The sequence below is a fragment of the Gordonia sp. NPDC003424 genome, from assembly GCF_053588655.1.
The window spans coordinates 57672-115342 of sequence record NZ_JBSFQJ010000018.1; the positions used below are offsets into that span (position 1 = coordinate 57672).

The 57671-nt window shown below is 67.7% G+C and carries 53 protein-coding genes (2 of these 53 cut by a window edge); 24 read left to right on the forward strand and 29 right to left on the reverse strand.

Annotated elements, in window-relative coordinates; all coding sequences use genetic code 11:
• Window positions 1–1313: the 5' portion of an FtsX-like permease family protein gene (locus ACWDTI_RS21655; protein ID WP_449740187.1), read on the reverse strand. The gene continues 1231 nt to the left of window position 1, outside the view; the window shows 1313 of its 2544 coding nt (coding positions 1–1313); its start codon is at window positions 1311–1313; the stop codon falls past the left edge of the window.
• A complete protein-coding gene (locus ACWDTI_RS21660; protein ID WP_449740188.1) occupies window positions 1310–1999 on the reverse strand; it encodes an ABC transporter ATP-binding protein in 690 nt (229 codons plus the stop codon). The genes ACWDTI_RS21655 and ACWDTI_RS21660 overlap by 4 nt, the downstream gene beginning before the upstream one ends.
• Before the next feature lie 89 nt (window positions 2000–2088).
• On the opposite strand from ACWDTI_RS21660, the gene ACWDTI_RS21665 reads away from it, so the two are divergent.
• Window positions 2089–2352 (forward strand): hypothetical protein, encoded by a 264-nt coding sequence (locus ACWDTI_RS21665; RefSeq protein WP_449740189.1) that lies wholly within the window; start codon window positions 2089–2091, stop codon window positions 2350–2352.
• Here ACWDTI_RS21665 and ACWDTI_RS21670 read toward each other — a convergent pair.
• Genes ACWDTI_RS21670 through ACWDTI_RS21680 form a run of 3 tightly spaced genes read right to left on the reverse strand, consistent with a single transcriptional unit; the run spans window position 2268 to window position 5247 of the window.
• Window positions 2268–3374: an acyltransferase family protein gene (locus ACWDTI_RS21670; RefSeq protein ID WP_449740190.1), complete on the reverse strand. Its 1107-nt coding sequence runs from the start codon at window positions 3372–3374 to the stop codon at window positions 2268–2270. The genes ACWDTI_RS21665 and ACWDTI_RS21670 overlap by 85 nt on opposite strands.
• The gene (locus ACWDTI_RS21675) at window positions 3371–4168 is read right to left on the reverse strand and encodes a glycoside hydrolase family 16 protein (protein ID WP_449740191.1); all 798 of its coding nucleotides are present in this window, start codon (window positions 4166–4168) and stop codon (window positions 3371–3373) included. The genes ACWDTI_RS21670 and ACWDTI_RS21675 overlap by 4 nt, the downstream gene beginning before the upstream one ends.
• Window positions 4168–5247, reverse strand: coding sequence for a glycosyltransferase family 2 protein (locus tag ACWDTI_RS21680; protein ID WP_449740192.1), 1080 nt, complete (start codon window positions 5245–5247; stop codon window positions 4168–4170). Before ACWDTI_RS21680 ends, ACWDTI_RS21675 begins: the two co-directional genes overlap by 1 nt.
• 302 nt (window positions 5248–5549) lie before the next feature.
• Here ACWDTI_RS21680 and ACWDTI_RS21685 point away from each other — a divergent pair, with 302 nt between their 5' ends.
• The 10 genes from ACWDTI_RS21685 (at window position 5550) to ACWDTI_RS21730 (ending at window position 17449) form a co-directional block, all read left to right on the forward strand.
• Entirely contained in the window at window positions 5550–6350 is an 801-nt protein-coding gene (locus tag ACWDTI_RS21685; protein WP_449740193.1) for a glycosyltransferase family 2 protein, read from the forward strand.
• A gap of 28 nt (window positions 6351–6378) precedes the next feature.
• Entirely contained in the window at window positions 6379–7605 is a 1227-nt protein-coding gene (locus ACWDTI_RS21690; protein ID WP_449740194.1) for a glycosyltransferase family 4 protein, read from the forward strand.
• Window positions 7602–8945: a hypothetical protein gene (locus ACWDTI_RS21695; protein ID WP_449740195.1), complete on the forward strand. Its 1344-nt coding sequence runs from the start codon at window positions 7602–7604 to the stop codon at window positions 8943–8945. The genes ACWDTI_RS21690 and ACWDTI_RS21695 overlap by 4 nt, the downstream gene beginning before the upstream one ends.
• The gene (locus tag ACWDTI_RS21700) at window positions 8942–10327 is read left to right on the forward strand and encodes a polysaccharide pyruvyl transferase family protein (RefSeq protein ID WP_449740196.1); all 1386 of its coding nucleotides are present in this window, start codon (window positions 8942–8944) and stop codon (window positions 10325–10327) included. Before ACWDTI_RS21695 ends, ACWDTI_RS21700 begins: the two co-directional genes overlap by 4 nt.
• A gap of 28 nt (window positions 10328–10355) precedes the next feature.
• The gene (locus ACWDTI_RS21705) at window positions 10356–11690 is read left to right on the forward strand and encodes a glycosyltransferase family 2 protein (protein WP_449740197.1); all 1335 of its coding nucleotides are present in this window, start codon (window positions 10356–10358) and stop codon (window positions 11688–11690) included.
• A gap of 155 nt (window positions 11691–11845) precedes the next feature.
• Window positions 11846–13828 carry a hypothetical protein gene (locus tag ACWDTI_RS21710; RefSeq protein WP_449740198.1) on the forward strand — a complete coding sequence of 661 codons (1983 nt, stop codon included), beginning with the start codon at window positions 11846–11848 and terminating at the stop codon, window positions 13826–13828.
• Entirely contained in the window at window positions 13822–15129 is a 1308-nt protein-coding gene (locus tag ACWDTI_RS21715) for a hypothetical protein (protein WP_449740199.1), read from the forward strand. Before ACWDTI_RS21710 ends, ACWDTI_RS21715 begins: the two co-directional genes overlap by 7 nt.
• A complete protein-coding gene (locus tag ACWDTI_RS21720) occupies window positions 15126–16049 on the forward strand; it encodes a glycoside hydrolase family 16 protein (protein ID WP_449740200.1) in 924 nt (307 codons plus the stop codon). The genes ACWDTI_RS21715 and ACWDTI_RS21720 overlap by 4 nt, the downstream gene beginning before the upstream one ends.
• On the forward strand, window positions 16046–16837 hold the full coding sequence (locus ACWDTI_RS21725; protein WP_449740201.1) for an alpha/beta hydrolase: 792 nt from the start codon (window positions 16046–16048) through the stop codon (window positions 16835–16837). The genes ACWDTI_RS21720 and ACWDTI_RS21725 overlap by 4 nt, the downstream gene beginning before the upstream one ends.
• 321 nt (window positions 16838–17158) lie before the next feature.
• On the forward strand, window positions 17159–17449 hold the full coding sequence (locus ACWDTI_RS21730; RefSeq protein WP_449740202.1) for a GIY-YIG nuclease family protein: 291 nt from the start codon (window positions 17159–17161) through the stop codon (window positions 17447–17449).
• 222 nt (window positions 17450–17671) lie between these two features.
• On the opposite strand, the gene ACWDTI_RS21735 is transcribed toward ACWDTI_RS21730, so the two are convergent.
• On the reverse strand, window positions 17672–18850 hold the full coding sequence (locus ACWDTI_RS21735) for a PLP-dependent cysteine synthase family protein (protein WP_449740203.1): 1179 nt from the start codon (window positions 18848–18850) through the stop codon (window positions 17672–17674).
• A gap of 4 nt (window positions 18851–18854) precedes the next feature.
• Complete coding sequence (locus ACWDTI_RS21740) at window positions 18855–19157, reverse strand: DUF4229 domain-containing protein (protein WP_449740204.1); 303 nt, start codon at window positions 19155–19157, stop codon at window positions 18855–18857.
• A 187-nt stretch (window positions 19158–19344) separates the two neighbouring features.
• On the opposite strand from ACWDTI_RS21740, the gene ACWDTI_RS21745 reads away from it, so the two are divergent.
• The 3 genes from ACWDTI_RS21745 (at window position 19345) to ACWDTI_RS21755 (ending at window position 20638) form a co-directional block, all read left to right on the forward strand.
• Window positions 19345–19566 (forward strand): BldC family transcriptional regulator, encoded by a 222-nt coding sequence (locus tag ACWDTI_RS21745; protein WP_449740205.1) that lies wholly within the window; start codon window positions 19345–19347, stop codon window positions 19564–19566.
• A 165-nt stretch (window positions 19567–19731) separates the two neighbouring features.
• Window positions 19732–19947 (forward strand): hypothetical protein, encoded by a 216-nt coding sequence (locus tag ACWDTI_RS21750; RefSeq protein ID WP_449740206.1) that lies wholly within the window; start codon window positions 19732–19734, stop codon window positions 19945–19947.
• Window positions 19948–20149: 202 nt separating this feature from the next.
• The gene (locus ACWDTI_RS21755; protein WP_449740207.1) at window positions 20150–20638 is read left to right on the forward strand and encodes a helix-turn-helix domain-containing protein; all 489 of its coding nucleotides are present in this window, start codon (window positions 20150–20152) and stop codon (window positions 20636–20638) included.
• 23 nt (window positions 20639–20661) lie between these two features.
• On the opposite strand, the gene ccsB is transcribed toward ACWDTI_RS21755, so the two are convergent.
• The 6 genes from ccsB to hemL are packed head-to-tail and all read right to left on the reverse strand — an operon-like array spanning window position 20662 to window position 27001.
• Window positions 20662–21678, reverse strand: a complete 1017-nt coding sequence (gene ccsB / locus ACWDTI_RS21760; protein ID WP_449740208.1) for a c-type cytochrome biogenesis protein CcsB — start codon at window positions 21676–21678, stop codon at window positions 20662–20664.
• 34 nt (window positions 21679–21712) lie between these two features.
• Window positions 21713–23551 carry a cytochrome c biogenesis protein ResB gene (resB, locus tag ACWDTI_RS21765; protein ID WP_449740209.1) on the reverse strand — a complete coding sequence of 613 codons (1839 nt, stop codon included), beginning with the start codon at window positions 23549–23551 and terminating at the stop codon, window positions 21713–21715.
• Window positions 23548–24354, reverse strand: a complete 807-nt coding sequence (locus ACWDTI_RS21770) for a cytochrome c biogenesis CcdA family protein (RefSeq protein ID WP_449740210.1) — start codon at window positions 24352–24354, stop codon at window positions 23548–23550. The genes resB and ACWDTI_RS21770 overlap by 4 nt, the downstream gene beginning before the upstream one ends.
• A gap of 11 nt (window positions 24355–24365) precedes the next feature.
• Window positions 24366–25001 carry a TlpA disulfide reductase family protein gene (locus ACWDTI_RS21775; protein WP_449740211.1) on the reverse strand — a complete coding sequence of 212 codons (636 nt, stop codon included), beginning with the start codon at window positions 24999–25001 and terminating at the stop codon, window positions 24366–24368.
• Window positions 25002–25035: 34 nt separating this feature from the next.
• Window positions 25036–25644 carry a histidine phosphatase family protein gene (locus ACWDTI_RS21780; protein ID WP_449740245.1) on the reverse strand — a complete coding sequence of 203 codons (609 nt, stop codon included), beginning with the start codon at window positions 25642–25644 and terminating at the stop codon, window positions 25036–25038.
• A 34-nt stretch (window positions 25645–25678) separates the two neighbouring features.
• The gene (hemL, locus tag ACWDTI_RS21785) at window positions 25679–27001 is read right to left on the reverse strand and encodes a glutamate-1-semialdehyde 2,1-aminomutase (protein WP_449740212.1); all 1323 of its coding nucleotides are present in this window, start codon (window positions 26999–27001) and stop codon (window positions 25679–25681) included.
• A 246-nt stretch (window positions 27002–27247) separates the two neighbouring features.
• Between hemL and ACWDTI_RS21790 the strand changes: the two genes are divergently transcribed.
• Together ACWDTI_RS21790 and ACWDTI_RS21795 are read left to right on the forward strand one after the other, a co-directional pair.
• Complete coding sequence (locus tag ACWDTI_RS21790; protein ID WP_449740213.1) at window positions 27248–27904, forward strand: hypothetical protein; 657 nt, start codon at window positions 27248–27250, stop codon at window positions 27902–27904.
• A gap of 1 nt (window position 27905) precedes the next feature.
• Complete coding sequence (locus ACWDTI_RS21795) at window positions 27906–29117, forward strand: PrsW family intramembrane metalloprotease (protein WP_449740214.1); 1212 nt, start codon at window positions 27906–27908, stop codon at window positions 29115–29117.
• A gap of 11 nt (window positions 29118–29128) precedes the next feature.
• Here ACWDTI_RS21795 and ACWDTI_RS21800 read toward each other — a convergent pair whose 3' ends face one another.
• Both ACWDTI_RS21800 and ACWDTI_RS21805 read right to left on the reverse strand, forming a co-directional pair.
• A complete protein-coding gene (locus ACWDTI_RS21800) occupies window positions 29129–29965 on the reverse strand; it encodes an SGNH/GDSL hydrolase family protein (protein ID WP_449740215.1) in 837 nt (278 codons plus the stop codon).
• Entirely contained in the window at window positions 29962–31467 is a 1506-nt protein-coding gene (locus tag ACWDTI_RS21805) for a PucR family transcriptional regulator (protein ID WP_449740216.1), read from the reverse strand. Before ACWDTI_RS21805 ends, ACWDTI_RS21800 begins: the two co-directional genes overlap by 4 nt.
• A gap of 126 nt (window positions 31468–31593) precedes the next feature.
• Between ACWDTI_RS21805 and gabT the strand changes: the two genes are divergently transcribed.
• The 4 genes from gabT to ACWDTI_RS21825 all read left to right on the forward strand — a co-directional run bounded on the left by gabT (window position 31594) and on the right by ACWDTI_RS21825 (window position 37085).
• Entirely contained in the window at window positions 31594–32937 is a 1344-nt protein-coding gene (gene gabT / locus ACWDTI_RS21810; protein WP_449740217.1) for a 4-aminobutyrate--2-oxoglutarate transaminase, read from the forward strand.
• 13 nt (window positions 32938–32950) lie between these two features.
• Window positions 32951–34906 (forward strand): primary-amine oxidase, encoded by a 1956-nt coding sequence (locus ACWDTI_RS21815; RefSeq protein WP_449740218.1) that lies wholly within the window; start codon window positions 32951–32953, stop codon window positions 34904–34906.
• A 43-nt stretch (window positions 34907–34949) separates the two neighbouring features.
• The gene (locus tag ACWDTI_RS21820; protein WP_449740219.1) at window positions 34950–36422 is read left to right on the forward strand and encodes an NAD-dependent succinate-semialdehyde dehydrogenase; all 1473 of its coding nucleotides are present in this window, start codon (window positions 34950–34952) and stop codon (window positions 36420–36422) included.
• Between the two features lie 87 nt (window positions 36423–36509).
• Complete coding sequence (locus tag ACWDTI_RS21825; RefSeq protein ID WP_449740220.1) at window positions 36510–37085, forward strand: YdcF family protein; 576 nt, start codon at window positions 36510–36512, stop codon at window positions 37083–37085.
• Window positions 37086–37203: 118 nt separating this feature from the next.
• Here ACWDTI_RS21825 and ACWDTI_RS21830 read toward each other — a convergent pair whose 3' ends face one another.
• The 3 genes from ACWDTI_RS21830 to ACWDTI_RS21840 all read right to left on the reverse strand — a co-directional run bounded on the left by ACWDTI_RS21830 (window position 37204) and on the right by ACWDTI_RS21840 (window position 40350).
• Complete coding sequence (locus ACWDTI_RS21830; RefSeq protein WP_449740221.1) at window positions 37204–38247, reverse strand: endonuclease domain-containing protein; 1044 nt, start codon at window positions 38245–38247, stop codon at window positions 37204–37206.
• 136 nt (window positions 38248–38383) lie between these two features.
• On the reverse strand, window positions 38384–39547 hold the full coding sequence (locus tag ACWDTI_RS21835; protein ID WP_449740222.1) for an acyl-CoA dehydrogenase: 1164 nt from the start codon (window positions 39545–39547) through the stop codon (window positions 38384–38386).
• 98 nt (window positions 39548–39645) lie between these two features.
• Window positions 39646–40350, reverse strand: a complete 705-nt coding sequence (locus ACWDTI_RS21840) for a TetR family transcriptional regulator (protein ID WP_449740223.1) — start codon at window positions 40348–40350, stop codon at window positions 39646–39648.
• Window positions 40351–40422: 72 nt separating this feature from the next.
• On the opposite strand from ACWDTI_RS21840, the gene ACWDTI_RS21845 reads away from it, so the two are divergent.
• The gene (locus ACWDTI_RS21845) at window positions 40423–41487 is read left to right on the forward strand and encodes a hypothetical protein (RefSeq protein WP_449740224.1); all 1065 of its coding nucleotides are present in this window, start codon (window positions 40423–40425) and stop codon (window positions 41485–41487) included.
• Window positions 41488–41498: 11 nt separating this feature from the next.
• Here ACWDTI_RS21845 and ACWDTI_RS21850 read toward each other — a convergent pair whose 3' ends face one another.
• Complete coding sequence (locus ACWDTI_RS21850) at window positions 41499–43187, reverse strand: AMP-binding protein (RefSeq protein ID WP_449740225.1); 1689 nt, start codon at window positions 43185–43187, stop codon at window positions 41499–41501.
• A 132-nt stretch (window positions 43188–43319) separates the two neighbouring features.
• On the opposite strand from ACWDTI_RS21850, the gene ACWDTI_RS21855 reads away from it, so the two are divergent.
• Both ACWDTI_RS21855 and ACWDTI_RS21860 read left to right on the forward strand, forming a co-directional pair.
• Window positions 43320–44165, forward strand: a complete 846-nt coding sequence (locus ACWDTI_RS21855) for a LuxR C-terminal-related transcriptional regulator (RefSeq protein WP_449740226.1) — start codon at window positions 43320–43322, stop codon at window positions 44163–44165.
• Window positions 44166–44416: 251 nt separating this feature from the next.
• The gene (locus tag ACWDTI_RS21860; protein WP_449740227.1) at window positions 44417–46447 is read left to right on the forward strand and encodes an acyl-CoA dehydrogenase family protein; all 2031 of its coding nucleotides are present in this window, start codon (window positions 44417–44419) and stop codon (window positions 46445–46447) included.
• 6 nt (window positions 46448–46453) lie between these two features.
• Here the strand turns inward: ACWDTI_RS21860 and ACWDTI_RS21865 are convergent, their stop codons facing one another.
• The 9 genes from ACWDTI_RS21865 to ACWDTI_RS21905 all read right to left on the reverse strand — a co-directional run bounded on the left by ACWDTI_RS21865 (window position 46454) and on the right by ACWDTI_RS21905 (window position 54900).
• Window positions 46454–47128 carry a DUF3093 domain-containing protein gene (locus ACWDTI_RS21865; RefSeq protein ID WP_449740228.1) on the reverse strand — a complete coding sequence of 225 codons (675 nt, stop codon included), beginning with the start codon at window positions 47126–47128 and terminating at the stop codon, window positions 46454–46456.
• Window positions 47125–47529 (reverse strand): hypothetical protein, encoded by a 405-nt coding sequence (locus ACWDTI_RS21870; protein WP_449740229.1) that lies wholly within the window; start codon window positions 47527–47529, stop codon window positions 47125–47127. The genes ACWDTI_RS21865 and ACWDTI_RS21870 overlap by 4 nt, the downstream gene beginning before the upstream one ends.
• Entirely contained in the window at window positions 47516–48223 is a 708-nt protein-coding gene (locus ACWDTI_RS21875) for a hypothetical protein (protein WP_449740230.1), read from the reverse strand. Before ACWDTI_RS21875 ends, ACWDTI_RS21870 begins: the two co-directional genes overlap by 14 nt.
• Before the next feature lie 210 nt (window positions 48224–48433).
• The gene (gene hemB / locus ACWDTI_RS21880; RefSeq protein ID WP_449740231.1) at window positions 48434–49411 is read right to left on the reverse strand and encodes a porphobilinogen synthase; all 978 of its coding nucleotides are present in this window, start codon (window positions 49409–49411) and stop codon (window positions 48434–48436) included.
• A 207-nt stretch (window positions 49412–49618) separates the two neighbouring features.
• Window positions 49619–51265, reverse strand: coding sequence for a uroporphyrinogen-III synthase (locus ACWDTI_RS21885; RefSeq protein ID WP_449740232.1), 1647 nt, complete (start codon window positions 51263–51265; stop codon window positions 49619–49621).
• Window positions 51266–51377: 112 nt separating this feature from the next.
• Window positions 51378–52310: a hydroxymethylbilane synthase gene (gene hemC, locus ACWDTI_RS21890; protein WP_449740246.1), complete on the reverse strand. Its 933-nt coding sequence runs from the start codon at window positions 52308–52310 to the stop codon at window positions 51378–51380.
• 17 nt (window positions 52311–52327) lie between these two features.
• Complete coding sequence (locus tag ACWDTI_RS21895) at window positions 52328–53731, reverse strand: glutamyl-tRNA reductase (RefSeq protein ID WP_449740233.1); 1404 nt, start codon at window positions 53729–53731, stop codon at window positions 52328–52330.
• A 9-nt stretch (window positions 53732–53740) separates the two neighbouring features.
• Window positions 53741–54502: a redox-sensing transcriptional repressor Rex gene (locus ACWDTI_RS21900; RefSeq protein WP_449740234.1), complete on the reverse strand. Its 762-nt coding sequence runs from the start codon at window positions 54500–54502 to the stop codon at window positions 53741–53743.
• A gap of 137 nt (window positions 54503–54639) precedes the next feature.
• The gene (locus tag ACWDTI_RS21905) at window positions 54640–54900 is read right to left on the reverse strand and encodes a glutaredoxin family protein (RefSeq protein WP_449740247.1); all 261 of its coding nucleotides are present in this window, start codon (window positions 54898–54900) and stop codon (window positions 54640–54642) included.
• A gap of 197 nt (window positions 54901–55097) precedes the next feature.
• Here ACWDTI_RS21905 and ACWDTI_RS21910 point away from each other — a divergent pair, with 197 nt between their 5' ends.
• Window positions 55098–56492 (forward strand): HAD family hydrolase, encoded by a 1395-nt coding sequence (locus ACWDTI_RS21910; protein ID WP_449740235.1) that lies wholly within the window; start codon window positions 55098–55100, stop codon window positions 56490–56492.
• Between the two features lie 39 nt (window positions 56493–56531).
• On the opposite strand, the gene ACWDTI_RS21915 is transcribed toward ACWDTI_RS21910, so the two are convergent.
• Window positions 56532–57671, reverse strand: partial view of a zinc-binding dehydrogenase gene (locus ACWDTI_RS21915; protein ID WP_449740236.1) — the 3' portion only. Its footprint extends 15 nt past the window's final position; only the last 1140 of its 1155 coding nucleotides appear in the window; its start codon lies off the right edge, out of view; it ends in the stop codon at window positions 56532–56534.

The following is a 57671-nucleotide window of genomic DNA, read 5'->3' on the forward strand; positions in this document are numbered from 1 at the left end:
TACACCGCACCGGCGAGGATGGCCGGCCGGCCCGGCACCGTCGTCGCCACGAACCAGGACGCGATGAGCACCGCCACGCCGACGATCGATGCGATCGCGGCGGCGCGCCGGGTGCGGGCCGTATTGTCGGCGACCTCGCCCGCCGACATCGCCTCCACGGGTGACACCGCGAAGACCGACCGCGCGGCCATCGACGTAGCCGCGACACAGGCGACGATGCACGCCCCGATCGCGATCACCGGTGTGTACCAATCCAAGTGGTAGCTGACCGAAGTGGTCAACGCGTCGGTGCTCACCTCGGGGACGCGACCCACGGCCCACGCGCCGGCGAAGATGCCGACCGGCACTCCGATCATTCCGCCGACCAGACCGAAGATCACCGACTCTCCCAGTAGGTCACCCGCGAGATGCCGGCGGCGTGCACCGAGGGCCCGCATCATCGCCAGCGATCGCCGCCGCGAGGCGACGGCCATGTTCATGGTGTTGAACACCAGGAAGCCGGCGATCACCAGCGAGATCAACGACACCAGCAGCGTCGCGTCGCGGGTGACCGCGCTGGCCACCTCGGCCTGTTTCGCGCGGAAGCCCGGATCCACGACAACCGCCCGTCCGTCAACGACTTTCGACACCTCCGTCTTCACCGCCGCGACATCCGCACCAGGCTTCGTGACGACGAGGATCGAGTCGAGTTTGCCCTCGTGCGCGGAGAGCCGTTGCGCCAAGCCGAGATAGGCGAACATGAAGTTGCCGTTGTTGAGTACGCCGGACTGGTCGCCGCCGATCACCGAGAGCACCCGCACGTCGACCCCGTTGATGGTCAGGTGCTGGTTCTTGTGCAGTCCGGTTGCGGCACCGACGATCACACCGTCTTTCAGGTCGTCCTGGCTGATGCCCGACGACCCCTGCTGCGCGGCAGCCTGTTTCATCTCACCCGACAGCGAGGTGACCCGAAAGTCCGAGCCCAGCAGGGCGATGTCGCGATCGTCGACGAGCACGGAGTCGCGGATCAGGGGCACCACGGATTGGGCGGCGGGCACCGCGCCGCGGATGTCGCCGGCCAACTCCTCGTCGATGCCGGAGTCGGAGATCGACGCGACCTCGATCTGGGCGGCACCGGCGATCGCCGCGTTGACCTGCCGCACGGACTCGGTCAACGACCCGTAGATCCCCAGCACCGCGATCAACAGCGCCGACGCCACCATCACCACGAACAACGACGTGAGCACGCGCAGTTTGTGGGTGCGGATCTCGCGGAGGTTGAGCACTCGGATACGGGAAAGCCCCGACGAGATCGAGCGCGCGAGAGCGCTCACGCGATCTTCCCGTCGCGGACGGTGATGGTGGTGTCGGCGACATCGGCGGCATTCGGATCGTGAGTGACCATGACCACGAGGCGGTTCGGCTCGTCGTGGGCCACCTCGGACAGCAGGTCGAGCACCGACTCGCCGGTCTTGGAGTCCAGATTGCCGGTCGGTTCGTCGGCGAGCAGGATGGTCGGGTCCATGATGAGCGACCGGGCGATCGCCACCCGCTGCATCTGCCCGCCGGACAGCTCCGACGGGCGGTGGTTGACGCGGTCTCCGAGGCCGACACGATCGAGGAGTTCCACGGCGCGGGGCTTGGCCTTGCGCAGCGACTGACTGTCGAGCAGGCGCGGCAGGGCGACGTTCTCCCACGCCGACATCGTCGGTACGAGGTTGAAGAACTGGAACACGAAACCGACGCGGTGGCGGCGGAACGCGGAGGCGGCGTCGTCGTCGAGGGAGCCGAGGTCGACGCCATCAACGGTGATGGTGCCCGATGTCGGCGTGTCCAGGGCGCCGAGGATGTGCAGCAGGGTGCTCTTGCCGGCCCCCGAGGGGCCGACGACGGAGGCGAACTGGCCGCCGTCGAGTGTGAGATCCAACCCATCGAGGGCCCGTACCAGCTCGTCACCCAGGCGGTATTCGCGCACCAGGTCCACGGCTCTGACCAGCGGTTCGCCCTGCACATCACCCATGGCGCGCATGGTATCCCACCTGGGTGAGGCCGACTTAGGTGGCACTAATCTCTCATCGGCGCCACAGGTATGCCCCGATACTGGGGCGCATGCGCTCGATCGATGCGTTCCACGCTCTGCTGATTCTCAACCTGCTGTTCGCAACCGCGGGTTGGGTTCTGGCGCGGCCGAGTCGGCCCGCGGCGGCGGTGCTGGTGGCGGTGGGGCTGGCGTGGATCGTCTGGAACGGGCCGCTCGAGGGGGCCACGCTCATCGCGTTCGACGCCCGTCACGGGGTTACGGAATCCGATCTGCTGTCGGTGGTGGCGTTCGGGATTGCGGGCTGGGCGCTGTGGCGGGTGCGCAAGCGCTGAGGCGTCCGCGCCAGCGGTGGCGCCTCGTACAGGTAGCGCACCACCGGCCTCGACCGGACGAGGAGCCACAGCATCAGTGACGCGCACACCGCGGTCACCATGACCAGGATCGGGAGCACGGGGCGCAGCGCGTCGAGGGCCGCGGTGTCGGCCAGCGGCAGCAGCAGTCCGGTGATCGCGCCGATGATGATGACGTGCGCCACGTAGATCGGCAGGGTCTGGCGTCCGATCCATTGCGCTGGCCGGGCGAGCCGATCGACGCGGTCGATCGAGCGCGCGATCAGCAATCCCGCGACCAGAGCGGAAACGGCCAGCAGGAACATGATCCCCGGCACCTTCTGGAGGCCGAAAGATGCTGCTGCCGAATATCCTCCGGCGAAGACGAGGACGGCGACCACTGTCGAACGCAGCCCCCGCCGCTGCACCGAAGGAATGATCGTCGACCGGAAATGGCAGGCGACGACGAAGAAGACGAAGTACTGGAACATGCCGTCGTAGCTGATGTTTCCGATGTCGGCGCCCGCGAAGAACGGGAGCGAGACGGCGGTGGCGGCGGCGACCTGGACCCATACCGGGACCCGCAGAACGTCGAGAAGCTTTGTCCCGATGAAGAAGACGACCAGCGCATGCAAGAACCAGAGTCCGGTCTGTGGCCACAACGGAGCGATCACCAAACGCTTGACCGCAGTTTCGTCAAGGGGCAGAGGTGAATCCACGATGGTGAAGAACCCGAACCGCACGACGCTCCACAGCAGGAACGCCCACACCAGTAACGCCAGCCGACTGCTCCACATCGACACCCAGGGGCGCCGGATCACCGACAGCGCGAACAACCCGGAGGCAAAGAAGAACAACGGCATTCGGAAGACCCGGAAGACCTCGTTGATGTCGAGCCAGACGTCGTCGGCCAGATCGGCTGCGGTCAGGAACAGTCCGGCATGATAGAGCGCGACCAACACGATCGCCATGCCCTTGGCGATGTCCACCCATCGCGTGCGCGTCGGAGCGGATGGCATGGTCATGGCGTGTAGCGGACCCAGTCGACGAGCATCCGCGCCGGGAACTCCGTACTCCTCGAGACCGGCCCGGGCCACCGTCCTCCGACAGCGAGATCGAGCAACACGTACATCGGTTTGTCGAAGACCCACAGTTCGCCGGCGGCAAGGGTGGCGGCGGTGAACACGCTGACCATCCGACCGTCGATCGACATGCTGATCAGTCCGGGCGCGCGGAACACCGAATACGTGTGGAATCCGTCTCCGGGATTGCCGCCGGGAAAGGCGCCGGCCCGGGTCTGCTGCCAGTGCGTGGCGGTGACCGTCGGGCCGTGCAGCGCGGTGTGCCAGGAACTGCCCTCGTTGATGAACTCGACGACGTCGATCTCGCCCGATGCGGGGTAGCCGACGGTCCCGATGTCATCGCCCAACAGCCAGAACGCCGGATGTAGCCCACCGCCGCGTGGCATTTTGATCCGTGCCGACAGCGTGCCGTAGGTGAACGAGAACTTGCCCTGGGTGGTCAGCCGCGCCGACGTGATGCCGCCCTGCTCCTTGCGCGCCTCGATGACGAGATGCCCTTCGCCATCGAGACGGGAGTTCGCGGTGCTCGACGTGTAGACCTGGCGTTCGTCGTTGCCCCACCCTCCCCCGCCGACATCGTGGGTCCAGATGGACCTGTCGGGTCGGGCTCCGGCCGGCCCCGCGAATTCGTCGGAGCCCCCGCCGGCCGCGTGGGCGGGACCAGATGAGGGCCCACCGATCACCAGACCGGCCACCGCGAGGATGACCACTGCCGCAGTGCGTAGTGCGCGTGTCATCAGTTGGCCACTCGTGTTGTGTCGTCGGTGGACAGCTGGTCGATGGTGCCGGCGATCGGATCACCGACACGCTGCGGGACGGACGTACCAGAAATCCGCGCACGTGCATATCCAAACGTCGTGACCAGTGCGCCGCTGACGATCATCGCTGTCTGCGCGGCCAGCGTGGCTCGTGAGTGTGCCCCGTCGGCGACCGGCCTCTCGCCGTCGGGTCCCACGACGAGCTCCCCTATCCGGGCCGCGATACCGCGTGGGAGAATCCTTGTGACGTAGGCACGTTCGCTGGCCAGTCCATCGGAGCCGCCGACGAGGCCGGACACCGCCGCCTTCGAGATACCTTCCGCGTAGCAGCGCCGCCAGAAGTAGCGGGGCTCGACCCGCTCGTCGGTGACACGATGAGACACCACCATGTCCGGATCGAAGATCATTATTGCATCGGTTCGTTGTCGGCTGATGGAGATGCACAACTCGGTCTCCTCGCAGCCGAGGGGGATGGTGCCTACTCGGCCGAGGCCGGTGTGAAATCCACCAGCGACGAGGATGTCGTTGCGGCGCAGGGACATATTGGCGCCGATGAAGTTCCGGACCGGCGCGACGCGCGACGGCTGCCCGGGATGGCTGCATCCGACGACCCAGTCGAACTCCTCGGGAAACCAGCCCGGTCGCCGGCCCTCCGGCCATCGCGGCCGCGCGTAGCCACCGACCCCGCGCACCGCCGGGCGGTCGTAGCGGACCACCATCCGGGTCAGCCACGCCGGGTCGGCCATCGCATCGTCGTCGAGGAATGCGACCACCGCGGTGCGAGCCGCCACGACACCGGTGTTGCGTGCACCGGACAGGCCGCGCGGGCCGGTGTTGGCGATCACGCGCACCGGCACGGCCGGATCGATTCGGCGGACGAATGCCCTGATGTCATGGGCGAGCGGATCGTTGTGGTCGGTGACCACGATGAGTTCCGATGGCAATGACTGTTGCCGAACAACCGATTTCATTGCCGCGCAGATGTCGTTCCACCGCTGATAGGTGTAGACGCAGATGACGACGGTGACGTCGTCGGATTGTATGGCCCCCGATTCCATGGGGTTGAGTATGAGCCCAACCGACACCCAAACCCATGGATCAGGGGCCATTGAGTGAGGGCAATCACATCATCGCGGAGATGAGACGAGCCGATCTCTTCCTCAGGCATGACCAGCACATCCGTTGTCGACCAGCACTTTTCATACTCCGCACCGCCAACCTGACACATCTCGTTCAAACGGAGTTAACCGCAGCCAGAATCCCCCTGTTGCGGTCCACCGCCAGAGGGTCCACGATGGTCGCACCGGGGCGCTGACGCTCCGGACCACCTCACCAGCATTCATTTTCGGGGGAAATGAGAATGCGGATACAACATCCTGATGTCACCGTGGTGATACCCACGCGGAACGAGGCTCGCAACCTCCCGCACGTCGCGCGTCGCATGCCCGACGGGATCGCCGAAATCATCGTCGTGGACGGACATTCCACCGACGACACAATCGACACGGCGCGGACGCTCTGGCCCGACGCGCGGATCATCACTCAGACCCGCAAGGGCAAGGGCAATGCGTTGGCATGCGGATTCGCCGCAGCGAGCGGTCAGATCATCGTGATGATCGACGCCGACGGCTCGACAGACGCTGCCGAGATACCGATGTTCGTCCAATCGCTCTGTGATGGAGCAGATTTCGCAAAGGGATCGCGCTTCACCTACCGGGGTGGCAGCTCGGACATCACCCGGTTGCGACGCCTGGGCAACCTCGGCCTCAACACCATCGTCAACCGGATGTACGCGTCGTCGTTCACCGACCTCTGCTACGGCTACAACGCGTTCTGGCGACACTGCCTGCCAACCATTGCGCTGCCGGATCCGGCACTGCCCGAACCACAATGGGGCGACGGATTCGAAGTGGAAACCCTGATGAACATCCGGGTCGCCCGCGCCGGACTCCGGATCACCGAGGTCGCCAGCTACGAACGCGACCGCATCCACGGCGAGAGCAACCTCAACGCGGTGACCGACGGAATCCGTGTTTTACGAACGATTTTCGATGAGCGTTCGGTCCAGTCGACCTCGGTCAGCGCCCACACACCGGTGGCAGCGGCGTTCCCCGAGCGCTTCGGAGTACCCGTCACCGACCTCACCGCACAAGCAGGCTGACACTCACCCATCGTTCGAAAGGCACATCGTGGACTACTCATCCACGACGCCGCCGGCATCGCAACTCGCCACGCTGCGGGTTCTGGTCCTCGACCAGGGCCCTGGGCTGTGGGGCGCGCAGCAGTACCTCCTGCGGCTGCGACCGTTGTTGACCGACCACGGCGTCGACCTCACCCTCGCCTGCCCACCCGAGCTCGAGCAGTACGAGCACTGGCGGACACAGGGTTTCCCGATCTTACCGCTTGCTCTTCCGGTAGCCCGGTCCATCCGGGCCGGTGATCGGGTCAGTCCGCGACGACTCGGCGCCGAACTGCGCCGGTCGATGTCCGTCCCTCGCCTGATCGTCGAGACAGCGCGACGAGGCGACTTCGATGTGATCCTGGCGAACTCGCACTGGACACATCTCGATGCCGCGATTGCGGGCCGGATCGGTTCGGTGCCCGCCGTGCTCACGTTGCACGAAACGACCATCCCGGGACTGGGCCGACGACTGCGTGACACCGCGATCCGGCTCGCCGACCACACCATCGCGGTCAGCGAGTCGGTGGCGGCCACGGTGGGACGCCGGGCCAGTCGTCGGGTGACCGTCATTCCCAATGGTGTCGACACAACGAGATTCGCGCCCGCGGGTCCCGCACGACGCCGAGCACTCCGAGCCGAACTGGGGTTGGACGAGAATCACGGCGTGGTCCTGGCCGCGACCCGCCTGGATCCCAGTAAACACATCGAGGACCTGATCACGCTGGCCGCCGACCTGGACGAGCGCTCGACCGTGCTGGTCGCGGGAACGAACAGCGCCTATCCCGACTACGAACGTACCGTCCACGCCGACGCCGCCCGGCTTCCCACCGGTCGCCTCCGATTTCTCGGCGCACGCACCGATATCGACCAACTCCTCGGTGCGGCCGATGTCTTCGTGCACACCGGCCTCGTCGAGGGTATGCCACTCGGCGTCGTCGAAGCCCAATCGGCCGGCGTTCCGGTGGTGGCCTACGAAGCGGCCGGGGTGCGGGAGGCGTTGCGCGACCGCCGCTCCGGATACGTCGTCGACCCGAGGGATGTCTCCGGGCTGCTCGCCGCCACCCGCCGTCTACTCGACTCGGACAGGCAGCGGCGCGAGTTCGGTGCGGCCGCCCGCGATCACGCGCTGGCACACCATCAACTGGCCGATCAGGCGGCCGCCACCGCGCGACTGTTGCGTGCCGTCGTCTGTGCCGGCAAACGCCCCACGGCCACACCCGCTGGAGCGCTGTGACGGCTCTCGATCCGAACCTCACTCCCGCCGAAGCGGTTGCCGAGTCGCACACCAGGCTCCGCGACCGGCTGCGCGGCATCGTATCCGGCTCGGTGGCCATCGACTCGGTGTCGTTGATCGCGACCTCGGCGCTCACCGCGGTCACCGGTATCGTGTTCTGGACCGTGGTGGCGCGGCTGATCCCGCCGCATGAGCTCGGGGTGCAGACGGCGCTGCTGTCGTTGATGATCACCGCGGGCACGGTCGCCGCGTCCGGTCCCGGCAATGCCCTGACCGCCATGGTCCCGGCACTGCGTATCCCGGCCCGGCGCCGTCTGATTCGCCAGGCCGCGCTCGCCGTCCTCGTCGTGTCCGCGATAGGCGGTATCTCGGTCGGCGTCGTCGGCGCAGTCACCATCGACGGACCGCCGCCGGCCATGTCACTCGTCCTCGTTGCCGCCGGGTCGATCATCATGGCGTTCTTCGCGCTGAAGGACACCGTGCTGACAGCGCTTTCGGCGGCACGACACCTGCCGCTGCTGAACATGGCGGCGGCGATCGTCAAGATCGCCCTGGTCCCGCTGCTGCTGTCCCTCACGCTGGGACAGAGCGCCGTGATCGCCACCCTCGGCGCGTCCGTCCTGACAGTCGGCGTGGCCGTGCTGATGATCCGCCGATCGTTGGACCGCGAGGTCCCCGACGAACGATTCGTCCGCGAACACAACGGGCGTGCGCTCGTCAGTTTCGCGCTGCGCGACGGGTCGGCGAGCCTGATCTCGATGGGTCCGCTCCTCGGCGCGCCGTTCCTGACGACATGGCTGGCCGGGCCGGTGGAGGGCGCGATGCTGGCCCTGATGCTCCCGATCTCTCAGGGGCTCGACTTCGTGTCGATCGGCACTGCGACCGCACTCACCAAACACCTTCCGACCGCAGCAGATTCGGCCCGCATCGTGACCCGCATCTGGTGTGTCACCCAGGCCGCGGTGGTCATGATCGGCACGATCGTGCTGTTCATTCTCTCCCCCTTGTTGTTTCGCTTCTTCGGCGAAAGCTACGATCATCGCGCGCTGTGGGTGACCCTCGCACTGCTGTGCCTGGGATCCATCAGCCGGGTTGCCTTTGTCACCTGGGCGGCCGTGCTACGCGCGACGCTCGCCACCCACACGTTGCTGGTCACCAACCTGACCATGAGCGTCGTCGTTCTGCCGGTCCTTGTCGTCTTCACGATGCAGTGGGGCGCCGAGGGCGCGGCCGGCGGCCTGGCCGTCGGGTCGGCACTGCTCGGGGCCGTCGGCGCGCGACAATTGATCGCCGGCCGCCGCGCATCGTCGGTACGGTCCACGAACGAGGTAACTCGTTGAACATCAACACTTCCGACCGGTCCGGCGATCCTCGGCCACATGTCGTCCTGGTCAACGCTTGGCATGACGACAACAAGGGCGACTCGGCCATCACCTCGGGCGTGATCCGCCTCGTCGAACATGTGTATCCCGGCAGTCGGGTGACCGTCGTCGGTCTCACGGAGGGGGAATCGTCGACGGCGAGCGCGATGCGCCATGTGCGCCGCGCACACCCTCATGTGCGGACGCTGCCCATCCCGGTGCCCACCGAGTTGCGCGGACGGGCCCGGTCGTCACCTGCAGTGGATGTGCCGATCTGGCTGAGCCGCCTGATGATTCCCGCCCTCACCGCCGGTCGAGGACGCCCGCATCGGGGCTACGCCCGGGTCCTCGGTGACGCCGACCTGGTCGTCGCGGTCGGCGGGTCCAACCTGTACACCGACACCTCGGTGCACCCGCTCGTCAGCATGGCGCGCCTGTTCACCCTGTCCGTGCCCGTCCACACCGCCGGGTTGTTGTCGATTCCGACTGTGTTGCTGGGTCATACGCTGGGGCCGTTCCCCGACACCCGGCCCGTGACCGCGGGGATGGCGCGCCGAATGCTGCGTGGTGCCGGGGCCACCGTCGTGCGCGATGAACGGTCACTGGACACCGCGCGCTCGCTCGGACTCGCCGACGCGGAACTCGCACCGGACCTGGCGTACGCGCTGAAACCAGTGTCATCCGTGAGAGTCACCCGAATCATCTCCGCGCTCTCCCATCCCATCGGTCGGACCGTGGTGATCGCGATGCGCCACCACCCGTCGCTCGGCGACGACGCCGACGCACGAGTGTGCGTGGAACTACTCCGAGCCGTGCGGGAATTGCGCTCGCGCGGACTCGTCGACCATGTCCTGGTGGTCGCCCATACCCTGGGTCCCACCGAAATCGAAGACGATCGGCCGGTGTCCCGTCGGCTGGCCCAGATGCTGACCGACGCAACGATTCCCACGACCTACGTCGACGCCGACCTGTCACCCGACGAACTCGCCGGCCTGTACGGTCGCGCGACGGCGATGATCGCCGTGCGACTGCACGCCGCGGTGCTGGCACTTCTCTCGGGCACACCCACATTCGCCATCGCCTACTTCTCCACCAAGTCGGCGGGGGTGATGCGGGCGGCCGGACTCGCCGACTGTGTCGCGGAATTCGCCGACGTGACCGCACACGACATCGTCGCAGGCCTGGCACCGCGCATCGCCGATCCCGACTGTCGCCGACGACTGGCCCGCACCAGCCGCGCCCACCTCGATCACCTGACCTCCCGCTCGATCGACTGGCTCCGAGGCGCCGGACATGCTGCGGGCCTGGAACATCCGAAGACAGAAGAACACCCGAACACCGCAGACAGGGGCTCGAGATGACATCACCTACCACCGTCGGAGTCACCCCGTGATCGTCGAGGTACTGCACCCGGTGCTGCCGTCGGACACTCCCGGCGATGCCACCGCGTCACGATGGGTCGGCGAGATCCAGATCCATGACCAGTTCGCGGATCTGGTGTCGCTCAAAGGTGGTGACGGATACCAGCGTGCCCGGCTCCTGGTCCGGGACGGGACAACTGTGCGCGGGTTCATCGACGTCGGCGTGGACGGCGCAACGATTCTCGGGCGGGAAGTGACCCGCGAGGCCGCTCGGCTGCCCGAGCGTCCGGCGGCCGAAGCGCCGCCCGGCGACACCGACGTCCGTCCCGCCGTGTCGGTGATCCTGTGCACCCGCGACCGAACCGAAGCGATCAAACGCGTTGTCACCTCGATTCTGGCGCTGGACCATCCGGACTTCGAACTCATCATCGTCGACAATGCGGCATCCTCGTTGGACACCTGGCGCTATGTCGAAGCACTGGAACACCCCAGACTGCGGATGGTGCACGCATCCGTGCCGGGGCTGGCCGCGGCACGCAACCGGGGGCTCGAAGCCGCTCGATACGAGATCGTCGCGTTCACCGATGACGACGTGGTGGTCGACCGCCACTGGCTGGCCTGCCTCACCCGACCCTTCACCGACCCGGCCGTCGGATGCGTCACCGGACTTGTTCCGGCGGCCGAACTGCGGACGGCGGCACAGGTTGTCTTCGAAAGCCGGGTGGGCTGGACGTCTTCCGTTCGTCGGCGGTCATATCGGTTGTCCGACAGGAGTAGTCATGCGGGTTTGTTTCCGTTCAAGGTTGCCGACTACGGCACCGGCGCGAATTTCGCGGTACGACGGTCCGTCGCGTTCGCGCTGGGTGGCTTCGACGAGGCACTCGGCGCGGGCTCACCCACGTGCGGCGGCGAGGACATCGACTGGTTTGTCCGGACCCTGGTTGCGGGCCACACCCTGGTGTTCGAGCCCGACGCCATCACGTGGCATCAGCATCGCGAGGACGACGTCTCGCTGCTCTCGCAGGCCAGAGGCTACGGACTGGGGCTCGGAGCCTGGATGACCAAGGTCATCACGGACCGTCACCTTGCCCCATTGGCGTTGACACGCTTACGCTTTGCCGTCACGCACCTCGCGAGGTCGGTGCGCGACCGCTCCGCGGGCGCGGCGCCGACATCTGCGACCGCATCGGCGGCGCGGGCCGGTGCCGGGCGCGCCGAGATCATCGGACTGCTGTCCGGTCCGCGCGCGCTGCTGACCGCGCGCGCTCAGGGGCGCAAAGCCGCACCGTTCAAACGGTTTCCGTTCGATGGTCCGCACCTGTCGGTCCATACCGCCGAGGGGGACGTACCATCGCTACCCTGATCGAACCCGCAACCTCGGCGGCCACCGACCGGTTCGCCATCCGTCAGCCCGAGCGACCTGTCGGGCCGCTGCTGGCCGCGGTCAGTGGCGCCCTCGCCGTCGTCGGCATGATCCCGGCATTGCCCGCGGGTGTTCGTGTCCTCCTGGTGGCGCCGATGTTACTGGTCGGCCTCGGCCTCGCCACGACGTGGCCGTTGCGCATTGGCCGCGACATGCGGTGGGGGCTCTACCCATCGATCGGCCTCGCCGCGCCGATCGCCATGGCAACATGCCTGCTGTGGCTGGAGAGCTACTCCTGGACCGGGGTCACGGCGACACTCGCGGCGGTGTGTATCGGATCGGGCAGCATCGGCCTGTCGTCGCGGCGTGAGTCCGGATCGGTGCGGGACACTGTTCGGTACAGTGCCTTTCGCATTCGCCGCGGGCTACGTGCCGCGGATACCGGGCGTTCGCGACTGCTCGTGGTGCCGCTGCTCCTCGGCCTGACCGCCCTGCTGACGTTGCGCCACACCGACGTCGGCCTGTTCGGGTTGCTGTTCACCCCCGGCGGCGTGGTGTTGGCGATCGCGCTGGTGATCACCGTGGTGATCTTCATGTCGTGCATCGTCGCCGGTGACACCGGCGGTGCGGCCATGTCCATCGCGGTGACCATTGTGCTCATCCGGCTGCCGGTGTCGCTGCTGACCCAGGTGCCGATCTACGCGTGGACCTACAAGCACATCGGGCTGGTCGACTTCGTCGCGAAGACGGGCACACTACCGCCCTCGTATGTGGACATCTACAGCCGCTGGCCGGGATTCTTCGCCGGCGCAGCATGGTTCAGCGAGACCACCGGCGTCGATCCCGTCGATGTCGCGCACTGGTTCGCGCCCGTGATGCATGTGTTGTTCGCCGCGGCGATCTGGAGTCTGTCGCGGGCGCTCGACTTGTCCGCGCGAGCCGCGGTGATCGCCGTGATGTGCGCGGAACTCGTCAACTGGGTCGGGCAGGACTACTACTCGCCGCAAGCGGTGGCGCTACTCCTGGGGATCACCGTCATCGCGTTGTTCGCCGGATCACGCCGGGACACCACCGCGGCCTATTTCGCGATCCCGTTGGTGGGGGTCTTGTCCTTCACACATCAGCTGACCCCGGTCTGGGTGCTGGCCTGCTGTGGCCTGCTGACGGTGATCAACCGGGTACGGCCGGTGTGGTTGATCGTCGTGTGCGGGGTGGTGTGGCTCGGGTACTTTCTGCCCCGGATGTCGTCGGTGATGAAGTACGGACTGTTCACCGGTTCGAATCCACTCGCCAACGCCAAGACGAATATCGGCTCGGCGACGGGTGATTCGCTGGCCCGGTCGGTCACCGAGGCAATCGATCGCGGAGTGGCGTTCTCGGTCTGGTTGTCGGCGGTTGCCGCGTTCGTCTACCTGTGGCGCCGCCGCAAACACGACTGGGCGCTACCCATCGTGGCCTTCTCCCCGGTGTTGTTGCTCGGCGGCCAGAGCTACGGTGGCGAGGCCATCTTCCGAGTCTTCCTCTACTCGCTCATCGGCTGCTCGATCCTGGTCGGTGCCGCGCTCGCCGAGCTGCTTCCCGACTCGTCGAATCCACGATGCACCCTTCGTTTTCCACGGCTCCGGCAGACCTCGGCCACCATCGCGGTGGGCGCGGTCGCGCTCGGCGCACTGCACGGCTACTACAGCGGTTGGGCGTACAACGTGATCACCAAATCGCAAGTGGCGCTGAGCCGTCAGATGCTCGCCGACGCGGAGCCATCGACGGTTATCGTGCGGATGGCGCCGGCCGGCTGGCCGGAGCGCCCCAGTGCCGACTACGTCCGCCTGGCCGAGGCCAACCCGGGCTACGACCGACCCCTGGTGTTCCTGAAGAACTCGTTGTCCCGCGGCTTCCCGACCGACGAGGACGTCGACTTCCTCAACAACCTCGGGCGGTTCGCCGGCAGCGGGTTCTATCTGGTTCTCCCACGCCAGATGTCGGTGTACTCCGACTACTTCGGCTACTTCCGGCAGGGCGCCATCGACACCCTGATCCGGCGTCTGGATCGCGAACCGAACTGGCAACGCACCCACGACGACACCGACACCATCATCTTCCGGTACCACCATCAGCCCACAGAGCGAGAACCATGGTGAACACACGAACTCTGCACCGTCGTGCGGCGGCCACCACTCCGACCCTGGTCGACCGGGCCGCCGGGGAGTCACGCGTCGTGGTGTCCCTGGGACCACTCGCGACGCTCGACCGCGACGCCCTCGCCGACGAACTCGTCCGGCTCGCCTCGATCTCTCCGCGTAATCGCCTCGGGCTGTGGCGAAATCGAGCCTCCCGGGCCGCACCCTGGATCTATGATCCGGAACGGCTTGCCCCCGAGGTAAGCGACTGGGCGACAAGCTTTCCCGGTACCGACCATCTCGACATCCGCGACAAGCTGACGCTGGTGCGTCGATCCACGGTGACTCCCGACGGGCTACGCGTCTATGTGACCGGCGACTACCTCATCACCGACCTTTCCCACGGCGTGTTCGGTGGGGGCATGGTGGTGCGACTCTGGTTGTACCTGAGTGTGTGTCTGTCCCGCCCCACCCCCGCATGGACCGCGGCCCCCGACCACCGGCCGCGTCTCGGGTGGATGTTGTTGCGGCACCTCGCTGCCCGACCACGGGCGATCGGCGAGCTGGCCGCCGCGGGACGCCGCCGAACGAGCGAATCCGCCGTCTCGCGGTCGGTCGGCGCGCCGTCGAGCGGAGCATCCCTGCCGGCGACGGTCTCGGGATATCTCGATCCGAATCGTCTCGCCGCCCTACAGGCCTGGCGCGACGAGCATGCCGTAGGTTGCTCGGTGGCCGTGCTGCTCATGGCGGTGCTGACACGGGCCTTCGACATCGTCGGCATCACCCTGTCGCCGGCCGTTCACGTGGTCGTGGACACCAGCCGATACGATCCCCGTCTGGCGGGCTACCTGGGCAATGTCGCAGTGGGACTGAACCTTCCGTTCACCGCCCCATATGACCCGCGATCGCTCGATCAGGAACTCCGCCGCGCCATGGACTCCGGCCGCCCTCTCGCGGCGATGCTGGCCATCTCGGCCGGCGAACTCGCGACCCGACGGCGAACCAGAATCGTCTCCCCGGAACCGGAATCAATGTCCACCACGCTCTCGTTCAGCCATCTGATGGGCCTCGACGCGATGCCCGACGGCAACTGGATCGGCGGCTTCGACGCCCACCGGTTCATCGCGTTCAGCGACCCGGTCGGTGCGCGGGGCATCGCCGTGCTGACACCGAAGATGCGGGATCGGTACGACATCGCGGCGTCTTTCGACGAACGCTTCCACGATGCCGCAACCGTGCAGCGGGCGCTGGATCTGGCCACCGCGGATCCCGTCGCGTTGCTCACCGACCACGCCGCACTCGACGTCGGAGGCGCGTCATGACCACCGCATGGATCCGTCATCCGTTGTCCGCCATACGCCGATACCTGGGCAACCTGCTCGCGTCCCCGAACGGGGATGTGGCGGCCCCGGGGTGGCTGGTACTCGGCGCATGCGCCGTCACGGCGGTGCTCGTGGCCGTCGGTGTCACCGCGGCGGCGAACGGGCAGTCGCAGTCCAACGACTTCATCCGGCTACAGACGGACATGGGGATCGTGGCCTCCGACGATTTCACCGGTCCCGCCGGAACGCTGCCGAGCCGCCGGATGTGGAACATCCGCACCGGGGCGGGTGGCTGGGGCAATGGGGAGCAACAGACCTATACCGTTTCGCCGGAGAATGTTTCGCTCGACGGAGACGGACATCTGCGCATCACGGCCCGCCGCGACGGTGGACGGATCACCTCCGCCCGGGTCGACACCCTCGGTAAGCTCGACACCGCCAACGGTTTGGTCGCGATACGGGCGAAAATGCCTGAGGGCCAGGGTGTTCACCCGGCGGTGTGGATGCTGGGCTCGAGTCTCGAAGTAGTGGGGTATCCGGAGTCCGGGGAGATCGACCTGTTCGAGCAGGCGAACACGCGGTCCAACAACTCGGTGGGAGCCATCGGCCCACAGACCGACCTGTCGACGAAAGCGCCGTGGAAGGTGCAACGCCAGGTGAGCCCTTCGGAGGCAGGATCGGCCGACGGCTATCACGTCTACTGGGCATACCGCGAACCCGGCCTCGTTCAACTCGGCGTCGACGGACAGACGGTCATGCGCATCACGCCCAAAGACCTCCCACCGCAATCGGTATGGGTGATGGACGATCCGTTCTTCCTGGTGCTCAACGTGGCGGTCGGCGGTCAATGGCCCGGGCCGGTCGGTCCCGGCGCGCTACCGGCGGAGATGAGTGTCGACTGGGTGAGGATGTACGGATGAGACAGGTAGGTGCGCGAATCATGCTGTGCCTGCTGGTATTGTCCGCGATACTCGGTTCGGCCGGCTGTAGCCGGCCGGCGCCGGTCGAGGATGTCGGCGCCGGGATCGTGACCGACGACCTCGGCGCGGGCATGCGCGCGTACCGGCAGGAGAACAGCACCCCCGTGGGCATCGTCGTCTGGTTCCACGGAATGGATTCCGACGGCACCGAATTCGGGCACAACCCGAAGCATCGACACTTTGCAGAGCCGTTTCTGCGTGACGGATGGGTCGTCGCCTCGGCGTCGGCCGGTGGGAATTCTTTCGGCAATGACGACGCGATCGCCGACTATCGGCGACTCATCACCGCCGCGGAACACAAGTACCGGACCCGACGGTTGCTGTTCGTCGGCGAGTCGATGGGCACCGTCGGCGCGTTACTCCTCTACGCAGAACAAGAATTCGCGCACATCGATGGGCTGGTGGGCGTCTCTCCGCTCACCGGGATCCCGCCGACGCTCCGCGGCGTCGACTTCATCGCCGGCGCCTGGGGAGGTACCGTACCGGCGCGCGCCGATCCGCTCTCGGCACCGGCGTCGGTGTACGACGGTCGACGGTTCCTGCTCTTCTACTCGACAGGCGACACCGTGGTGCCGTCGGGCGCCGGCGCCCGTGCGTTCGCGATCCGGTTCGGGAAGAGGGCCGACGTGTCGTTGATGCTGTGCCGGGGAGGACACGTCGACGGCAGCTGCTACGGCGGCGACGCGGCACTCGCGTTCGCCGACCAAGCCACGCAACCCGCCCGTTGAGCAGCGACCCCAACCCGCCCGTTGAGCAGCGACGAGCGAGCGCAGCGAGTCCGACGCGTGTCGAAACGCCCCACCCGCCCGTTGAGCAGCGACCCCACCCGCCCGTTGAGCAGCGGCGAGCGAGCGCAGCGAGCCCGACGCGTGTCGAAACGCCCCACCCGCCCGTTGAGCAGCGACGCGACCCGCCCGTAGAGCAGCGACGAGCGAGCGCAGCGAGCCCGACGCGTGTCGAAACGCCCCGCGCCAACAACGAATTCCACAACCCAGCCCCCCTGTGGACACACTTCGACGCTCCCGCCTGACGAGCCTCAGAATCAACGCATGTCCGCACACGTCTATATCCTCGAATGCGCCGACGGTAGTTATTATGTCGGCAGCACCCGCAACCTCACGGCGCGCGTCGCCCAGCATGAGGGTGGGCTCGGTGGGACGTACACGTCGCGACGACTGCCGGTGACGCTGGTCTACAGCCACGAATGCGAGTTCGTCGCCGACGCGTGGGCACTCGAAAGGAAGCTGCACGGCTGGTCGCATGCGAAGCGTAAGGCATTGGTGGAGGGCAGATACGACGATCTGCCGGGCCTGTCGCGAAATCGTCGGATGCGTGAGTGACTGCCATGCGGTGCTGGTTTCGACGGACGCCGACTCGGCTAGCGCCTCGCCGACTGCTCAACCAGCGAGCAAGCCCACGGCCACGGTCAGGCCGGTTTCGACGGACGTCGACTCGGCTAGCGCCTCGCCGACTGCTCAACCAGCGAAGTCACCACGCCGACTGCTGAACCAGCGAAGTCACCACGCCGACTGCTCAACCGGCGAAGTCACCACACCGACTGCTCAGCCAGCGGACGAGTCCGCCGTCCAGATCCCACTCTCAAAGAACCTCTCCAGCACCGCCGTTGCCCCGGAAAGGTCGAAACCCTGTGCGGCAAGCCAGGAGTCGTCGAAGTAGGTGTTGCCGTACCGATCGCCCGAATCACACAGCAGTGTCACCACGCTCCCGGCCCGCCGCTCGGCGACCATCTCCGCGACGAGACCCAGTGCGCCCCAGAGGTTTGTCCCGGTGGACCCGCCGACCCGCCGGCCGAGGCGCTCACTGATGCAGCGGGCGGTGGCGATCGACGCCGCGTCGGGGACGCCGATCATCCGGTCGATCACCTGCGACACGAATGATGGTTCCACCCGCGGACGGCCGATGCCCTCGATCCGCGACCCGATGTCGGATGTGATTGTGCCGTCGGCGCTTTCATAGGCCGGCAAGAACACCGAGTTCTCCGGGTCGACCACGGCGAGCCACGTGGGGTGGCGCCGGTAGCGCAGGTAGCGACCGAGAGTGGCCGACGTACCGCCGGTGCCCGCCCCCACCACGATCCAGGTCGGCACCGGGTGATCTTCCTCGGACATCTGCGCGAAGATCGATTCGGCGATGTTGTTGTTGCCCCGCCAGTCGGTGGCACGCTCGGCCATCGTGAACTGGTCGATGAAATGCCCGCCCAGTTCGGCCTCGAGACGCAGCGCCTCGGCGTACACGTCGCCCGGCCGATCCACGAGGTGGCAACGGCCGCCTTCACGTTCGATCAGCGCGGTTTTCGACGGCGAGGTGCTCGAGGTCATCACCGCGATGAACGGCACGCCGATCAGCTTCGCGAAATAGGCCTCGCTCACCGCCGTGGAACCCGACGACGCCTCGATCACCGTCGTGCCCTCGCGCACCCAGCCGTTGCAGATCGCGTAGAGGAACAACGAGCGCGCCAGCCGGTGCTTGAGCGATCCGGTGGGATGGGTGCTCTCGTCCTTCAGATAGAGGTCGACGCCGGTCGGGTTCCCGTCGTCGTCGGTCCACGCCGACCACGACGGCAGTTCGACCCGCAGGAGATGTGTGTCGGCGCTGCGTCGCGAATCGGCTTCGATCAGCCGGACGGCGTTGTCGGCCCAGGTTCGATCGCTGCGATGGTCGACGATCCTCGTCGACGCCAGACCGGCCGGCTCGCTGCCCTCCGGGCGCCGTGAGGTCATCGGATCAGTTGGACTCGCCACGCAACCGCGACTGCAGATCGTCGTGCCGCTTGCGGCGTTCCTCGTCGAGCGTGGCGATCTGCCGGTTGACCCGCAGCCGCAGCGACTTGAACAACACCATGCCGAGCGGCAACGCGATGAGCACACCGAACACCGCAGCCACCAGGAGCGGCACCTTGACCCCGACGAGGGCCGCGACACCCATGATCACCGCAGCGACCACGACCACCAGTACGAGCCGGGCGACGGTATAGAGCGCCACCGACACCGCGACACTGCCCGCGGTCACCTTGCTGTCTTCACTCACGGCTCTCCAGGGTACTGCCCCGCCGAAACCCGACAGCGCCCGCAGACCACACACCGACTGTCCGGTTTGGGTGTTTTGCACTCTCTTTACCAATTGCTGACTGTTCGAGTACCCGGGTGCTCGGCGTGTATCTCTGTACTCACCAGCCAGATCAATCGCCACGACGGCGTCGACAAAGAGGTAGACCGTGACTGTCATCGACTCCCCCACCACCGGCCTCATCACGCCCGGACTTGCCAGCCAGCACACGCTGACGCCCGGACAGGTGGCCGCCATGTTCAACGTGAACCCCAAGACGGTCGCACGGTGGGCCAGCTCCGGCCTGCTCGGCTCGATCCGCACGCCCGGCGGTCATCGCCGGTTCCGCGAATCCGACGTCGTCGATCTGCTGAACCGCCGCACACACTGACGACTCCGGCCGTTCGCGGCCCGCGCCACCACACGCCCACCACACCGCCGGCGGGCGCCCTGCACCCCGCACCATCGAGACGTGTCGGACGGCCGACCGACTCATGTCGCCGGGGCGCCCACAACGAGCAAGAACGTCACGTACGCTGGTGACCGGGAGGTTGCCATGACATTCTTGTTCGCTGTGATCGGCCTCGCCGCGATCGGTTTTCTGTTGTGGCGTGCTTTCGGTCCACAAAGCTCTGACGACGCCGCGCGAGCCACCGGACACCATCCCACCGGCCCGGTCGGACCCGACGACGATCCGGCCTTCCTCCGAGATCTCGACCGGCGCACCCGCGGACCCAACGGTCCCGGCGGCTCTGACGCCGAAGACTCCTGACGACCCGACATCCCCCACCGTGTGATGAACGGTCCCCCTGCGGTGCGCGACACCATCGATCCGCCGCACCCGATCCACCGCACCCTCCCCGCCGAAGTACAGTAATCTTTGTCGGTGATAAAGCTCCACTTGTTTGATGTGGTAGGTAGATCGAGAAATGAGAAATACATCTGATGTGCGGGTCATTCGGGGATGGTCGCCGATGAGTTACGCACCGCAGCCACGGCTCACACCGGAAGGCGACGCGAGTTTCGCCACCAAGCTGGGAGATCTGTTCACCCATTCGCGCGACGAGAACGGCGCACCCTATACGGGCAAGAAGATCGCCGAACGGGCCAACAAGCTCGGTTACACGCTGTCCGACGCCTACATCTCCCAGCTGCGGACCGGCAAGGCACGCACGCCGTCGTTCCGCACCGTCGAGGCCATCGCCCGGGCATTCGACGTGTCGGTGACCTACTTCCTCTCCAACCCCGACGAGGATCTCGACCGCGTTCGCCAGCAACGCGACTACGTCCAGCTGCTCGCCGACACCGGAACCCACCTGGCCGGCATCGACCTGCAGTCACTGTGCCCAGAGACCATCGACGTCATCATCGAGCTGCTCAAGATGGTCAAGGCGCAGGCGATGGCGCGCACCGAGGACAGCGGCGAACAACAAGCACAACCGGGCGGACAGCTCCCCGCATAGCGCGCAACCGGCGGTCGGCGGCCTCAGAGCCCCGCGTAGGAATGCAGGCCCGACACCACCAGGTTGATGATGAACAGGTTGAACAGCAGCGCCACGAAGCCGGCGACGTTGATCCACGCGGCAGCGGTGTTGCGCCAGCCGGCAGTGGCACGGGCGTGCAGGTACGCGGCATAGATCACCCAAGCGATGAACGACACCGTCTCCTTGGGGTCCCAGCCCCAGAACCGGCCCCACGCGGACTCGGCCCAGATGGCGCCGCAGATCACGCCGAGTCCGAACAGCGGGAAGCCGAACACCACGCACTTGTAGGCGAGACGGTCGAGAGTGTCGGCGGTCGGGATCCTGTCGATCACGCGATGCAGTCCGGCCATGAAACCCGATCCGGTCGCCGCCGGGTCGTCGGATTCCGGGCGGCCCCACCGCATCTTGATCAGGTAGAGCACGCTGGCCACGCCGGACACCAGCAGGACACCGGACGAGATCGAGATGATCGAGACGTGGATGGCCAGCCAGTATGACTTCAGCGCGGGCACGACCGGCGCAGCCTGGGTGTAGAGCCAGCGGCCGGCGATGAACATCAGCAGGGTCACCGGGAGCAGCACGAACGTCAGCAGCGGGCGGTGCTCGGGCTTGCGCAACACGACGATGCCCGCGATCACGCACGCGGCACAGGTGAGCGAGATGAACTCGTACATGTTGCCCCACGGGGCGCGGCCGGTGGCCATGCCGCGCAGCACGATCGACGCGAGCTGCGCGATCAGCCCGACGATGACGACCGGGTAGGCCATCTTGCCGAGCCGCTCACCGAAGCTGTGTCGGGGTGCTTCGCTGACCCGGCCGGGTGCGCGGTCGGCGGTGGTCACCGAGCCGCCGCCCGCCGCGACCAATTGTTCCGACGACGCGAGACGCCGACTCCGGGCGCCCGCCAGGGCGGCGAGGAACAGGAACATCGCCAGCACGTAGATGGTGATGGCGGTACCGAACAGCAGGTCGGAGTACCGGGCCCACGTCTCGTCGACCTGAATCGAACCGGTGTTCATCGCAGTCCTCTCGCTTCTCACAGCACGGTCGCGACTACAGTCGCCGCAGCCGCCGGCGCGGACGACGTGCGGTGCTCGGGTCATCGGGATCGACCAGCAGAGCCTCTGCCTGCTCCTCGAATCCTTCACCCCAGCCCGCCTGATCGGTGCGTGCCAGGCCGGCAATTTCTACTACAGTACGTCGTTCGCCGTTCTCCCCGGTAACCGAGCGCAGACGCGCCCAGATGCGACGCCGTCGCACCAGCAGCGAGACGAGCAGTCCGGCGAGCATGACGATCGCCGACACCAGCACCCACACCTGCGCCGGATCGTGGGAGACCTGCACCGACACCCATCGCTGATAGCCGTCGAAGCGCACCGATACGCCGTCCGGCAAGGTGTGGCTCTGACCTCGCGCAAGGTTGACCTGCGCCCGCCGCTGCAGCCGGCCCTGCTCGATCAGCGACTGATCCAGCGAGTACGCGTTCTGCGGTTTGCCGGTGTCCAGGCCGGTGTCGCCCTCGTAGATGCGGATCGCCACGTAGGGGTCGTTCGGTTCCGGCGACGACGAGGAGAGCAGCGTCCCCTGGAACGACGCGGTCGGCGCGAAGAGTCCCTCGAGCGCGATCTGGTGCTTGCGTCGCTGGTCCTCGTCGGCATAGAGACCGGCCGGGGTGTCGAAGCGGGCAGCGCCCGACGACAGCATCGTCTGCATCTCGTCGGGGATGAACAACACGGTCTGCGTGCGCTGCTTCCCGTCCGGGAAGGTGACGGTGAAGGTCGGGGCGAAGCCGTTGCCCAAGACGTAGACGCGGTCGCCGGAGATGCGCAGCGGGTCGTTGACGCGGATGGTGGTGGTGTTCCACGTCGACGGGTCGGTCGTCTTGGCGCCCTCGGTGTAGCGGACCTTCGCGGTGTACATCGATGGCTGGCCGGTGGGCAGGAACTCCGCGTCGAAGTTGTCGACGCGGAAGCAGAACGGCGACAGGTCGGTGCCGTCGACGAGGCTGCCCGCGCGGAACGAGTCGTAGACGGCGGTCGAGGTGTTGCACAGGCCCTCTTCGCCGTCGGCGACGAGGCTCCGGGTGCCCTCGTAGCCGTACAGCTTGCCGACCGCGATCGACACCAGCAGCGCGAGCAGCGCGAAGTGGAAGACGAGGTTGCCGAACTCGCGCAGGTAGCCCTTTTCGGCAGAGACCTCGACGACGGTGTCTCCCGCCGGTCGAGTAGCCCCGGAGCCTGCGGAGGGGCGAGTCGACACCGCGGAGGGTTCCCTTTCCGCTGGTCGAGTAGCCCCGGAGCCTGCGGAGGGGCGTATCGACACCGCGGAGGGTTCCCTTTCCGCTGGTCGAGTAGCCCCGGAGCCTGCGGAGGGGCGTATCGAGACCACCCGCCGCCACCCACGCAGATTCCCCGAGATCCGCGCCGCGATCTCCTCCGGCTCACCCTCCACCTGATGCTCCACGTGGCGCGGCAGGCGACCCAGATTGCGGGGCGCGGCCACGGGCTTGGCCCGCAGACTGTGGAAGTGCTCGACCATCCGCGGAGTGAGGCACCCGACCAGGGACACGAACAGCAGCACGTAGATGGCGGTGAACCAGGTGCTGGAGAAGACGTCGAACAGTTGGATGCGGTCCATGAACTCGCCGAGGCGGCCGTGGTCGGCGATGTAGGTGAGCGTCTTCTGCTCGTTGAGCGAGCGCTGCGGCAGCAACGCGCCGGGGATCGCGGCGAGCGCCAGCAGGAACAGCAGGACGAGCGCGGTGCGCATCGACGTCAGCGACCGCCACATGTTCCGGGCCGGCCACAGCACCCGCCGGAACACCCAGTGTGGACGCGGCGGCTTCGGCGGCGGGGTGACCGCGGCGGCGGCGGTCACGTCGGTGTCGGTCATACGGGCAGCTCCGTGTCGGTGATGAAGGCGTCGCGCACCCACACGATGAACTGGTCCCACAGCCCGGTGACCAGCGCGACGCCGACGGCGATCAGCATGATGCCGCCGAACACCTGGATCGTCCGCGCGTGGTTGCGCAGCCAGCCGAGGCTCCGCAACGCCCACGCCGAGGAGAACGCGAGCACCACGAACGGGATGCCCAGGCCGAGGCAGTAGGCGACGATGAGCGCAACGCCCTTGGCGGCGGTCGCGCCCTGGGTGCCGCTGGCGGTCGCGATGACCGCCGCGAGGGTGGGGCCCAGGCACGGGGTCCAGCCGAGCGCGAACACCGCACCGAGCAGCGGCGCCCCGACGATGTTGGACATCTGGCGCGGGGCGAACCGGAACTCGTGCTGCATCGCCGGCACCAGGCCGATGAACACCAGCCCCATCACGATGGTGACGACACCACCGATCCGTTGCAGCAGTTCATGATTCACCACCACAGTGCTGGTGATGCCGAGCACGGTGGCGGTGGCCGCGACGAACACGACGGTGAAGCCCAGCACGAACAGCCCGGCCGCGACGGCCACTCGGGAGCGCCCCTGCTTGGCGGGCTCGCCCACGGTCACCGCAGGCGCCTCCGCACCGACGAGACCCGCGAGATACGACAGGTAGCCGGGTACCAGCGGCACCACGCACGGCGACGCGAAGGAGACGAACCCGGCGACGACGCATGCCGCGAGGGCCAGCAGCAACGGTCCACTCGACACGGTGGTCGCGAAGGTGTCGCCGATGGCGGCCTGCGGGGCGAGTTCGATCATGACGCTGCGGATCACCCCTGCGCCGGGGTTGCCGGGGCGGTCGAGGTGGCGGGCCCCGACTCGGCGGCGACCTGCCGCACGGTGGCGTCGAGTTCGTCGGCGGTGAGCGCCTTGAGGAACACGGCGGCCGGCCGGTGCCGGCGGTCCAGGACGACGGTGGTCGGAACGACCGCGGTCGGGGTGGTCAGCGCGGCCAGGGTGGCGCCGTCGAAGTCGTAGATGGACGGATACCCGACCTTGCGGTCGGCGACGAAGTCCTGCGCCGACTGCCGGTCGTCGCGCAGGTTGATGCCGAGGAACTCCACGCCGAGGCCCTTGGTCCGGGCGTAGACCTCCTCGAGGTCGTCGGCTTCTGCGCGGCAGGGCCCACACCACCGTCCCCACACGTTGACGACGACGACCTTGTCGGCGAACCGGGGGTCGCTCAACGAGATCGTCTGGTCGGTGACGAGGTCGGGGCCGGACAGGTCGGCGACCTTCTTGCGGTCGGCAGGCGGGTAGGTGATGACGGTCTGACCACCCGGGGAGACGAACTGGAACGTGTCGCCCTGCGCGACGGCGTCGTCGCCGGTGCCGCATGCGCTGATCGCACCGACCAGCACCGCGAGCGCCAGTATGACCACCGGCAGCAGAAAAACCTTGCGCACGTTCGTCCTTCGTTACCCTGTCACGCTCGGCTGATCACGCGCCGTGGACCAACGGGTCCGACGGGCCCGCCGGCTCCGAGTAGATGATGTCGACCAGCGCGTCGCCCTCGTAGATGAGGCTGGTCAGCGACGCGAGCGAGCACTGCCGACGACGCGGATCGTGCCAGAGCCGCTGGCCTTCCAGGAAACGGCGCAGGGTGTAGACGGGCAGTTGGTGGCTGACGCAGATCGCCTCGTGTCCCCGGGCGGCGTCGCGGGCCGTGTTGGCCGCGGCCAGCATGCGATGGGCGAGCTGGATGTAGGGCTCGCCCCACGACGGGGTGAACGGGTCGCGCAGCTTGGTCCAGTGCCGGGGCTTGGCGAGTGCGCCGTCGCCGACGGCGACCTTGAGGCCCTCGAAGCGGTTGTCGGCTTCGATGAGCTCGTCGTTGGTGGTGATCGACACGCCGTGGGCGGTGGCGATCGGTGCCGCCGTCTCCTGCGCCCGCTGCAGCGGCGATGCGAAGACCGCGGCGATGTCGTGGTCGGCGAGGGCGTCGGCGACCTTCTGCGCCTGGGCGCGTCCGGCGTCGGAGAGGCGGAACCCGGGCAGGCGGCCGTAGAGAATTCCGTCGGGGTTGTCGACTTCCCCGTGTCGCATCATGTGGACGATGGTGTTGGTCAAAGTTCTCCCCCGGTCAGCTTTGCTGGGCGGTTGCCGCCGCCTGTGCGGCAGCGGGCAGTGCATCGGCGATTCGTGAGAAAGCATCCCCGTCCAGCGCCGCGGAGACAAACCAGGCTTCGAATGCGCTCGGCGGCGGGTAGACGCCGCGGTCCAGCAAGGCGTGGAAGAACGGGGCGAAACGCCAGGTCTCGGTGGCTTTGACCGCGGCGTAGTCGTCGATCCGGGTGTCGGGCCGGTCGGTGAAGAAAACACTGAGCATGTTGCCGGCGCGTTGCACGCGGTGGCCGACGCCCTCGGCGTCGAGGGCGTCGGTGAGCAGCCCGGCGAGGCGGTCGGCGTTGGCGTCGAGCGTCCGGTAGACGTCGGCATCGGCGTGGCGCAGGGTCGCCAGACCCGCGGCGACGGCCACCGGATTCCCGGACAGGGTGCCAGCCTGGTACACGGGGCCGGTCGGTGCGAGGCGCTCCATGACGTCGGCCCGGCCACCGAACGCGGCGGCGGGCAGACCACCACTCATCACCTTGCCGAAGGTGTAGAGGTCGGCACCGACACCCTCGAGGCCGTACCAGCCCGACGGGCTGACCCGGAACCCGGTCATGACCTCGTCGATGATCAGCAGTGCGCCGTGGCGACGGGTCAGTTCGCGCAGGCCCGCGTTGAATCCGTCGTGCGGGGCGACGGCACCCATGTTGCCGGCGGCGGCCTCGGTGATCACCGCGGCGATCTCGTCGCCGTAGGTCTCGAACGCCTTCGCGACGGCCTTGAGGTCGTTGTAGGGCACGACCAGGGTGTCGTGGGCGGCGGCGCCGGTGACCCCGGGCGAGGTGGGCAGGCCCAGCGTGGCGACGCCTGACCCGGCGTCGGCGAGCAGGGCGTCGACGTGCCCGTGATAGCAGCCGGAGAACTTGATGATCTTGGGGCGGCCGGTGAAGCCGCGAGCCAGGCGGATCGCGGACATCGTCGCCTCGGTACCCGAGTTCACCAGGCGTACCTGTTGGACGGGATCGACCCGGTCGACGATCTCCTCCGCGAGTTCGATCTCGGCCTCGGTCGGGGCGCCGAAGGACAGCCCGCCCGTCGCCGCCTTCTGCACCGCCTCGACGACGGCGGGGTGCGCGTGGCCGAGGATCATCGGGCCCCAGGAAGCGACCAGGTCGACGTAGTCGTTGCCGTCGACATCGGTCAGCTGGCAACCCGACGCCGATGCGATGAAACGGGGATCGCCACCCACGGCGGAAAACGCCCTGACCGGCGAGTTGACGCCGCCCGGGGTGGCCTTCTGTGCTCGCGCGAAGAGTTCGGCGGACCGGGCGGTGGTGTCAACGGAAGGCGTCACGGCCTCCAGTGTTCCAAACCCGGTTCGTGCGCCAAAATCGTTCAGTGTGCTCTCAGGCTGAGGCGGGAGTTCCCGGGGACGGGGCACGCAACCCCGCGTGTGCACACAAGGGAGTACAGCCGACGCGGCGAATGTGGACAAACCGGCACCTGGGGATAACCAGGCGATATCGATATCACTCCCCGGGCGGCCGACCTCGGGCCCTTCGTTTAGCGTAAGAACCCCAGTCACCGTTCGGAGGTATACGTGTCCACACCGACCACACGGCCAGATCCGACGACAGCCCCCGCCTACGAGCCACCCGATTCCTGGATACCCGTCGACAAGCGACGGTTCGGCATGGACAGCCGGACGATCCTGCCCGGCATCGTGGTTCTGGTCATCGGCCTGGTGCTCGCCTTTGTGCCGGCGATGATCGACAGTTCGGTGAACTACGACGACCCGGTACGAGCGGGCGATGTGATGGCCGTCGGGGACCGCGTCACCTTCACTCCAGCCACCGATTGGGACGTCCGCGAAGGTCTGCGCACCGGCGAAGCACTGCCAGATGGGTCATATCCCCCGACGGCGACGGTCGCTAACGGAGGAGTCGCCTTCCAGGTACATACGGCCCCGTACTCCGGATCGCCCGAGGAACTGCTCGACCAGATCCGGCGCACCAACGAGGCGCTCGGCGACGTCGCGCCGAATGTCGGGACCAAGGCATCGGCCATCAAGACCGACGACGGCCACGAAGGCCTCATCGCCGAATACGAGGCGCCGTCCGGCCAGGGCGCGATCGCCGCCTTCGTCTCCGATGGCCTCGGAGTCCAGGTCGTCGCGGCCGCACCCCCGGAGTACGAACACGCATCCGTCGAGCAGATAGCCCGGATGATCCAGAGCATCGCCATCAAGGGGGCCTGAGGTGACCACGAATATCGACGACACCGGAGCTCGGAATGACTCCGTGGACCTGAACCGCGCGCGGTATGCGGCAATAGAGGAGTCGGGAAGGGGCGCCGGCTTCCGATTCATCCAGCCACGCAACTTCTGTTGGTGGGCCTACCTCGTGTTGATGGCGTTCGGGGCGTTCACGACTGTCACCATCTTCGCCGCACCCTGGCAGGCGTTCGGCGACGAACTGGGCAGCACCCTGATCGTGCTGACCGTTTACGGCGTGCTGCTGTGGTGGTTCACCCGCTACATAGATCGGTACTCACAGGTGCCCGGCAAGCTTGTCCTCGCCGCGCTGGCGTGGGGCGGGATCGGAGCCACCATGGGGATCGCCATCAATGCCAACGATCCCATTCGCTCCCTGTACGCCAAGGCGTTCGGTCAACGGTTCAGCGCGGAGTGGTCGGCCGGCCTCACCGCGCCCGTCACCGAGGAATTCGCGAAAGGCCTCGGTGTGGTGCTGCTGATCTACTTGGCGCCCAAGGTGATTCGTACTGCATTCGACGGCTTCATCGTGGGTGCGTTCTGCGGTCTGGGCTTTCAGGTCGTGGAGGACGTTCTGTACTCGTTCAACATCGCCGGTTCACACTTCGGCGCGGATGCGGGCGACCTCGGATTCAACATCGCGCTCTTTCGGATGCTCACCGGTCTGTCCGGTCATATCCTGTTCTCGGCGATATTCGGTGCCGGCATCGTCTATCTACTCGGTCGGCCCGGTGAACCGCGCAATGTCGCTCGAGGACTGGGTTTCCTGGTGTTACCGATGGTCATGCACTGGTTCTGGGACTCAATCGGCGCGCTGCTGCCGACGGCGTCGGAGACGATGCAGATCGTCGAACTGATGGTCGTCGTGCTGGTGTATCTGGCCATCGTGATCTGGGTCTTCCATCTCGTGGTCGGGCGCGAACGCGACCATCTGCGCGCCATCCTGGCGCCCGAGGTCGCCGGAGGTGTGCTCACCGAGGAGGAACTCACCGCGATCACGGGAGATTGGAAGCAGCGCCGGCATTTCCGCGGGAACGCCGGGGACCGCGCAGGTCGACGGCACGCACGGTGGGTGACCGAGGCCGCCACCGAACTCGCGGATGCGCTCGCCCGGTCGCGCGGGGTCACCACACCCGAGGTGGAGTTCGAGCGCGCCGAGGTGACGCGACTACGGGGTGAGGTGGGGGCTGCGGTCTGATCGACTGGGAATCAACGCAATTGCCCGGCGATCTGGTCGGCGATCGCCTGCTGCCCGGCCTCGTTCGGATGCCACGGTGAGGCGCCCGAAGCCCCCGTCGGCGGCTCGATCCATCGTTGGCCGCCCGGCTGGCACGCGTCGTGGCCATCCGACACCGTTGACATGTCCACGTAGTGCACTCCGGTCTGCGCGGCCGCCCGTGCGACGGCATCGTTGAGGATCCGTTGCAGATCACGCAGGTAGGGCACGTCGCCGGTGGCGACGGGCACCGCGGGGTAGCAGCCGGTGTCGCGCGGGACGATCCACGGATAGCCGACCGCGATCACCGTCGCACTCGGCGCCTTGGCCCGAACGGCGTTGAACGCCTTGACCAGAGCCGGATAGGTTGAGGTCTCGACGATGTCGGTGAACTGGCTGCCGTGGGCGGCACGGCACGGCGCGCCCTGCGGATCCGAGGGTGCCGCCGAGGAACAGGCTCCGATGGCGCCGGAGAACACACCGGAATCGTTACCGCCGATCATCATGGTCACCACCGAGTCGTCGGCGGCGACGGCATCCAGTTGTGGTGGCACACCGAAGTATTGGGAGCTGAAGAAGTCGGCGGTATCGGCGCTGCTGCAGCTGACGTCGTCGAGGTGGAATCCCTTGGCCGCGGCCAGCAGGTGCGCGAAGTTGCGTGAGGACCGGAGACACTGGGCGGTCGAATCCTCCACCTGCGGATAGATTCCCGCCCCGGCCGAATAGCTGTCCCCGAGGTTGACCAGCGTCTTCTGTTGCGCGGGCTGGTCGGTACTGCAACCGGTGAGCGCCGACACGCACAGCGCGAGCGCTACTATCCATCGCCTCATGCGTTGGCCCCCAACAACATCAGGAGCAGTTCGGCTCGCGTCCGCGCATCCGTGAGGTCGACGCCGAGCATGTCCTCGACACGTTCGATGCGGTGCCGCAACGTATGTCGGTGCACGCCTTGCGCAGCCGCGGCGATGCCCCAATTGCCGTTGGCCTCCAAGAAGGCGAGGAGGCTGCCCCGCAGCTCGGTACCGTGCTGATCATCGTGGGCCACGACGGGAGCGAGCCGCTCGCCGAACGCGTCGTGCAACGCACGCCGCACCGGATCGATGGCGAGCAGGGAGCGGCTGCCGTGCAGGTCGGCCAGCTGCCCGAATGCTGCCGACCGCGCGGCGAGCCGCGCCTGTCGCACCGACCCGGCGAGCTCGTCCACGTCCACAACGGGCCCGATCCCACCCGCGACCGAACCAGAACCGTTGGCGCTCACCATATTCAGCAGGCTCGTCGCGAACTCGACGTGATCGTCGCCGCGCAGCAGCGCGATCACCTCACGACCGTCGCCATGCACGAACACCGACCGCCACCGGTGTTCGAGTTCGTCGATCAGGCGTCGCCGCCCGGTCGTGGCGGCCTCCTCGTCGGCGAAGGTGTAGACGACGGCACGGACGCGACCGGCCGGATCGGCTCCGCGTTCCAGGATGCGCCGCAGGCCCGGCCCGCGCGCCTCGCCGATCGCCAGCGCGAGAGTGTCGGCCTGCAGGTCGGCCAGGTCGCGGGACACCTGCCGCGGTTTGGCGTGTTCGATGGCGAGCAGCGAGGTGGCGTGTCCGATCAGCATGCGCGCGATGTCGTCGAGTGCCACCGATCCGACGATCCCGAGGTGCCCGAAGGTGCGTCCGCCGGCGCCGACACGTGCGACCGTCATCGTCGCGTCGCCGGTCATCCATACCGCGCCCGCGGATGCCGGGTCCCGCACGACCAGGTCGCGCACGCGATTGAGCTCGGCGGCGGCGACCGGACGCGGCGCCGCGGCGACCACGGCGAGACCGGTGTCGAGCAGCACCACATCCTGACCAATCGCCTCGGCGAGCTCGCGGACCAGGGCCGCCGACCCACCGGACGCGGCGGCACGGGTCATCCGCGGTTGCGCCTTGGTCGCCGCGACCAGCCGCGAGGATCGTTGCGCGGCGATCTGATCGAGCACCGCGCGGCTGATCGCGGAGAACGGGACCGGCGCAGGCACCCGGAAGAGCGGCACCCCGAGCCGGTCGGCGACCTCGGCCATCTCCGACGGCACCTCGTCGAACCCGAAACCGACGCCGAAACCGACCGCCGCCACCCCCGCGGCATCGAGATCGGCCAGGTAGCGTCGCCCTGTGTCCGGGTCAGCCGGCAAACGCAAACCGGTGGTCAGCACGACCTCACCGCCGACCAGCCAGTCACCCGCATTGACCAGTTCGGAGGACACGGCACAATCCAGGGTCCGGTCGAGACCCGCCGCACCGCCGCACAGCGTCAGCTCGAGGCTTCGCTGGGCCAGCAGCCAGCGCACGGTCGTCACACCGCCCAGACTACGCACGGTTGGACACGGTGGAGCGGTATCGCGTCACCTGTGGACATGTTGGCAGGTCTCGTCTCCCCGCGCGAAGGCGAAGACTGGGGACAGCGTCGAGTGAGGAGAACCGCGATGAGCACCATCACCTATCGTCTACCGCAGAAGCGCAACCTGGTCACCGAGTTGCCGGGTCCGCGGTCGACCGAGTTGGGCGTCCGCCGACGAGCGGCGGTGTCGACAGCGATCGGTTCGAGCGCACCGGTCTACGCGGTCGATGCCGACGGCGGTGTGATCGTCGACGTCGACGGCAACTCGCTCATCGACCTCGGTTCGGGCATCGCGGTGACCACCGTCGGTGCCTGCAATCCGGCGGTCGCCCAGGCCGTTGCGGACCAAGCCCATCACTTCACGCACACCTGTTTCATGGTCACCCCCTACGAGGGCTACGTCGCGGTGGCGGAAAAGCTCAACGAGCTCACGCCCGGCGACCACGAGAAGCGCACGATGCTGGTCAACTCCGGAGCCGAGGCGGTGGAGAACGCGGTGAAAATCGCGCGGCTGGCGACCGGGCGCGATGCGGTGGTCGCCTTCGACCACGCCTACCACGGGCGTACCAACCTGACGATGGCGCTGACCGCCAAATCGATGCCGTACAAGCACAATTTCGGGCCCTTCGCACCCGAGGTGTACCGGATGCCGATGAGCTACCCGTTCCGCGACTCCTTCGGCGTCGACGGAGTCGCCGCGGCCAAGCAGGCGATCTCGATGATCGACAAGCAGATCTGCGCCGACGCGGTCGCCGCGGTGATCATCGAACCGATCCAGGGTGAAGGCGGATTCATCGTTCCCGCACCGGGATTCCTGCCCACCCTGGCCGACTGGTGTCACGAGAACGACGTCGTGTTCATCGCCGACGAGGTGCAGGCCGGATTCTGTCGAACCGGAACATGGTTCGCGTGCGAACACGAGAAGGTGGTGCCCGACATCATCACCATGGCCAAGGGTATCGCCGGCGGCATGCCACTGGCCGCCGTCACCGGTCGCGCCGACCTGATGGACGCGGTGCATGTCGGCGGGTTGGGCGGCACCTACGGCGGCAACCCGGTGGCGTGTGCCGCGGCGCTGGCCGCGATCGACCAGATGACCGAACTGGATCTTGCCCACCGCGCCAAGCACATCGGTGAGGTCATCGTCGAAAAGCTCACGGCCACCGCCGAATCCCTCGGCGACAAGAATCCGATCGGCGAGATCCGGGGCCGCGGCGGCATGATCGCCGTCGAACTGGTCACCCCCGGTACCACCGAGCCCGATGCCGAACGCGCGAAAGCCGCTGCCGTCTACGCCTTCTCACAGGGCGTGATCGCGCTGACCTGCGGCACCTACGGCAATATCCTGCGACTACTACCACCGTTGGTGATCGACGACGGCCTCCTCACCGAGGGCCTCGACATCCTCGCCGACGCGATCTCGGCGTGAGGAGACGCAACCGATGACCGATACAGCCCTCCCGGCAACCGAATTCGCCCATCCGCTCGATCCGCTGAAGGCCGACGAGTTCCGCGCCGTCACCGCGCTCCTCAGTGCCGAGCAGGGGGTCGGCGACGGCTGGCGGATCGCGTCCATCGAACTCGCCGAGCCGGGCAAACCGCAGCTGGCGGCCTTCGACGCCGACGGCACGGTACCACCGCGCCGCGCCGTCGTGATCTGTCTCGACACCGGCGAGAACCGCACGTACAAGTCTTTCGTCTCGCTGACCGACGGCGTGGTCGAGACGTTCGAGCACATCCCGGACGTGCAGGCCAACTTCACCGTCGACGAATTCGAGGAGTGCGACCGCGTACTGCGCGCGCATCCCGACGTTCAGGCCGCCCTGGCCCGCCGCGGTATCACCGACCTGGACAAGGTGTTCATGGACACCTGGACCTACGGCGGAGCGGTGATTCCCGCCGAGTTCACGGGACGCCGCCTCGGCTGGTCGGACACCTGGGTCAAGGACGCCGACGGATCCAACCCGTACGCCAATCCCGTTGCGGGACTGCACTGCGTGATCGACGTCAACACGATGGAACTGCTGCGCATCGAGGACTCCGGCGGGTTCGAGCAGCCCGAGGTCATGGGCGAGTATGTGCCGCGGCATATTCCGGAGCGGATTCGGCAGACGTTCCGCCGGCCACCACTGAAGCCGCTGGAGATCACCCAGCCCGAGGGCCCGTCGTTCACCATCGAGGGCAACAAGGTCAGCTGGCAGAACTGGTCGGTGCGGGTCGGCTTCAACTACCGCGAGGGAATGACGCTGCACGCCATCACCTATGCCGACGGCGGCGTGGAACGGTCGGTGGCACATCGTCTCTCGTTCGCCGAGATGGTGGTGCCCTACCGTGACCACTCCGAGGACCATTATCGGCGCACCGCTTTCGACATCGGCGAGTGGGGCCTCGGCTTCATGACCACCTCGCTCGAGCTGGGCTGCGACTGCCTCGGCGAGATCCGCTATCTGGATGCCGTGCTGCACAACAGCGCCGGCGAACCGTACACGATCAGCAACGCGATCTGCATCCACGAAGAGGACAACGCGGTGCTGTGGAAACACGTCGACCACGACGCGGGTGCGGAAGTCCGCCGGATGCGTCGACTCACGGTGAGTTCCCATGTGACCGTGGCCAATTACGAATATCTGGTCTACTGGCGGTTCTACCAGGACGGGAACATCGAGTGCGAGGTGCGGGCGACCGGCATCATGGTCACCACCCCGATGCCACCCGGGCATACGTCGAATCCACATGGTACGACAGTCGACAACCGGACGTATGCCCCATTCCACCAACACTTTCTGGTGGCCCGACTCGACCTCGACATCGACGGCACCGACAACACGGTGTTCGCCTCGGAGACGGTGGCCGAACCGATGGGGCCGGGCAATCCCCTCGGCCTGTCCCTGGTGCAAGAGAACACCGCGCTGCGCACCGAGTCGCAGGGCAAGCAGGACATGAACTTCGCGACGCAGCGCACATGGAAGGTGGTCAACACCAACAAGACCACCCCGCTGGGCCTGCACCCGGCCTACAAACTGGTGCCGACCGGCGCATTCCCGGCGATGTTCGACCCGGCGTCGCCGATCTTCCAGCGCGCCACGGTCATCGGTCACACCGTCTGGGTCACACCCAATCACCCCGATGAGCGCTGGCCGGCAGGTGAATTCGTCAATCAGTCGGAACGCGACACCGGGCTCGGTGAATGGACGAAGGCCAACCGGCCGATCGAGAACACCGACGTCGTCGTGTGGTACACCTTCGGTATCCATCACATCACCCGCCCCGAAGACTGGCCGGTGATGCCCGCCGACACAGTCTCGTTCTGGCTCAAACCGTTCGGATTCTTCGACCGCAACCCGGCGCTCGACGTCGAGCCCTCCCCCGGGTCGCACGAATGCCATCACGACGGCTGACGTGCGTCGAGCACCCGTAACCCCTACCCGAGAAAGCGATCTCATGAGTACCAAGACCGACGTCCTCGACCCACAAGCCGTCCTCGACGGCATCCCCACCGGGCTCTGGATCAACGGCGAATCCACTCCGTCATCCTCTGGCGCCACCTTCACCGTGTACGACCCCGCCACCGAGGAACCCCTTGTCTCGGTGGCGGATGCAACGGTCGAGGATGCCCGCACCGCGCTCGACAAGGCGGTCGCCGTCGCCGACGACTGGGCGGCGACCGCCCCGCGGGAACGGAGTGAGATCCTGCGCCGCACCTTCGAGCTGCTCACCGACCGCGCCGACGAACTCGCCATGCTGATGACCCTCGAACTCGGCCGCGCTCTTCCCGACAGTGCCGCAGAAACCAAGTACGGCACCGAGTTCCTGCGCTGGTTTGCCGAGGAGGCCGTCCGGATCAGTGGCCGGTTCACCACCGCGCCGGCGGGCAACGGTCGAATCCTGGTGTCGCACGGTCCGGTTGGTCCGGCGCTGGCCATCACGCCATGGAACTTCCCGCTCGCCATGGGGACTCGGAAGATCGGGCCCGCGCTCGCCGCCGGCAACGTCATGCTCGTCAAGCCGGCGCACGAGACCCCGTTGACCATGCTCGCACTGGCCGAGTCGTTCGCCGAGGCCGGGCTGCCACCCGGCGTGCTGTCGGTGCTGCCGACCAGGAAGTCCGGCGAGGTCAGCACCGCCATCATCACCGACGACCGGATCCGCAAGATCAGCTTCACCGGTTCCACGCCGGTCGGTCGAATCCTGTTGGGCCAGGCGGCAGAACGGGTCCAGCGCACGTCGATGGAGCTCGGCGGCAACGCTCCGTTCCTCGTGTTCGACGACGCCGATGTCGACGCCGCGGTCGACGGGGCGTTCGCGGCGAAGATGCGCAACGGCGGCGAGGCCTGCACGGCCGCCAACCGGTTCCTCGTCCAGTCAAGTGTCGCAGAAGAATTCACCACAAAGCTGACGGAGAAGATGGCGGCGATGCGCCTCGGCCCAGGCTACGAGCAGGGCGTCACCCTGGGACCGCTCGTCAGCGCGAAGCAACGTGACAAGGTCGCCGAGCTCGTCGACGGCGCGATCGCCGACGGCGCACGCGTCCGTCTCGGCGGCAAGGCGCCCGAGGGCAAGGGTTTCTTCTACCCGGCGACGGTGCTCGACCAGGTCGACCCGTACGCATCGATCACCCGCGAAGAGATCTTCGGCCCGGTGGCGGTAGTCAGCTCGTTCGAATCGGAGGCCGATGCGCTCAAGGCCGCGAACTCGACCGAGTACGGGCTGGCGGCCTACTTCTACAGCCGTGACCTCGAACGCTGCATGCGGGTGGCCGCCGGTCTGGATTCCGGGATGGTCGGCGTCAACCGCGGTGTCATCTCCGACACCGCCGCCCCGTTCGGCGGGGTGAAGCAGTCGGGCATCGGCCGCGAGGGCGGCAGTGAGGGCATCGAAGACTATCTGTCGGTGAAGTACGTCGCACTGACCTGAGCTTGACGGCACCGGATCGGCGTGTCGAGGACGTAAATTCGGCCGATTACGTTAGTCTTGGGAAAAACTCTGGGTACACTCAGTCACATGCGCCTCAGGGTCCTCACGCTTATCGCGGCCGTCGTCGCAGTTGCGGCCGTCGTCGTTGCGCCGGCCCGCGCGGACACCGGCAGTACGGGCAGCACCGATTTCGGTAGTTCCGGCGGAAGTTCCGACCTCCTGTCGCCGGACAGCCTCTTCTTGTGGCAGAGCCCGGGCCAGCGCTACATCGTGGTGCTCGGCGCCAAGATGGGTACCTTCGGCCAGAGCCCAGCCATCCTCGAACAGCGGCTGAACAGGGCCGCCCGCCTGGCGTTCTCCCATCCGTTCAACCGGATGATCGTGTCCGGCGGGAACACCTGGTGGCTGCCGGTTTCCGAGGCGCAGTTCATGAATCTGGGACTGTTGCGCCGCGGGATTCCGATGTGGCAGATGGTCAATGAGGGCCGATCCCTGAGCACCGTGCAGAACGCGACGTACACCGTCGGCATGCTGAAGGCGATGGGTGCCACCGGCGCGCTGATCGTGACCAACGGATTCCATATGCCGCGGGCGCTCAAGGACTTCCGCGACGCCGCACGGAAGCAGGGTGCGCGACTGGAGTTCCGTCCGGCCTACGCCTGACGATCGACTGGGCGCCCTTCCCAGTCGACTGAGCGCCCCCCTCCGTCGACTGGGCGCCCTCCCCCGTCGACTGGGCGCCCTCCCCCGTCGACTGGGCGCCCTCCCCGTCGACTGGGCGTCAGCAGTAGTAGAAACCGCGGGCATGCAGTGCGTCCCTGATCTCTTTGAGAACCTTCCACGGTTCCTCGCGCAATCGTTTCGCGGTCACTCGGATCACCTTCCAGCCCAGGAGGCCCAACTGCTCGTCACGCGCTTCGTCGTGAGCGACCTGTTCCGGCGTCGAGTGGTAATCCTCACCGTCGTACTCGATGTCGATCTTCGCCTCCTTGTACGCGAGGTCACATCGTGCAAACACCGATCCCCACTCGTCACACACTTCGACCTGGAGGTCGGGCTTGGGGAGGCCGGAGTCATGCATGAAGAGGCGCAGAGCGCTTTCCCGCGGCGACTCCGACCGCCCGTCGATCAGAGGGACGAGCTCCCGCAGGACGGTGATGTACCGGGACCGCTTGTGCTCCAACGCAAACCGCATGAGTTCGTCGCGGTCGAGCGGCGTCACGGCATCGAGTGCGTCGAGATGACCAAGGGCGCGTGTCCGTGACCGCTTGCGGCCAAGGTCAAAGGCCGTTCGGATCGGTGCGGTGACACGTCTCCCGCGAATTTCTGTCACCTCCGACGGCGCGAGGTCGACGCGACGAGTCACCGTGCCTCGCGCCCGACGGCCGGAGGCAGAGGTTCCCCGGATCAACTCGATCGTGAAATCATCTGTGTGCCAACGGCTTCCGTACATGATCAGCGCCGCTTCCCCGGAGATTACCGGGTTTCCCTGGGCGTGATCCACGATAGCGATGATGCGCTCCTGAGCCGACATCAGCTGGCCGCGGCTGAGATGCACGTTGTCGCGGAGGAGGCGGAACTCGGCCGCGAACTGCTCGGGCGTCAGCCCCAAGCCCGCGAGCGCCTCACTGCGCCGAATCGTTTGAGGTAGGGCGAGGTCGTCGATTGCCATGGCTTTAGGACGCAGCAGAGCGGCCGACGGTTCCCGGCAGGGGTCTGCGGCAATAACTCGGCAGCGACACGACTGACTCCCGCCCGTTGGCGGCGAGAGCGCCCAGCCGACCGAAAACAGTACCCACTCAACGCAAATGCGATGGGCGCCCACTCGACAGAGATGGGCGCCCACTCAACGCAAATGGGCGCCCACTGAACGCCGATGGGCGCCCGCTCGACAGAGATGGGCGCCCACTGAACGCCGATGGGCGCCCACTCGACGGAGATGGGCGCCCACTCGACGGGTGTCAGCGCAGCAGCGCGCGCGACATCACGACGCGCTGAATCTGGTTGGTGCCCTCGTAGATCTGGGTGATCTTGGCGTCGCGCATCATGCGCTCGACAGGGAAGTCGCGGGTGTAGCCGGCGCCGCCGAACAGCTGCACGGCGTCGGTGGTGACCTCCATGGCGACGTCGGAGGCGAAGCACTTCGACGCCGAGGAGATGAAGCCGAGGTTCTTCTCGCCGCGCTCGGCGCGGGCGGCCGAGGTGTAGACCATCAGCCGGGCGGCCTCGACCTTCATCGCCATGTCGGCGATCATGAACTCCACACCCTGGAACGCGGCGATCGGCTTGCCGAACTGCTTGCGCTCCTTGACATATGCGATGGACTTGTCGAGTGCGCCCTGGGCGATGCCGACGGCCTGTGCGCCGATGGTCGGGCGCGTGTGATCCAGCGTCTGCAGGGCGGTCTTGAAGCCGGTGCCCTCGTCGCCGATGATGCGGTCCTCGGGGATGGTGCACTCCTCGAAGTACAGCTCCGCCGTGGGCGATCCCTTGATGCCGAGCTTCTTCTCGAGCGGGCCGACGGTGAAGCCGGGGTCGTCCTTGTGCACCATGAACGCGGAGATGCCGTTGGCGCCCTTCTCCGGATCGGTCACGGCCATCACGGTGTACCAGGAAGACTTGCCGCCGTTGGTGATCCAGCACTTGGAGCCGTTGAGCACCCAGTTGCTGCCGTCCTTGCGGGCGCGGGTCTTCATCGCCGCGGCGTCGGAGCCGGCCTCGCGCTCGGAGAGCGCATACGACGCCATCGCCTCACCCGCCGCGATGGACGGCAGCACCTGCTTCTTGAGTTCGTCGGAGCCGTTCAGGATCAGGCCCATGGTGCCGAGCTTGTTGACCGCGGGGATCAGCGACGACGACGCACACACCCGGGCGACCTCCTCGATCACGATGCACGCGGCGACCGAGTCGGCTCCCTGGCCGTCGTACTCGTCGGGCACGTGGATCGCGTTGAAGCCGGACGCGACGAGCGCGTCGAGAGCCTCCTGGGGGAACCGGGACTTCTCGTCCACGTCGGCGGCATACGGCTCGATCTCCTTTTCGGAGAGCGCGCGGATCGCCTCGCGGAGCGCCACATGCTCCTCGGGAAGCTCGAACACGTTGAAATCAGGATTACCGAAGCCCATTATCACTCCTTCACGACACTGCGTGCCAGTTTCGTCGACCAGGACAGTTCACCACGGCACTCAGTGCCATGTCAATATCGGTCTCGTCAGGTACCCCTTCAGTGTCCCTGCTCTCGCCGCTCCGCGCGGAGTTGTTCGCCAACGAGCCGCCCCACTTCTTCCGGCGGCGTGTCCAGCGAATACGTCACGACGGCCACCGCCGTCACCGGCCTCCCTGCGGCGTTGGGAGCATCGGTGGCACGCAGTGCCGAACGGACATGCTCGAGCTCAGCACGCAGCCGGTCCAGCGTGGCGTCCTCGTCGCCGCGAATCATCGATCGCAGCAGGTAGTTGTGCACGCCCGTGACGGCCGCCGCGAATCCGACGATCCGCACCCGGGACTCGCCCGGCAGCACCTCACGCAGGAAGTCCTCGAAACGCCGCTGGTAGCGGTAGGTGGTGACGAGTTCCCGATCGCGCAGCGCCGGCACCTGGCCGACCACCCGCAAGCGCCGCACGGCCAGCTCCCGGATGGCGAAGAAATGGGTGAAGACCAGCTCCGCAGCGGCACACACCGCGACCCACGGGTCTCCCGAATCGCCGGCGAGCTGAACGTCCACCTGGTGCAACAGTGCCTCGTGGTCGGCGAAGATCACGTCTTCCTTGGACCCGAACTGCCGGAAGAACGTCCGCCGCGAGATCCCGGCCGCCGACGCGATCTGCTCGACCGTCGTCGACTCGTAGCCGTTCTCCGCGAACAGTCGGATCGACTCGGTGACCACCCGCAGCCGAAAATCGTCGTCGACGTTGTCACCCGGTGCCATGACTTCCAGTATTGCCCATGAATTCCGCCGCGATACGCGGAACATCCGCGGGTCGGCGCGCATCTCATCGACATGCAGACGACCCGATCCCCGAGGAACGTCACCCTCGGCCCGCAGCCGGACCCTTCGCGGTCCTGGGAGCCACAAGCGACACCTCTGCTCCCGGCGGGCACGGTCCGTCGCCGCCGTCTCGCCGACCGGCCGCTCACCGACCGACTCGCCCGCGCCCACTACTACGGGCTGACCCGGAGTTGGTGGATGGCCGGCATCATCGTGCTGGTGACCGTGACGATCGTGCTGGCCACGTCCGGTGTACCGACCCGACGATCCGAGTGGCTGTCCCTCGGCGGACAGATCGCGGTCGCGTTCGTCACCATCGCGGTCGTCGTCTGGCTCGCCGCACGGCGCGGCGGCGCACAGGAGTGGCGCGCCCGGCTGCCCGAGGGCAGCCTGCTCGTCGCCGACACCGGGATCAACTGGATCGGCGTCGGGTACCGCGGTTTCTACCGCGGCGTGACCACAGACCGGATCCGTTCACGGCACATCGCATCCGTCCGGATGATCTTCGCCGACGGCGGCCAGATACTGGTCCCCGACGAATTGACCAACGACGCAACGCACCCCGGTCACGCTCCGGCGGCACAGCACGACGCGGTGCGCACCTTCAGGCGTGCCGACGATCACCTCGCCGCCCGGCTGACGTCGGCCTCGCGACACCATCCGGGCGTCGCGGTCGCGACCGCCGCACTGATCGGCTACATCCCGATCACGCTGTGCGCGTTGTACACGAAGTTCGGGTCGCTCCAGATCGTGGACGTCGCATCGGTGTCGGTGATCGCCGCGGTCGGGCTCTGGCTGATCGCGTACCAGATGCTGATCGGCATCCCCCGCCGCAACCGGCGCCTGGTGCCACCAGGGACCGCGCTCGCCGCCGAATTCGGGCCGGCCCAGATCGGCGTGCGCCTGGGTGGTCGCACCGAACTGATGAGCGTGGCCTCGATCCGGCGGGTCCGTTCGCGGGGTGCCACCCTGGAGATCTCGTCGTCCCTGCAGCGGGTCACCATGGTCATCCCGGCCGAGCTCGTACCTCCGCAGGTGGCGGAACAGTTGTTGCGGCGCTTCGGTTCCCGCGGATGACGCCCCGCGGCTCAGTGTCCGGCGCCGGCCTGCTTCCGTAGCTCGAACTTGACCACCTTGCCCGTCGAGGTGCGCGGCAGGTCATCGACGAAGATGATGTCGCGGGGAATCTTGTATCCCGCCAACAGCTTCCGTGCATGCTCGATCAGCTCGTCGGCGGTCAGTGTCTCGCCGGACTTGAGCGACACGTAGGCCCGCGGGCGCTCGCCCCACTTCTCGTCGGGGATGCCGATCACGGCGACGTCGAGCACCGAATCATGGCTCACCAAGGCCTGTTCCACCTCGATGGTGGAGATGTTCTCGCCGCCGGAGATGATGATGTCCTTGGCGCGGTCACGCAACTGGATGTAGCCGTCCGGATGCATCACGCCGAGGTCACCGGTGTGAAACCAGTCGCCGGCGAACGCTTCTCGCGTCGCATCGGGGTCTTTGAAGTAGCCGGCCATGACGTTGTTGCCGCGCAACACGATCTCGCCCATCGTGGTGGCATCGGCAGGGACGTCGACGAGGGGCAGGGTGCCCTGCTCGACGACACGCGCATCTTCGGCCTGCACCATGCCGACCCCTTGCCGCGACAGTTTGGTGGCGCGCTCGGCGGGGGTGAGATCGTCCCAGGCGTCCTGGTATTCGCAGATGGTGTACGGCCCGTAGACCTCGGTGAGTCCGTACACGTGGACGACGGTCACGCCGAGCGCCTCGAGTTGCCCGATCACGGTCGGCGACGGCGGCGCACCGGCGGTGGTGATGCGCAGCGGACGGTCGAGCCGGTGCGCCCGTGGGGATCCGGCGATGGTGGTGCAGACCGTGGGCGCCCCGCACATGTGGGTGGCGCCGAGGTTGTCGATGGCATCCCACACGGCGTCGCCGCGTACCGCGCGCAGACAGATGTGCGTGCCGGATGCCTGGGTCACCGCCCACGGGGTGCACCAGCCGTTGCAGTGGAACATCGGCAGCGTCCACAGGTAGCGGGTGCGCCCGGTGAAGTGATTGTGGAAGGTCTCGCCGAACGAGTTGAGGTAGGCGCCGCGGTGGGTGTACATGACGCCCTTGGGCTTTCCGGTCGTGCCCGAGGTGTAGTTGATCGTGATGACCTGGTTCTCGTCGTCGACCGTCCACGGCAGGGGTGTCGGGTCTAGGTCGTCGGCGAGCGCGAGGAAGTCCGGATACGTGATCAGATCGGCGATCCCGGCGGCGTCCACGGCTCCCGGCACCGTGCCGAACTCGGCGTCGGTGATCTCGACATAGGTCGCCAGGTCGGGGAGTTCGTCGGCGATGAGGGAAACGGTGTGCCGGAACTCGGCATCGAACAGCAGGGTCGTCACACCGGCGTGCTGCAGGATGTAGACCAGTTCGGGGCCGGCCAGCCGTGAGTTCAGTGCGACGAGGACACCACCGGCGAGCGGCACCGCGTAGTGCCCGACGAGCATCTCCGGGATGTTCGGCGCCAGGTAGGCGATCCGCTCCCCCGGCCGGATCCGACTGCGCAGCACCCTGGCGAGCCGCTGGGTCTCGTCGGCGAGCTCCGTGTAGGTACTGCGGCGCTCGCCGTAGATGATGGCGGTACGATCGCCGAACACCTCGGCGGAGCGTTCGAGGAACCGCAGCGGGGTCAGCTCCGACCGGTTGGCGATGCCGAAGTCCGCGCGACCGAACTCCGCGTTCGGATCGGCGACGGCGGGACTGGAATCCGAGACTGTCATGGTCTTCTCCCGTGGTGTGGCGCGGTAGGTGACCGGCACTACGTTTGTCGGTTCTCCACGTTATGAACCACACTATTGGTGTGCCACCCCCGAAATGGGATGGTTGGATGACTCGCACCGAGGAGACAGCGCATGCGCACGATGCGGCCCGACGACGCCGACGCCGTGCGTGCCGAGCTGCGGCAGAGTGGCCGGGTCACGGGTTTGCCCGTCTTGTTCGGCGGCCTGATCGATGACGGCGACCTGGTGCTTTCCGGTTTCGTCGGCACGCGCAGTTCGATCCTGCGCAACCTGCTGATCAGCTCGCGGTGCGGGCTGGGTGGACGGGTCATCGCCGAGCGGCGCCCCGGCGCGGTCACCAACTATGCGCACTCGAGCGAGATCACCCACGAGTACGACCGCGAGGTGGCCGGTGAGGGCATCGAGTCGCTCCTCGCCGCGCCCGTGGTGGTGCGGGGACGCACCCGGGCGGTGCTCTACGGCGGGCTGCGCAGCGTCGTCGAGTTCGGCGACACGACGCTCACCCAGATGGTGACCGCGACCCGGCGGCTGGCACGCGAGATCGAGGTGCGCGACGAGGTCGATCGCCGGATACGGACCGTCGACGCCGCGCACGCCGGATCGGCCGCCCTGTCGCCCGCGGTGTCCGAAGGGATCGTCGAGAGCTACCTGGCGCTGCGCACGATCGCCGACACCACCGCCGATCCCGTTCTCGCGGAACAACTTCGCGGCATCGAACGACGGCTGCGCGGGCTCGGCTCGACTCCGACGACCGCCACCTCGGTCGCCCTGTCCGCCCGCGAGACCGACGTGCTGGCCCACCTGGCACTGGGCTGCGGCAACGCCGAGATCGCCGACCGCCTCGGCCTGCGTCCCGAGACGGTGAAGAGCTACGTGCGCAACCTGATGAGCAAGCTCGACGTGCACAACCGGCGCGAGGCCGTCGTGGCGGCGCGACGCCAGGGTTTGCTGCCGTAGTCGGCCGCCGCACATCCGTCCCGAGCGCGCAACCCCGCCATCCACAGCTGTGGACGCGAAGACCGGCGTGGTGCCGATGCGGCCCGATACTGCGATGCGTGAAGGACTTCGTACACGGATGACAGGTATGGCGGAGTCGGACTGCACCGGTGCACTTCGACTTCAGCTATGCGTGTCATCCGTGTAGCCGTCGGCCGATCGAGTCGCCAAAGCAACCGGGAATCAGGGCCCGAGTCCGTACGGTGGGGTCCATGGCCACGCCGACGACGAACACAGATTCCGACAGCCGGGTCACCGACGACCCGGAAGTCATCGTTCCGCCGACCGACGATCTGTCCGACGACGAACGCGCGCTGCTCGTCGACAACATCCGGTACGTTCTCGACGGCCGCTGGCGCTCGATCCGCGACGAGGTGCGCAAGAGTGCGAATCGCGCCGACCTGCTGCCCGATCCGGGTCTCACCCTCGACGAGGCGCGGGCCCGCATTCTGGGGATCATGCGCGAGTTGTCGTCGCAGGGGTTCGCGGCGGCCGGGTTCGCGGCCGATCACGGTGGCAGCGGTGACGTCGGGGCGTCGATCACCGCGATCGAGATGCTCGGGTATGCCGACCTGTCGCTGATGGTGAAAGCCGGTGTGCAGTGGGGTCTTTTCGGTGGCGCGATCGAGAACCTGGGCACCGAGCGGCACCACAAACGCTACGTCGCCGACACCATCAGCCTCGACCTGCTCGGATGCTTCGCGATGACCGAGACGGGACACGGCTCCAACGTGCAGGCCCTGGAGACGACGGCAACCTACGACCCCGAGACGCAGGAGTTCGTGATCGACTCGCCGACTCCGTCGTCCCGCAAGGACTACATCGGCGGCGCCGCGCAGCACGCGCGGGTCGCTGCGGTGTTCGCGCAGCTGGTCACGGCGGGCCCCGGTGAGGAACCGCAGAGCCACGGCGTGCACTGCTTCGTGGTGCCGATCCGCGACGACGACGGCAACGACCTGCCCGGTGTGACCACCAGCGACTGCGGCTACAAGGGTGGGCTGGCCGCGGTGGACAACGGCCGCATCATGTTCGACGACGTCCGTGTCCCGGCCGAGAGTCTGCTGAACCGCTACGCCGACGTCGCCGAGGACGGGACGTATTCGTCGCCGATCGAGAACTCGAACCGCCGGTTCTTCACCATGCTCGGCACGTTGATCCGCGGCCGGATCAGCGTGGCGGCAACCGCGGGTGCCGCCGGCCGCAAGGCGCTCACGATGGCCACCCGCTACGGGCTGATCCGCAAACAGTTCGAGGCGCCCGACGCCGACGACGAGATCATCGTCCTGGACTATCTCGGGCATCAGCGAAAGTTGTTGCCGCTCATCGCCAAGTCGTACGCGATCACGTGCGCGCAGAACGAGATCACCGAGGCGTTGCACGAGGTGCAATCGGCGTCCGGCGCGGCAAGCGGGCAGAATTCCGACCGGCAGCGCCAATTGGAAAGCGATGCGGCCGGTTTGAAGGCGTATGCGACCTGGCATGCGTCGCACACGATCAACGTGTGCCGCGAAGCATGTGGCGGGGCAGGCTATCTCGACGAGAACCAGCTCTCCATCATTCGCGGCGACATCGACGTGTTCACCACCTTCGAGGGCGACAACACGGTCCTCACGCAGTTGGTCGCCAAGGAGCTGCTGTCGGCGTATGCCGATGACGTCCAAGGACTGTCGACGACCGGATGGGTCCGGTTCATCGCCGGGATGGCCCGCGACGTGGTCGTGGAGAAGACCGCGGTACGGCAGGTGGTGCAGTCCCTGCTCGAGGGTTCCGACGAGGATCCCGAGAAGTCGAACCTGACCAACCGCGGCACGCAGATCCGGCTGTTCCGCAACCGCGAGGATCACCTGGTCCGCACCTGTGCGCAACGACTGCGCAGGGCGCTCGACGACAAGAACGACGCGTTCGAGGTGTTCAACAACGCCCAGGATCACCTGCTGAAGGTCGGGCAGGCACGCACCGAGCGGATGGTGCTCGAGGCGTTCATCCAGGCCATCAACGACTGCGACTCCCGTGCTGCCGCAGAGGTTCTCGGCAAGGTCTGTGATCTGTTCGTGTACTCGGCGCTGGAGGACGACCTCTCCTGGTTCCTGATGCACCGACATGTGTCGGTGGAGCGGGCCAAGGCGATTCGTCGTGGCGTCAACGAGTTGTGCCTCGAGTTGCGGCCCCACGCCCGCACTCTGGTCGACGCATTCGGTATCCCGGAGGAACTACTGACGGCGCCGATGCTGCAGCACGGCTGATCCCGGTCAGTCGCCGGACGCACCCCGCGGCGGCAGCCCCATCCGCACCGCCTGGTGCGCCTCGGTCAGTTCCGCGCGAAACCGGTCGACGTCGCGGGCCCAGGCCTGCGCGATGGTGCCGTCGGCGAGTTTGACGCCCACACCCTTGCGACGACGCGGGACCGCCGGCAGCTCACCGAGCGCGCGGGCACTCTCCCACGCCTGATGCTCCGGTGAGTTGTTCGGCGGGTAGATGGTCGCGATGTCGGCGAGTGCGAGTCGTCGCGTGCCCTGCTGCAGGGTGGCCTCGGTGAGGCGCACGGAGACGTGGGTGCGTGCGGCGTGTACCTGGACCACGGAGAACCCGACGAGGATGGCCGCGAAGATGGCGAGCACCGCCCAGTGCACCTGGCCCGGCCCGGCGATCTCCATCGCCAACACGGCGCCGACCAGCACCGGACCGATCGCCACCACCCACCAGCTACCGCCGGGCTCGTTGAAGAGAACCTCTCCCTCGTCGACGGGTGGCGACGGTGCCGGGGAGGCGTCGGTCTCGGTGGGTTCACCGGTGTCCGACGCCCCGCCGGGGTCGTCCGGGCCGCCGGGGTCGTCCGGGCCGCCGGGGTCGTCGGCATCGCGTGGGTCGCCGGGGTCGTCGGGCTCGCTGGGGTTGTCCGGGCCGGGCACGGATGGTCGACTCACTGGGGCGGGGAGACGCTGGTGTACCAGGCCTCGGCCTCCGGCCGGTAGGCCAGCAACGATCCGAACAACCCGACAAGCGCGACAAGCAGGCCGATCGACAGGAACCGGAACCCGAAACTCACGATCAGCAGCATCACGACGACGACCAGGGTGAGTGCGGCCAACGACGACCGCCATCGGGCGTCACCGGCGAAGGCCTTGCTCCCGATCAGGATGTAGGCCGCCCCGATGGCGGCGACGACGACCCCGACGCCGACCGGACCGAGCGTGGGACCGGTGGTCGTGATGCCCAGGACGATGAACAGAATCCCCAAGACGACCAGCAATGCACCCGACGCCACCCAGCATCGGTACGCCCACACGACGAGTTTGGGTCGCGTTGCGTGGTCAGGACTCTCCACGGGATTTGTTTCCTTCGTTCGGCTGCGAGCGGTCGGCGGGATACGTCCCGGGACGTTGGTCCGGCCGCTCCTGCTGCCCGCCACCATACGGCCACTGAGCGGGGCCGGGAGGGTAACCGGGACCCGGCGGATATCCCGGCCCGAAGCCGTACGGACCGGGCCCGGGCGGCGGCCCCAGCGGGAACCGCGGCGCCGAACGGTAGGCGGCCATGTCGCGGCAGAACTGCTCGGATTCACGACGGAGCAGCAACACCGAGGCGCCGAGCGCGGCGACCCCGCTGAGCACCATCGGAACCATCACCCAGGCCGGGTCGGTTCGGCCGAAGATCGCGAACACGAGGTTCACCGTGAGGAACACGCCCATCGCGGCGACCACCACGCGCGCCCAGTTGTAGCCGCTGCGGGCGAGCCACACGAGGACCGCCGACGCCGCGGTCAACGCCACTCCGAGGATGACGAGCACCGCGACGAGCGTCGTCGACGACGTCAGCGCGTCGATCTGTTCTTGCGGGGTGTCGGCGGGCAGCGCCCGCACCTGCCGAAGCCACGACTCGCGCAGCGTCGGATACTGTCCGACGAACGCCACCAGCTGACCGAGGATCACCACCAGCCACAATTCGGTGGCGATGGACATGGAATCGGGGCGGGCGGGCTTGCTGCCCGACGGCGGCGCTGTGGGGATCGGTGCGCTCATGGGTTCCAGGGTAGTGAATCGCCGATGGCACTCACCACGGCGAGGCGCGGGCTATGCCAACCGGGCGGCCACCTCGGCCGCCGCGCACCACCAGAAGCGGTCAGGCCCATGCCGACCGGCCGGCCACCTCGGCCGCCCGCCGACAAAACCGGTCAGGCCTATCCCAACCAGCCCGCCACCTCGGCAGCCCACCAACAAAACCGGTCGGGCCTACCCCAACCGGCCGGCAACCTCGGCCGCCCAGTACGTGAGGATCATCGACGCGCCGGCACGCTTGATGGAGGTGAGCGATTCCCGGATCGCGGCATCCCGGTCGATCCAGCCGCGTTCGGCGGCGGCGGTGATCATCGAGTACTCGCCGCTGATCTGGTAGGCGGCGACGGGGACATCGGCGATCTCCGCGACGTCCCGGACGATGTCGAGGTAGCTCATCGCCGGTTTGACCATCACGATGTCGGCGCCTTCCTCGAGGTCGAGGCGCACCTCGCGCAGGGCCTCGGTCCGGTTGGCCGAATCCTGTTGGTAGGTGCGGCGATCGCCCTGCAACGACGACCCGACGGCCTCGCGGAACGGACCGTAGAAGGCCGACGCGTACTTGGCTGCATAGGCGAGAATGCCGGTGTCGGTGAATCCTTCGGCGTCGAGGCCGGCGCGGATCGCGGCGACCTGGCCGTCCATCATGCCGCTCGGTCCGAGCAGGTGGGCGCCGGCGCGGGCCTGGGCGAGGGCCATCGACACGTACCGTTCCAGTGTCGCGTCGTTGTCGACGCGGCCGGTGTCGTCGAGCACGCCGCAGTGACCGTGGTCGGTGAACTCGTCGAGGCAGGTGTCGGCCATCAGGACCGTGTCGTCGCCGAAATCGTCACGCAGAGTACGCAATGCACGGTTGAGCACGCCGTCCTCGGCGTCGGCACCGGACCCCAGCGCGTCCTTGTGCGCGGCGTCGGGCACCCCGAACAGCATCAGCCCGCCGACCCCGGCGCGCACCGCCTCGTCGGCCGCTTTGCGCAACGACTCGGAGGTGTGTTGCACGACGCCGGGCATCGACGAGATCTCACGCGGCTCGTCGATGCCGTCGGCGACGAACATCGGCAGGATCAGGTCCTGTGGCGCCAGCACGGTTTCGGCGACGAGGCGACGCATCGCCGGGGTGGTTCGCAGACGGCGGGGCCGGATCACGGGTGCCATGTCACCTCTCTTGGACTCTTCGCTACGCACGGTCGATGAAATCTCGCCCCAGTCAACCCGATTCCGCGCCCACTCGACCGAAATCGGCGCCCAGTCGACGAGGATCGGCGCCCAGTCGACGGGGATCGGCGCCCGGTCGACGGGAATCCGCGCCCACTCGACCGAAATCGGCGCCCAGTCGACGGGGATCGGCGCCCAGTCGACTGATCAGGATCGCGACCGCCGCGACTTCTTGCGCGGCGGCGGCAACGCACCCTCGGCGCGCAGCCGGGCGGCGTGCTCGGCGAGGGCGTCGACCAGCGCGGGCACCGACGCGACCTCCGGCTGCACATCCACGCGCAGCCCGAATTCCGTTGCGGTTTCCGCGGTCTTGGGCCCGATACACGCAACGATGGTGCGCGCGTGCGGCTTTCCGGCGATGCCGACCAGGTTGCGCACCGTGGAGCTCGAGGTGAAGCAGACCGCGTCGAAGCCGCCGGTCTTGATCATCTCGCGGGTCTCCGCCGGCGGCGGTGCCGCCCGGACGGTGCGGTAGGCGGTGACGTCGTCGATCTCCCAGCCGCGTTCGCGAAGGCCCTCGGACAGGGTTTCGGTGGCGATGTCGGCGCGCGGCAACAGGATCCGGTTGACCGGGTCGAACACGTCGTCGTACGGCGGGAAGACCTCGAGCAGTCCGAGCGAGCTCTGCTCGCCCGACGGGACCAGCTCCGGCTCGATGCCGAACGTGCGCACCTTGGCCGCGGTGGCCTCACCGACGCAGGCGATCTTGACGCCGGAGAACGCGCGGGCGTCGAGCCCGAACTCGGCGAACTTCTCCCAGACGGCCCGCACCGCGTTGGTGGAGGTGAACACCACCCACTGGTAGCGGCCGTCGACCAGACCCTTGACGGACCGTTCCATCTGAGCCGGGCTGCGGGGCGGCTCGACCGCGATGGTCGGGACTTCCTTGGGCACCGAACCGTGGGAGGCCAGTCGCTCGCTCATGTCACCGGCCTGGTCCTTGGTGCGCGGCACCAGCACGGTCCAGCCGTAGAGCGCGCGCGACTCCCACCACGAGAGCTTGCCGCGCTGCCCGACGACCTTGCCGATCGTCAGGATCAGCGGACCCACCAATGCGTTGCCCTGCTCGTTGAGGGTCGCGAGGGTCGCCTCGATGGTGCGCTGGGCGCAGGTGGTGCCGTTGACGGTGATGGCGACCGGCGTCTGCGGCGCCATTCCGTTCTCGGTCAGCGCACTGGCGGTCTCGGCGAGGTGCGCGGAGGTGGCGTGCAGCACCAGCGGGCCGGGCGCGGCGGCCAGCGCAGCCCAGTCCACACCCTCGGCGCGGACGTCGGCCTCGGTGTGGGTGGAGCCGAGTGGCATGCCGGCATAGCTGGGCACCACGGACGCCGCGGGCAGGCCGGGCAGCACCTCGAAACCGATGGACGACCGCGACACCGCGTTCACCTCGGTGAGCACGGAGTCGGTGGTCAGGGGGTCGCCGGACACCACACGGACGACGTCGTCGCCCTCCCTGGCGGCGTTGACCAGGGTCTTGGCCACCTCACCCGGATCACCGAGTGCCGGGTGGACGACAAACGCGGGCCGAGGTGCCTCGGTGGCGTCGTCGGCTTCTGCCGGGGCTTCGGCGGGATCGGCGTCCTTCGGCTTCGCGGATCGGGACGACGGCTTCTCGGGCTCGACGTAGGCGGCGCCGATCAGGGCCACCACACCGGCGGGGACGTCGGGATCGATGTAGGCGACGGTGGCCTTCTCGATGACATTGCGTGCGCGCACGGTCAACAGATCGGGATCACCGGGCCCCGATCCGACGAACAGGATCCGTCCCGGATTGACCTTCTTCGTACGGCTCATGAGTTCGCACTCTCCTGCCCCTGGCGGGGCTGCAGTTCCTTCACCTGCCGGATCTGCGAGATGAGTGGGCCCTCGGTCGGCAGCCCGCTCACCGAGGGCGCAAAACGCGCCGCTAGGCTTGCGAACCGCCGCCGAAGAGCTCGCCCGCTCCCAGCTCCAGCAGTTCGGCGGCGAGATCCTTGCCGAGTTGGGCCGCACGATCGACCGGGCCCACCACCGAAGCGCGGATCATGTCCGACCCGTCCTCGGCCGCCACCGCCGCACGCAGCGACAGTTCGGCGAAGATGCGCCCGTCCTCGTCGATCGACTCGACCACCTCACCGATCGCACCGACCGGGGCGGTACATCCGGCCTCGAGGGCCGCGAGTACTGCCCGCTCGGCATCGATCGCCGCACGGGTGGACGCATCGTCCAACTCGGCGAGTATTCTCACCAGTTCGGCATCGTCGGAGCGGCACTCCACGGCCAACGCGCCCTGCGCCGGCGCCGGTAGCAACACCACCGGGTCGAAGGCCTCGGTGACTGCATCGGCTCTGCCGATCCGTACCAGACCGGCCCGGGCGACCACGACCGCGTCGAGTTCACCGCTGGCGACTTTGCCCAACCGAGAATCAAGGTTGCCTCGTAGGGGGCGGATTTCCAAACCGAGACCTAATGCTCTAAGCTGTGCCGCCCTACGGGGGGCGGAAGTCCCTATTGTGGAGCCCGGCGGGAGTTCGCCCAGCACCATTCCACCCTTGCTGACCAGCGCGTCCCGGGGGTCTTCCCGAGGCGGGATCGCGGCGATGACCAGGTCGGATTCGGGTGCGGTGGGCAGATCCTTGTACGAGTGAACGGCGACGTCGACCTCGCGGTTGCGCAACGCGACGCGGATCGCGGTGGTGAACACCCCGACGCCGATCTCCGCGACAGGCTTGGCGGACGCGTCGCCCTCGGTGCGGATGATGACCAGTTCGGCCGGATGACCGGCCGCGGTCAGCGCGTCGGCGATGGTCTGCGCCTGGGTGGTGGCCAGCAGCGATCCCCGGGTGCCGATGCGGATCATCGGGCGGGACTGCGCACTCACTTGTCGCTACCGTCGGCGGCAGCACCGGCGCCGGGAGCGAAACGGGCGGGCCCAGTGCTACCGAAGTCGGTGGTCTCGGAAGCCGACACCGATTCGGCCGCGCCCGGCTTCAGCTCGAACAGCTCCCGCAGCGCCTCGGCGTAATGATCGCCGTTGGGGGTGGAGGCGAGCTGCTTGACGCGAACGGTCGGCGCGTGCAGCAGCTTGTCGACGACGCGACGCACGGTCTTGGCGATCTCGTCGCGCTGTGGGTCGTCGAGGTCGGGCAGGCGGGTCTCGAGGCGCAGGATCTCGGCTTCGACGACGTCGGCGGCACGCTGTCGCAGCGCGGCGACGGTCGGGGTGACCTCGGCCTGGCGCTGATGGGTCAGATAGTCGGCGAGTTCGGCGGCGACAATGGACCGGGCGGCGGTGGCGTCGTTCTCGGCGGCCTGGGCCTGCGAATCGCCGCGGAGCCCTTCGATGTCGACGACGTGTACGCCGGGGAGCCGGGCGGCCGCGGGATCGACGTTGCGGGGCAATCCGAGGTCGCAGATGACCAGCGGACGGCCGTTGGTGCGGGCGGCGAGCGCCGAGTGGACCTCACCGACCCCGACGACCGAGCCCACCGACCCGGTACATGCCACCACGACGTCGGCGGTCGCCATCGCGGCCGGCAGGTCGTCGAAGCCGACCCCACGCACCGCGATGCCGTGGTTGGCAGCCACATTGCCGGCGAGATGCTCCGCGTTGGCCAGGGTGCGGTTGACGACCACGAGCTCGTCGACGCCCTCCCGGGCCAGGTGCGCGGTGGCCAGGCCGCCCATGGCGCCGGCGCCGACGACGACGGCTGAACGCACTGCCGACTCACCGTCCGCGCTACCTGCCGCCAGCAGCGTCTGCGCCCGATGCAGGGCCACCGACACCACCGATGCGCCGGCACGGTCGATGCCGGTCTCGGTGTGGACACGTTTGCCGACGCGCAGCGCCTGCTGGGCGAGTTCGTGCAGCACCCGGCCGGCCGACCGGTTGGCGTCGGCGTTGAGGTAGGCGTTGCGGATCTGCCCGAGGATCTGCTGCTCACCGACGACCAGCGAATCGAGGCCCGCGGCGACGGTGAACAGGTGCTCGGCGGCGGCCTCGGAGTAGCGGACGTAGGCGTGGCGGGTCAGCTCGTTGACGGTCATGCCGGAGTGGTCGCCGAGGACCGCGCCGACCGCTTCGAGCGCCGGGTGGAAGGCGTCGACCACCGCGTAGATCTCCACGCGATTGCAGGTCGAGACGAGCATGGCCTCGGAGATCGCCCGTGAGGTCAGCAGTTCGTCGACGAGTTTGGGTCGATCATGGTCGGAGACCGCCAGCCGCTCGAGCACCTCCACGGGTGCACTGCGGTGCGAGACCCCGAACAACAAAACACTCACGCCGTCTCCTCACCCACCGACGGCCCGACCGGGGCTCGTCGCGGGTTCTGCTCTCGTCGTCCGCACTGCCGTGGCGCGCGCAGCGGAATCCGTCGCACCACGCGAACGTGCGGCGTTGAACGCCAACACCTGTAGCTCCAAGGCTAGATCAACCTGTCGGACGACGACATCCGGCTCCGCCGAAAGTGTCGTCGGGGTTACATTCAACAGCTGACGCACACCGGCCAGCGTGAACGCGTCGCACGCACGCTGGGCCTCGGATTCGGCGGTGGCGATCACCCCGATCTCGATCAGCGCGGCGTCGGGTCCGGTGCAGACCTCGACGATCGCCGACATCGGCGAGATGGCCGGGCCGCCCGGTTCGACGCTCGTGCCGATCAGCGCCGGGTCGGAGTCGAACATCGCCGCCACCCGGAATCCGCGGCCGAATCCGGCGTGCGAGAGCAGCGCCAGACCCAGCCGGCCGGCGCCGGCCAACGCGACCGTGTGGGTGCTGTCCGTGTCGAGTGCCATCGAGATGCGCGCGATGAGTCGTCCGACGTCGTAGCCGACGCCGCGCACCCCGTTGGCGCCGACGTGGGAGAGGTCTTTGCGCAGGATCGACGGGTTCACCCCGGCCGCGGTGGCGAGCTGCCCGCTGGAGGCGACGAGAATGCCTCGTTCGCGGAACGACCGCAGGATGTACAGGTACGTGGCGAGGCGGGTGACCGCCGGTTCAGGGATGTCCGCGGCGGGGTGAGCGTGCGAGACTCTCGTGCTGGGGTCGCTCACACTCCGGTCACCTTCCTCCGGGCACCGCGATCGGTGCGCCACCTCGTCGTGGACTACCTGCAAGCCTGTAATGGGTCAGCGTATACCCGACGAGAACCTGTTCCACCCACGGCCATCAGAGTTGTTGGATCGCTTGCTCATCCGATGCCTCGGGCGGACAGATCCGCCCGCAGCCGCGGCTCGTCGACCTCCCAGTAACTGTGTTCCTCACCGTCGAGCAGGACGACGGGCAGCCGGTCACCGAACTCGGCCCGCAGCAGGGGGTCGCCGTCGTCGGCGGCGCGGTCCACGTCGATGACGTCGTAGGTGACGCCGAGCTCCGAGCAGATGCGCGTGAGCTCGGTGCGGGCGGTGGCGCAGGCCGAACAGCCGGCGCGGGTGAGCAGGGTCAGCGACATGTCCTCGGCTTCCTCGACGGGCGTCTGCGCCACCTGCGCTGCGGGAGTGCGCGACGCCGGCCTGGGGTACCGGGCGTCGGATCAGCCGCGGGTGACGCGAGACCAGTGTGGCACGCCTCGCATTCGTCGCCGATTACCCTGGAACGCACCTAGGCTGGACGTCCTGGGACCGAATCCGACGGTGTGGGAGGTGGCCAGTGGCGCAAGCCCCGGGACCCGGCGAGACCGACCCGAGCGATGTCGCGCACGGTGCTGCCCAGGACTCGGCGGAGGACAGCTCCGCCACGGACGGCAGCGGCGTGACGGCGGAGGGAAGCTCCGGAACGGCGGACGGTGGCGCTCGTTCGGAGGGCGGTGCTGTCGCGGAGGGCGGCGCCCCCTCGGATGGTGGTGCTGTCGCTGATGGCGGTGCTGTCGCGGGCGGCGGTGCTGTCACTGACGGCGGTACTCCCTCGGATGGCGATGCTGTCGCGGGCGGCGGTGCCGACTCGGCCCGGAGCGCCGACTCGGCCGGGGAGGACACGGCCGGGGGCGAGGATTGGGAGCGGCACGCCGATGTCGTCGATCCCGCCGGCACCGGCGGCGACGATCTCGATGATCCGGACGCCGAGGAGGACGCCGCGGGCGAGGAAGAGGACGCCTCCCGCGTGGCGGCCTGGATCTCCGAGCGCGCCCGGGCCACCGGTGGCCGATTCCGGCAGACCGCCCACGAGCTCCGTCAGACGCTGGCCGGTGAGGCCAGCGCGCGGGTCGCCGTCGACACCCTGCATGCCCGTCCCCCGGTAGAGGTCGAATCCGATCAGCCCCCACTGGACCTGACCGCGGCGGCGTTCTTCGACGTCGACAACACCCTCGTGCAGGGCGCCTCGATCATCCACTTCGCGCGTGGCCTGGCCGCCAAGAAGTACTTCTCCTACGGTGACATCCTCGACTTCGCCTGGACGCAGGCGAAGTTCCAGATCACCGGCAAGGAGAATGCCGAGGACGTCGCCGAAGGACGCGACAAGGCGTTGTCGTTCATCGCCGGGCGTTCGACGTCGGAACTCATCGAACTCGGCGAGCAGATCTACGACGAGTACATCGCCGAGAAGATCTGGCCCGGCACAAGGGCTTTGGCACAACGCCACCTCGATGCGGGTCAGCAGGTGTGGTTGGTGACGGCGACGCCCGTGGAGCTCGCGCAGACGATCGCCGACCGGCTGGGGTTGACGGGGGCGCTCGGCACCGTCGCCGAGAGCGTCGACGGCGTGTTCACCGGACGGCTCGTCGGCGACATCCTGCACGGCCCGGGCAAGGCGCATGCGGTTCGCGCGCTGGCGATCCGGGAGGGCCTGAACCTCAAGCGCTGCACCGCATATTCGGACTCCCACAACGATGTGCCGATGCTGTCCCTGGTCGGCAACGCGGTGGCGATCAACCCGGACTCGGATCTTCGGGACGTCGCGAAGGTGCGCGGCTGGGAGGTCTACGACTTCCGTACCGCCCGCAAGGCCGCAAAGTACGGCGCCGCAGGCGCTCTCGCGATCGGGGCCGCGGGTGCCGCCGGAGTCGGTGCCGCCGCGGCCACCCGAATGCTGCGCAACCGCCACTGACGGCAACCACATTCGCGCATATGCGCGCGCCTGTCCGGTCTAGAGGGTGTCGACGGTCGATGCCGGATCGATCAGGACCTTCGCATGATGCTCGGCCGACGCCAGCGCATCGAAGGCCGTCGCCACGCCGTCGAGTCCGACGGTGGCGGTGACGAGCGGACTCGGGTCCACCGAACCGTCCGCGATCATCTGCAGCGTGTCCCGGAATTCATCTGGGCCGTAGGCAGATACGAAGCGCAGGTCGATCTCCTTGTTGACCGGGATGGCCGGCCGGAAGGTGTCGGGTTCCATGCACACCCCGACCACGACCACCCGCGTGCGGAACGGCGCATGCGACACGATGCCGTCGATGACGCCCGGTACGCCGACGCACTCGAAGACCACCGGGCCCCGCAGGGTGGCGCTTGGCCGGTCGGCCACGACCTTCCGCCGTACCCCCGAATCACGGTTCAGCCGACGCGCCGCCGCGAAGGCGAGGCCGAAAAGATCTGCGGCACTTGTCAGATAGCGACGGCGTTCGGTGCACGCCTGCCAGGGCGAATCGTGGGTCGGGTCGACGACGACATCGGCACCGCAACCGAGGGCGAGTTCGCGGCGGCCCTCAGACATATCCGATGCCACCACCGACCGCACACCCGACGCCTTCAGCATCAGAATGACGCCGAGTCCGATTGGGCCGCAACCGATCACCACGGCAACATCGCGTCGATCGACCTCCCCGCGACGCACCGCGTGATACGCAACGGACATCGGCTCGGTCAGTGCCGCGAGATCCGTCGACAGTTGTCCGGGCACCGGCATCGTGAGGTCCTCGGCGAGGAGCATGTACTCGGCGTAGGCTCCCGGCGCCCGCTCCGACAGCCCGATCAGATGTGCGTGGCCGCCGTTCTTGAGCATCGGGACCGCCACCACCGGGGTACCGATCGACCATTTCTCCCGGCAGTCCGGGCCGTACGACACCACCTCGCCGACGAACTCGTGCCCCATGATCACCGTCTGCGACGACCGCATGAACGCGTCATAGCCCATCTCGGCGACGGTGTCGGCGGACTGGTCGCAGTGCGTGCGCGAGTGCAGATCGGAACCGCAGATGCCCGCCCGAATGACCCGGATCAGGAGCTCGCCGGCAGCGGGCACCGGAGTCGTCACTTCGACGACGTCGAGTTCGCCGTTGCGACA

Excerpts from the sequence above, each read along its gene's own strand:
- ACWDTI_RS21660 (WP_449740188.1), bottom strand. The coding sequence starts at position 1,999 with ATGGGTGATGTGCAGGGCGAACCGCTGGTCAGAGCCGTGGACCTGGTG.
- ACWDTI_RS21665 (WP_449740189.1), top strand. The coding sequence starts at position 2,089 with ATGCGCTCGATCGATGCGTTCCACGCTCTGCTGATTCTCAACCTGCTG.
- ACWDTI_RS21670 (WP_449740190.1), bottom strand. The coding sequence starts at position 3,374 with ATGACCATGCCATCCGCTCCGACGCGCACGCGATGGGTGGACATCGCC.
- ACWDTI_RS21675 (WP_449740191.1), bottom strand. The coding sequence starts at position 4,168 with ATGACACGCGCACTACGCACTGCGGCAGTGGTCATCCTCGCGGTGGCC.
- ACWDTI_RS21680 (WP_449740192.1), bottom strand. The coding sequence starts at position 5,247 with ATGGAATCGGGGGCCATACAATCCGACGACGTCACCGTCGTCATCTGC.
- ACWDTI_RS21685 (WP_449740193.1), top strand. The coding sequence starts at position 5,550 with ATGCGGATACAACATCCTGATGTCACCGTGGTGATACCCACGCGGAAC.
- ACWDTI_RS21710 (WP_449740198.1), top strand. The coding sequence starts at position 11,846 with ATGTTACTGGTCGGCCTCGGCCTCGCCACGACGTGGCCGTTGCGCATT.
- ACWDTI_RS21715 (WP_449740199.1), top strand. The coding sequence starts at position 13,822 with ATGGTGAACACACGAACTCTGCACCGTCGTGCGGCGGCCACCACTCCG.
- ACWDTI_RS21720 (WP_449740200.1), top strand. The coding sequence starts at position 15,126 with ATGACCACCGCATGGATCCGTCATCCGTTGTCCGCCATACGCCGATAC.
- ACWDTI_RS21725 (WP_449740201.1), top strand. The coding sequence starts at position 16,046 with ATGAGACAGGTAGGTGCGCGAATCATGCTGTGCCTGCTGGTATTGTCC.
- ACWDTI_RS21730 (WP_449740202.1), top strand. The coding sequence starts at position 17,159 with ATGTCCGCACACGTCTATATCCTCGAATGCGCCGACGGTAGTTATTAT.
- ACWDTI_RS21735 (WP_449740203.1), bottom strand. The coding sequence starts at position 18,850 with ATGACCTCACGGCGCCCGGAGGGCAGCGAGCCGGCCGGTCTGGCGTCG.
- ACWDTI_RS21750 (WP_449740206.1), top strand. The coding sequence starts at position 19,732 with ATGACATTCTTGTTCGCTGTGATCGGCCTCGCCGCGATCGGTTTTCTG.
- ACWDTI_RS21755 (WP_449740207.1), top strand. The coding sequence starts at position 20,150 with ATGAGTTACGCACCGCAGCCACGGCTCACACCGGAAGGCGACGCGAGT.
- ccsB (WP_449740208.1), bottom strand. The coding sequence starts at position 21,678 with ATGAACACCGGTTCGATTCAGGTCGACGAGACGTGGGCCCGGTACTCC.
- resB (WP_449740209.1), bottom strand. The coding sequence starts at position 23,551 with ATGACCGACACCGACGTGACCGCCGCCGCCGCGGTCACCCCGCCGCCG.
- ACWDTI_RS21770 (WP_449740210.1), bottom strand. The coding sequence starts at position 24,354 with ATGATCGAACTCGCCCCGCAGGCCGCCATCGGCGACACCTTCGCGACC.
- ACWDTI_RS21780 (WP_449740245.1), bottom strand. The coding sequence starts at position 25,644 with ATGATGCGACACGGGGAAGTCGACAACCCCGACGGAATTCTCTACGGC.
- ACWDTI_RS21800 (WP_449740215.1), bottom strand. The coding sequence starts at position 29,965 with ATGAGGCGATGGATAGTAGCGCTCGCGCTGTGCGTGTCGGCGCTCACC.
- gabT (WP_449740217.1), top strand. The coding sequence starts at position 31,594 with ATGAGCACCATCACCTATCGTCTACCGCAGAAGCGCAACCTGGTCACC.
- ACWDTI_RS21815 (WP_449740218.1), top strand. The coding sequence starts at position 32,951 with ATGACCGATACAGCCCTCCCGGCAACCGAATTCGCCCATCCGCTCGAT.
- ACWDTI_RS21820 (WP_449740219.1), top strand. The coding sequence starts at position 34,950 with ATGAGTACCAAGACCGACGTCCTCGACCCACAAGCCGTCCTCGACGGC.
- ACWDTI_RS21825 (WP_449740220.1), top strand. The coding sequence starts at position 36,510 with ATGCGCCTCAGGGTCCTCACGCTTATCGCGGCCGTCGTCGCAGTTGCG.
- ACWDTI_RS21835 (WP_449740222.1), bottom strand. The coding sequence starts at position 39,547 with ATGGGCTTCGGTAATCCTGATTTCAACGTGTTCGAGCTTCCCGAGGAG.
- ACWDTI_RS21840 (WP_449740223.1), bottom strand. The coding sequence starts at position 40,350 with ATGGCACCGGGTGACAACGTCGACGACGATTTTCGGCTGCGGGTGGTC.
- ACWDTI_RS21845 (WP_449740224.1), top strand. The coding sequence starts at position 40,423 with ATGCAGACGACCCGATCCCCGAGGAACGTCACCCTCGGCCCGCAGCCG.
- ACWDTI_RS21850 (WP_449740225.1), bottom strand. The coding sequence starts at position 43,187 with ATGACAGTCTCGGATTCCAGTCCCGCCGTCGCCGATCCGAACGCGGAG.
- ACWDTI_RS21855 (WP_449740226.1), top strand. The coding sequence starts at position 43,320 with ATGCGCACGATGCGGCCCGACGACGCCGACGCCGTGCGTGCCGAGCTG.
- ACWDTI_RS21860 (WP_449740227.1), top strand. The coding sequence starts at position 44,417 with ATGGCCACGCCGACGACGAACACAGATTCCGACAGCCGGGTCACCGAC.
- ACWDTI_RS21875 (WP_449740230.1), bottom strand. The coding sequence starts at position 48,223 with ATGAGCGCACCGATCCCCACAGCGCCGCCGTCGGGCAGCAAGCCCGCC.
- hemB (WP_449740231.1), bottom strand. The coding sequence starts at position 49,411 with ATGGCACCCGTGATCCGGCCCCGCCGTCTGCGAACCACCCCGGCGATG.
- ACWDTI_RS21885 (WP_449740232.1), bottom strand. The coding sequence starts at position 51,265 with ATGAGCCGTACGAAGAAGGTCAATCCGGGACGGATCCTGTTCGTCGGA.
- hemC (WP_449740246.1), bottom strand. The coding sequence starts at position 52,310 with ATGATCCGCATCGGCACCCGGGGATCGCTGCTGGCCACCACCCAGGCG.
- ACWDTI_RS21905 (WP_449740247.1), bottom strand. The coding sequence starts at position 54,900 with ATGTCGCTGACCCTGCTCACCCGCGCCGGCTGTTCGGCCTGCGCCACC.